Source organism: Saccharophagus sp. K07 (assembly GCF_014336955.1).
Taxonomy (GTDB): domain Bacteria; phylum Pseudomonadota; class Gammaproteobacteria; order Pseudomonadales; family Cellvibrionaceae; genus UBA5868.
In genome coordinates, this window is sequence record NZ_QRAI01000008.1 from 57,348 (window position 1) to 115,018 (window position 57,671).

Below are 57,671 nucleotides of genomic sequence, written 5' to 3' on the forward strand. Positions count from 1 at the left end.
CGGTTATCCCTTTGAGTATCTCAGCAAAACCTTCCTGCCAGAGTTCGCAAAACAAAAACCCGGGGAAAAAGCCCGTATATGGTCCGCCGCCTGTTCAACCGGCCAGGAACCCTATTCCATCAGCATGGCCGTTGAGGAGGGGTTGCGAGCCAGTATCGTTGCTCGTGGCTGCGATGCGGATATTCTTGCCACAGATGTTTCGACCTCGGTGTTGGATGCAGCTCGAGAAGGTATATACGACCGCCTCTCTTTATTGCGCGGTCTTTCCCTTCAGCGCAGCAGCGACTTTTTCGTGCAGATTTCAGCTGATTCTTGGCGAATAAAGGACTCGGTGCGCGACCGCGTGCGGTTTCGCCCGTTAAATCTGCAGGAATCGTTTTATTTGCTCGGCAAATTTGATGTGGTTTTTTGCCGTAATGTGCTGATTTATTTTTCCCAGGATCTCAAGACGGAAATCCTGCGGAAAATTCACGGTGTGCTGAACCCCGGGGGAATTTTATTTCTTGGCGCGTCAGAAACCATATCCGGATTGAACGATTTGTTCGAGATGGTCCGCTGCAATCCGGGAGTTGCCTACCGGGCAAAACTCAAGGGCAGCCCATAATCCTTTTCAAGATCCGCAAGCGAGCAATTCCGGTTGGCTTGCTTCGTACATTTCCAGTCACTTTGCCTGCGGCAAATCCGCGAAGTTTTGACGGCAACAAATTGCCGCTGTCTTTTTCTCTCTCAGCGATAAAAAATATTTCCTTTGCAAATCAATGTATTGAAAGTAGTTTGGCGTTTGGCATATGGCTTGCTTTAGTGCTGCTGTACACCAAAAACCGACGGAAATTTGTTACAGATTTCCCTCTAGGAGAAAACCGTGGCCATCAACTTCCAAAACGCGCTGGGCACCTATGAGACGGCATTGCGGCTGCGTTCGCAGCGCGCCGAAATTTTGTCGAGCAATCTCGCCAACGCCGACACTCCCAACTACAAAGCGCGTGATTTTGATTTTCACGCGGCTATGCAAAGTGCCATGCGCACAACCGAAGGAAAAGCCGGTTTATTGACAACGCAAGACCGACATATAGAAGCCGGGAATTCCTCACTGGGTGTTGATCTGCAATATCGCACACCGACCCAACCTTCCATCGACGGCAATACCGTTGATGAGCATATCGAACACGCGGCATTTATGGAAAACAGTTTGGAATTCCAAACCGCTTTCACACTGCTCAACAGCCGCTTTAAAGGCTTGCTTTCTGCAATCCGAGGAGAATAACCGTGGGCTTGAATCGCATTATTGATATCGCAGGCTCAGGCATGAATGCACAATCCGTGCGCCTGAATACAACCGCCAGCAATATTGCCAACGCGGAATCGGCATCTTCCAGCGCGGAGACAGTTTATCGCGGTCGGCACGCAGTTTTTGCGGCAAGCTACAACAATATGCTCGGCCATCCGGACACTCGTTCCGCTGGTGATCAATCATCGGTAGGCGTTTCTGTATTAGGAATCGTGGAAAGCGATGCGCCGTTACAAATGCGCTATGAACCTAATCATCCATTGGCGGATGAAAAAGGTTACGTCTATTACCCCAATGTTAATGTCGTGGAAGAGATGACCAACATGATTTCCGCTTCCCGCTCATTTCAAGTCAACGTGGAAGTCATGAATACAACCAAGCAAATGGTCCAGCGCGTTTTGACGCTGGGACAGTAATTTAAGGCACATCGGGCGGGTTGAGCCATGAGCGATATCAACAGTATCAGCAATGTCCTCCAGGACTATTCCATCGAGAAAAAAGCCAAAACGGACAAAAAGGATGGCAATGAATTAGGCCAGAAAGCTTTTCTGCAATTGATGATTACCCAATTGGAAAACCAGGATCCCCTGAGTCCGCAGGAAAACGGCGAATTTATCGCACAGCTTGCGCAGTTCAGCTCGGTGGAAAGCCTGGATCGTTTGAATAACAACTTTGACAGTTTTACCAAAAACTTTGTCGCCAATCAGGCGTTGCAAGCATCGTCGCTGGTCGGCCGCTCTGTCAGTGTTGAAACGAATACTTCGTATTTAATGCAGGGTAGTGCGGTAACCGGTTTGGTTGAAATACCGGAAAGCACCGATGATCTCAAGGTGGATATTTATTCCAATTCGGGTGAATTGCTCGACACGATTGATATCGGCTATGTACCAGCGGGTGACCTCGCTTTCCGCTGGAACGGTCAATATGCGGAAATCAACGGCAAATTGATCAATTGGAAAAGTTCACACGAAGGTGGTTTGCCGGAAGGTAGTTATAAATTCTCCTTCACTTCAACGGTAGAAGGTAAACCACACCAAATGAAAAGTTATCTGAGTGCAAATGTTAACAGTGTGACTATTGGTTCCAATGGAGCTCTCAAGCTCAATCTGGCGGGCGTGGGTGCGGTGAATCTCTCGGATGTTAAACAATTTAATGAATAATGAGCCAGTAACCAATTTATTTCATGCGATTGCCGTAACCGGTATTTCGATTAAGAAGTAGCAGGAGAGATTTATGAGTTTTGATGTAGCTCTTAGCGGGATTCGCGCAGCCTCCAATGATTTATCCATTACGGGTAATAACATTGCGAATGCGTCTACCACAGGGTTTAAAAGTTCGCGTGCGGAATTTGGGGATGTTTATGCAACCTCCATCGGCGGCGCAGGCAGTAAATCGATCGGTAGCGGTGTACAGTTGCAGGACGTTTCGCAGCGTTTTTCGCAGGGTAATATCGCGTTTACCGAAAATGAGCTGGACCTTGCGATCAGCGGCAACGGCTTTTTTATCGTTCGCCGTGACGGCGCACAATATTACACCCGCTCAGGTACTTTCGGGCTCGATCGCGAAGGTTACATCACCAGTAACACAGGTGCGCGCCTGCAAGGTTTTCCGGTAAACAGCCGCGGTCAGATCACCGGTATTCAAAGTGATATTCGCATCCAGGCCAGCAATTTGGCTCCGCGCGCGACAACCGCCGTGCAATCGACTTTGAATCTGGATGCATCCGAAACCGTGCTGCAAAGTACAGGAGTTCGCTTTACCACCGATGGTAATGCGATCGGCGTTGCGCGAGTCGGTTTGGAAGATTCTACGCAAACCACTCATACCACCAACCAATTTACCTTGACTCCTCCCATCGACATGACCGCTGGTGGGATTCAATTTAAGGTCGAATTAACCGGCAGTTCCGGCAATAACGGAACAGTGGAGGTTAATCTGGATCCTTCAACCGGCGCTCCTGCGCAAGTTCAGTCATTTAATGACTTGCGCACATTGGTGAGTGTCATTAATGCGCAGTTGTTCCATTCCAACTCGCCTATTGATGTCGTGGCTTCTGTTGTGCAAGACGGTGCAGGATATCGTCTGTCATTTTCCAGTGTGCAAGAAGGTGAAAATTCGCAAATCCGTATTTTCGATACGTCTGCTTCGGCGGCGGCGTTGGATTTGCCGGCGCCTGGTGGCGAGGCTGTTTCAACTCCTGGTATTCCTGCAGCAAACAATGGATATCCACGGCAGTCGATTGATATTGTCGACGCCAAAGGCAAGGTGGTGACTTATACCTCCGCTGCCAATGCATCTGCAGCAGCCATAGCCGCTGAATTAAATGCAGTAACAGGTGTTACCGCAACCGCGACTACCACCATGAGATTCGTCAACAGCGAATTTGACAACGTCAGCGGCACTTTGCAGGTACAACTCAATGGCGTCACTTTATCGGCGCCAACTTTGGCGGGTTTGGAAGATGCCATTAATGCTTTGACAAATTCGACATTGCCTGGAATTACCGCGGAAATCGATGCGGCAACTGGCGATTTGGTGGTGCGATCTTCCGTCGGTGATGACCTGCGTGTTTCTGTTTTAGGTGGTGATCCTGCTACAGACAGCGTTGGCGTTTTGGGCGCACCTAATACGCCTATGGCGATTTTGCTGCCGGGCAGCGCTGATAATACGGCCGTTGTGGGCGGTCAATTGGAAATTGTTTTGGCAGAAGGTTATTCCGCTGCTAACCCAACACCGCCTTCCATTGGTTTGTTTGGCGCATTTACTGAGAACACCTTTACTGAGGTGGTTATCAATGCGTTTGATCCTGCGGATAAAAGCACCTATAACCATGCTACGTCGATGAGAATTTACGACAGCCTTGGTAATCCGCATGTAATGACCCAGTATTTTGTGCGTCAGGAGTATGATCCCAACGATCCGACGACAAGTCCGAACCACTGGATCATGTATGTACAGATCGATGGTCGTGATGTAGGCGATCCGGACACCACTTTGCCGCCGCCGGAAAATACGGTTCCTACACGTGCAGCATTCGATTTGTTCTTTAATCCGGACGGTTCGCTGAATCAGAATTTGTCTGATCCGGTTTTGATTTCCAACTGGACGCCAATGGATGAAGAGGGCAATCCGAACGGCGCCCTGGGGCCGCAAAACGTATTGTCAGGCGGCACTATGAATATTCCGGATCCACCGACCAGCTCGAATTTTGTGATCGACCTTGCCGGCACTACACAGTTCAGCAGTGTATTTTCCGTCAATGACGTCGACCAAAATGGTTACACCACCGGGCGTCTGTCTGGCTTGAATATCGACGATACCGGAATTATCTTCGCGCGCTTTACCAACGGTGAATCCATGGTATTAGGGCAGGTGATTTTGGCGAATTTCACCAACGCACAGGGGTTACAGCCGATCGGCGATTCCATGTGGGTGGAAAACTATGAATCCGGTCCGCCGAATGTGGGTACACCTGGCAGCGCGACTCTCGGAACCATTCAATCCGGAGCCTTGGAAGAATCGAACGTGGATTTGTCGGAAGAACTGGTGCGGTTGATTATCGCGCAGCGAAATTTCCAAGCCAGCGCCAAAACCATCGAAACAACCAACCAGATTACCCAGACCGTAATTAATCTGCGTTAATCAATGATTTCCCTCGTAACCCCCTCCTATCCTCCCCCTTATCAAGGGGAGGGTAGGGGTAGGGTTTTGTCTCTCTAAAATTCCCGCCCATGTCTTCCCTTGTAAAAGGCGAGAGTCCGCGTAATTTGTTATATCCATAAAAATCCCTCTTGGCACCCCCTTTGCAAAATACCTAGCGAGACCGATTTGGGTCGCAATTTTTTGACGCTTTTTCTGCAGGTGTTTAATGGACAAAGCTCTCTATATCGCAATGACGGGTGCCAAGCACAATATGCTTTCGCAGACCGCGCACGCGAATAATCTGGCAAACGTCAACACAACCGGATTTAAAGCGGATTTCGCGCAGGCTCGGGCTATGGCCGTGTACTACGGTGACGGTTTACCGACGCGCGCATACGCCTTATCAGAACGACCTGCGACGGATTTTACGATCGGCAGTCTGCAGGAAACCGGTAAAGATCTGGATATTGCCATCGATGGCGAAGGGTTTATTGCCGTGCAGGACAGCGCCGGCAATGAAGCGTACACCCGCTCTGGTTCCCTCTATATCGACAGCGTAGGCGTGTTGCGAACCGGCAATGGTTTGCCGGTGCTCGGCAATGGCGGACCTATCGCGATTCCCGCAGCGGAGAAAATTGAGATCGGCTTGGACGGCAGCATCACCGTTATCCCACAAGGGCAGGGGCCTGAGGCGCCAGTAGTGGTTGATCGCATTCGTTTGGTCAATCCGAATATTGCCCAGATGACCAAAGGCGAAGATGGTTTATTTCGCGCACTGGATATCGAAGGGCCGCTGCCACCCAATGCAGAAGTTCGTCTGGTTTCGGGTTTTTTGGAAAACAGCAACGTCAACGCAATACATGAATTAACCAGTATGTTGTCGTTGGCACGGCAATATGAATTGCAGGTAAAAGTGATGAGTTCGTCGAAGGAAATGTCGGAAGCATCCGCTCGTTTACTGCAAATGAATTCTTGATCGCCGTTTATTGAAATTTCGAGGTTGTTATGCACGCAGCGCTTTATGTCAGCAAAACCGGATTGTCCGCGCAGGATACTCAGCTCACCACTATCGCCAATAATTTGGCTAACGTGGGGACTGTGGGCTTTAAACGCGATCGCGCGGTATTTGAAGATTTGTTGTATCAAATTCAGCGTCAACCCGGCGCGCAATCCACTGAGGAAACGCAACTGCCTTCCGGTTTGCAACTGGGGACCGGCGTTCGTGTAGTGGGCACACAAAAACAATTTACCGAAGGCAATTTGCAGGTAACGGACAACGCGTTAGACGTAGCTGTAGATGGCCGCGGATTTCTGCAAATTCTCCGTCCCGATGGCACTATCGCTTATACACGCAACGGCCAGTTACATATGAATGCGGACGGTCAACTCGTCACTGCCGGCGGCTTGTTGTTGCAACCGGTGATTGCCATTCCAGAAGACGCGCAATCCATCACCATTGGAACCGATGGAACTGTCAGCGTGGTAACGCCTGGTAATACGGAAGCGCAAGTGGTTGGCAATATTCAGGTGGCGGATTTTATCAACCCCGGTGGTTTGCAAGCCATTGGTGCCAACTTGTTTTTGGAAACCGCTTCCAGTGGCAATCCGATTTTGGGTACACCTGGTGAAGACGGTTTGGGGCAGCTGGTGCAAGGCGCACTGGAAAATTCCAATGTGGATATAGTGGAAGAAATGGTGAATATGATCACCACACAACGCGCTTACGAAATGAATTCGAAAGTCGTTTCCACTGCCGATCAGATGCTGCAGTTTGTAACGCAAAATCTCTAATTCGCAGGCTTGTTATGAAGATTTCCTTGTCGTTTTGGCTCTGCTGTTTGGTATTGGGATTAGCCGGTTGCGTCGCGGGTCCATCGCCGCAACCCAATGATCCTTTTTACGCGCCTGTGATGACCCCTTCGCCTGATTCAGCGCCGGCGAGCAATGGATCTCTGTATCAAGCATCGCGGCAAATGAATTTATTTGAAGACCGCAAAGCAGGGCGCCTGGGGGATATTCTCACCGTGGTGCTCACCGAAAAAACCGTATCGAAAAAATCCAGCAATGTGGAAATCACAAAAGAATCCGATGTTTCCATTCCTGGAGCCAACGCATCCGTATTGGGTAATCCGGTGCATTTTAAAGGGCTAGGTTTGAATACCAATTTATCCTCGGACCGCGAATTTTCCGGTGAGGCGGGCGCAGCGCAAAGTAATAATCTGATCGGCGATGTCGCAGTTTCAGTAGTAGACGTGTGGCCCAACGGGACCCTGGTGGTGCGCGGCGAAAAATGGCTGACCTTGAATCAAGGTGATGAAGTGATTCGCATCAGTGGCCTGGTCAGACCGGAAGATGTGCGTCCAGATAACACAGTGTTGTCGACCAAAGTCGCCAATGCGCGCATTACCTATACCGGCACAGGTACCTTGGCGGATTCTCAATCCCCGGGTTGGTTGAGCCGATTTTTTAACAGCGCCTACTGGCCGTTTTAATCCCTTTAAATCAGGGTGGTGATGAACATGGCGAAGAAATTTCCGGCCTATGTATTTCTGGCGATTTTGGCAATCTGGCAACCGGTTGCATCCGCAGCGCGTTTAAAAGATTTGGCTTCGGTGGAAGGCGTGCGCGGCAACCAATTGGTTGGTTATGGCTTGGTGGTCGGTTTGGATGGTACTGGTGATCAGACCAACCAAGCACCTTTTACTACACAGTCCTTTGCCACCATGCTGAAGCAATTCGGTATTACAGTACCTGATGGTGTGCGTTTCCAGACGAAAAACGTAGCCGCAGTGGCTATCCATGCGGAAATTCCGCCGTTTGCAAAACCCGGCCAAACCATCGATATCACAGTGTCTTCCATCGCCAACGCCAAAAGTTTGCGCGGCGGCAGTCTTTTATTGACACCTTTAAAAGGTGTTGATGGGCAAGTTTATGCGCTGGCACAGGGTAATTTGATTGTTGGCGGTTTCGGTGCGGAAGGTGCGGACGGTTCCAAAGTGACAGTCAATGTACCGAGCGTTGGTCGAATTCCCGGCGGTGCTTTTATTGAACGTGCTGTGCCAACACGCTTTGGCGATAACGGTCGAATTGTCTTTAACCTGCACACAGCTGATTTCACCACTGCAAAACGTGTAGCCAAAACCATTAATGAATTATTGGGACCGGATGTAGCGAGTGCTATGGACGCGGTTTCCATCTCTGTACAAGCACCGCAAAATCCTGCACACAGAGTCGATTTTTTATCGCTGCTGGAAAATCTGGAAGTAGAGCCCGGTGAAACGGCTGCGCGCGTGGTGATTAATTCCCGCACCGGCACCATCGTCGTCGGTCAGCATGTACGTGTTGAACCTGTGGCGATTACTCACGGTTCTCTGACAGTTACGGTTGCCGAAAGTGTGCAAGTCAGCCAGCCCAATCCTCTGGGTGAAGGGCAAACGGCAGTAGTGCCGAAAAGTCAGGTGAGTGTCACCGAAGAAACCAACCCCATGTTCAAATTCAATCCTGCGCCTACGCTCGACGACATTGTTCGTGCGGTTAACGAAGTTGGTGCAGCACCTGGTGATTTAATGGCGATTCTCGAAGCGCTTCGCCAAGCCGGTGCGCTCAAAGCGGAAATCATGGTGATCTGATATGGATATTCGCTCTTCCAGTCCAATGCCCACAAGCGACGTCTATACAGACGTGCAGGGCTTGCAGAGCTTGAAAGCGGAAAAAGACCAGGATGTCGCGCTGAAAAAAATTGCCCAGCAATTCGAGTCGCTATTTCTGCACGAAATGCTGAAAACCATGCGTAAAGCCAATGAAGTTTTTGAAGAGGGAAGCCTGTTTAACGGCGGCGATACGCAATTTTTCCGCGAGATGTATGACCAGCAGTTATCTCTGACGCTCGCGCAAAAAGGCACAGGTCTTGCGCAGACCATTTATCAGCAATTAAGTCGTCAATACGCCCAGGCGGAAGATAAAGCGCCGGTCGATACCAATACGGCTGATGAACAAATCTCAGATGCAAAAACCTTAAATGTCCCGCAGCGAAATCGTGCGCTGAAATCAGATTATGTTTCTGCGCGCGCGCAAGCTGAGGATAAAAATACTACTTCAGGGGCTACGGATTCCGCATCCGCCAGTGAATCCCGCAGCATTTTTAGCAATGCCAGCGAATTTTTGGATGCCGTATTACCCCACGCGCGCGCTGCAGCGAGTGCACTGGGTCTTAATCCGCTGGTATTGGCCGCTCAGGCAGCGTTGGAAACCGGTTGGGGTAAATACGTTATTCGCGATCGGGCGGGGCAGAGCACGCACAATTTCTTCAATATCAAGGCTGACCGCAGTTGGCAGGGTGAAAAAGCCGAAGTCAGCACCCTGGAGTATCGCGGTGGCGTGCCTGTGCGTGAGCAGGCGCAATTCCGCAAATACAGTGATATCGCGGAAAGTTTCGCCGACTATGTGCGCTTTCTGCAGAACAATCCCCGCTATCAAGATGCACTTTCTGTTGCCGCAGATGAGCGGCAATTCGCAGTTGGCCTACAGAATGCAGGGTATGCCACTGATCCCGCTTATGCCGACAAGATTTTGACGATTGTGGAGCAGCTTTCCGCACGACAGTTGGGATCGCGTTGATCTGATCAGCGGTTAGCAGACGTATTAAAAAGGTGATATTTCATGGCCAACGATATCCTCGGCGTCAGTATTTCAGGTCTGAAGATCAGTCAGGCCGCTCTGCGCACGGTCGGTCATAACATCGCAAACGCGGGTACCGATGGGTACAGCCGTCAACGCGTCGACGCCAATACAAACCCTGCTGCGCATCTGGGCGGCCATTACGTCGGCAGCGGCGCGCACGTTAATAGCATTGATCGTATCGTCAATCAGTTCGTGACGGATCAAATGCGCACGGACACTGCCATGTTCAGTGATCTGGAAACCTATTTCGACCAGATCAGCCAGCTGGACAGCCTGCTTTCCAACGATTCCACCGGACTTGCAGTCTCCCTGAATAATTTTTTCGCTGCCATGCAAAATGGCGCCGACGATCCGACTTCCATTCCCTCGCGTGAATTGATTATCAGCGAAGCGCAAAATCTCGCCACGCGATTCAATTCCATTTATGACCGCCTGCAAATAATCGACAGCGGCATTAACACAGGTATGGAAGCAGCGGTCGCTCGTATTAATGCGTTGACCAACAATATCGCGAAATTGAATTTGCAGATCGCCAATGCCATGGGTATGAGCAGTCGCGCTCAGCCCAATGATCTTTATGATCAGCGCGATCTGGCGTTAAAAGAATTGGCCAGCTTGGTATCCATTCAGGTCATCGACCAGGGCAACGGCAAACTCAACGTCCATATTGGTACCGGCCAGAGCCTGGTGTTGGGGGATAAATCGTTGCCGCTGGAATTAACCAACAGCACCGCCAACCCTCTGGAAAAAGAAGTGGTGTATTTCGACGGAACCCGTCGCATTCCCATAACCGACGTAATCAATAGCGGCAAATTAGGCGGTTTGATTCGCGCTCGCGACACTATGTCATCGGTGTACAACGAGCTAGGCAAAATTGCTGTGACAATGGCGGACAGCTTCAATAAGCTGAACAGCCAAGGCGTGGATTTGGAAGGCGATTTTGGCGGTAACTTTTTTTACGACGTCAACGACGACCAAATTGCGCGCAGCCGCGTGATTAATAATGGTGGTAACGCCAAGCCGGATGACCGCCGTTTAGCGCTTTATATTGATGACAGTACCAAAATCACCAGCAGCGACTATGAAATTTCGTTTTCGCAAGGCGGCATCTACAAAATCACCCGTCTGGGTGATGGTGTTCAGGTTGCCAATGGTGCGCTCAATGGAAAATTTCCCGCCACCATTAAATTTGACGGTCTTGAACTGAAATTCGAGAGCGGTTCTTTTCAGGCGGGCGATAAATTTACTCTGCAGCCAGTGCGCACCGGTGCCAACGATATTTCCGTTGCTGTAGCCTCTCCACGAGATCTCGCTTTTGCCAGCCCTTTAGTGACCGATGCTGCTCTGGGTAATCGTGGCACCGGTACTATCAGTGCAGGTGAATTGGTGTCGCTGAAAGATGCCAACGGCAATCCATTGCCGCTGTTTGCCGAAGCCGGAACCATGTCGCCGCCGCTGATTGTGGTATTCAATACACCTTATTCCTACGACATTCTGGATAATTCCGATCCCGGCAACCCTGTGCATTTGAATCCGCCGATTCGTGATCAACGCTACGTGCCGGGCGTTACGCAAAATCTGTTTCCGCAAAGCATTGGCGGCACACAGGTGTCGACCAATGGCGAAATGATGGGATTGCCCGATGGGCGATTTGCGGTAACGCAAGCAGCGCTGTTGCCAGGCGGCACTCCGCCGGATTTTACGGTAACGGATTTTAGCGGTGCTAATTCATTTTCGTTTGACGTTACTGTCTCAGGAAAAGCAAATGGTGCTGTCACAAGCTATACCCTTACCATCGATGGCGGCGATATAACAGACAATGAAAGCTTGCTACAGCATATCAACGGGCAATTAACCAACACAGATGTGCGCGCATATATTGCTGACGATGGCAGCTTGGCATTTCGTATGTTGACTCCGGGTTACGGCAATATCACATTAGAGAATTATTCCGGCGGTAACCAAGCCAATAATTTATTCGGTTTTGATATTGAAGGTTCAACTTTTACTACAGAAGGTAATGCAGACGGTGTAGCAGGCTACGGCATGTTGACCAATGGTTACCCTGCAGAAATGGTTACCATTACGCGGCCTTCGACAACGCCAGGCGCTGCACCTGTCAGCGTCAATCTGTTTACACCACAAAATGCGTCCGCCAAAGAATTGGCCGGGTTGTTGAGTAGTCAGCCTGGTGTAGTGGCCAATGCTTTTAACTACGTGGAACTTTCTGATTTGCAAATTACTCGCACTGAGCCTTTGCAAATCAGTCTGAATGGCGAGAAATTGCTGGAATACAGCGTGGAGCCAGTGACCGGCAATCCCATTATCGCGGCAACAGTTCCTGATCCAGTGACGCATCCGGATGAGTTTTACGATTATGTCGCGGAGCAGATAAACAATAATCCAGCATTGCAAGCCAAAGGCATTTACGCCGTCGCAGGTGCAGACAGTGTGACCGGCGCGCGCGAATTGCAAATTTACAGCTCTGAAGGTGATGACTTCAAAATATCGCTGACCGCAGCAGCAGGGGAGAGCATTGATGTCAGTGACGGTGAAAATAGTCCGCTGACCTTGACAGGTGCTGGCAACAGCGTCGGCTCGCATATTGTCGTTGGCGGTCGTTTGGATATCAGTCTCGACGAGGGTATTACGCTTGGTACTACACCGTCAGACAGTATGATTTTTGGTGATACCAAAGCAGACGATTTTGCCTTGTCCACCTATTTGGGAATTCAAGCGAGCATCAGTGGCTCACCTCAAGCAGGTGACCGATTTACCCTGGATTTTAATCGCGATGCCGCTATGGATAACCGCAATGCGCTGAAAATGATTGAGCTGCAGCAAACCAAAATGGGTAAGGAAGGGACCACCTTCAATCAATCTTATGGCTCGTTGGTGGAAAAAGTCGGTATCGAAACCAGCTCAGCCAAAATTAATCGCAATGCGGCGGAACGGGTTTTGCAACAAACGGAAGACCTCCGTAATTCCATTTCCGGAGTCAATTTGGATGAAGAAGCGGCAGATCTTATCCGCTTTGAGCAAATGTTTTCCGCCAACGCACAAGTCATTTCGGTCGCACGCGATATTTTTGACCGCTTGATCAACTCTTTCTGAGGCGATTGGTTCAGAGGTTTAATGCAATGAGAGTATCGTCGCAGCAGCTGTTCAATATCGCCCGCAATTCCATGGCGGGAGCAAACAGAGAAATTATCAAAACCCAGGAACAGATGTCCGAAGGCAAACGTGTGTTGACCGCCTCTGACGATCCTGTGGCGGCCACCAAAATTACTCAGCTGACCGATGAGCTGGCGAATATCGACCAATATCTAAAAAACATCAAAATTGCTGAGAATAACCTGACTCTGGAAGAATCTATTCTCGACAGCGCCGTGAATATCATTCACCGCATTCAGGAAATTGCCGTCGCTGCGGGTAACACCGCTTCGCTGACAGAAAATGACTATAAAGCCTATGCCGCAGAGGTGTCCGCGCGCCTGGACGAAATGGTCAACTTAATGAACACCCGCAATGCCAGTGGAGATTATATTTTTGGCGGTTATAAAAGTGGGACAGAACCTTTTTCCGGCGATTCCTTCAGCGGCTTTAAATATCAGGGCGACGATGGTCAGCAATACATCAAAATCGCCAATAACGCCAAAGTCGCCACCACTGATTCCGGCAAATCCGTATTCCTCGATATTTCGAGCGCGAACAAAACTTTCGACACTTCCGCAAGCCCCAAAAATCAGGCTAACCCGCCAGCGAAAATCAATGTTGGCCAAGTGGTGAACCAACAGGCTTATGACGAATTTTATCCGGAAGACATCATCATCACGTTTAATCCAGATGCATCAGTATCGCCACCGGGCAAAAACTTCACCGCAAGCGAGCGTTCAACCGGGCGCGTCATTGTGGCCAATCAGCCTTATGTTTCCGGCGACGAAATTACTCTGAAAGGCGTGAGCGTTAGAATCGTTGGTCAACCTATGGCGGGGGATCAGTTTTTTATCGAATCTTCCGAAAAACAAGGCATTTTGACCACCTTGGCACGTTTTAAAGAAGCGCTGGAGTCCTTTGATGGTACTCCGGACGGAAAAACCGAATTGGCCTCCGTAGTAGCATCTACCTTAAGTAACCTGACCAATGGTTTAACCAACGTTGTCAATGTGCAAACCAAAATCGGCGCGCGCATGAATGCCATTGAAGGAGCGCGCGATCTGCATTTGGATACGCAATTAGTGAACAAAAAGATTTTGTCCGGACTACGTGATTTGGACTATGCGGAAGCGGCTACCCGCTTATCGCAACAATCCCTTATTCTGCAAGCTGCGCAGCAATCTTTTATCCGCGTAAGCCAGCTCAATCTGTTTTCACGTCTCTGAGATCTGAATCGGGTTCCACTAAAACCGGCTTAGGCCGGTTTTTTTATGTCAATTACACCTTAAATAAACTGAGCACCCTCCAATTTCAGGTCTGGCACCACCCAAATACCCTCTCCCCCCGAGAGAGGGCATTTGGGTGAGGGCGAAACATCCAATAATTCATCGCGCGCCGCCTAAATCAGAGTCAACGACTTCACAACACCAAGCTCCGCACCGTCAAAAAACCATATCTTTGCCGCTTTCCTCCAGCGGCAAAGCGGCAATTTTTTGTCTTTTGCCATTGCCGCTTTGAAGATTTCTTTGTTCAAGACTCTAAAAAACGCGGAAAAACCGGCAATAAGTGTCGTTATTTATGTTTGGCACACCCGTTGCAATATTCGACACAAGTCAAAAATTCGAATCGCTAAATCGAATTAAGTGAAAAATTCCGACAGATCTTAAAGCCGTTTACGTGACTGGCGAAAGATTGATCCGGTTGTACAAAGTTATGGGAGATGAGCTATGCCTCTAGTCATTAATACCAACATTTCGTCACTGAATGCACAGCGACAGTTGGTGCGTTCTGGCAATGAATTGACAACTGCTATGGAGCGTTTGTCATCCGGCAAAAGAATTAATAATGCCGCTGATGACGCTGCGGGCTTGGCCATTTCTAACCGTATGACAGCGCAGGTCCGCGGTCTTACACAGGCTGTGCGCAACGCAAACGACGGGATTTCACTGATTCAAACAGCGGAAGGTGCGCTGGATGAAACCACCAATATTTTGCACCGTATGCGCGAACTGGCCATTCAGGCTGCGAACGGTATTTATTCCGACGCCGACCGCGCAACATTGGATGCGGAAGTTCAGCAATTGATTCAAGAATTGGACCGCATCGCCAAAACCACCACATTCAACGGCCAGCCACTGCTCGACGGCAGTATGCGCAAAGTGGAATTGCAAGTTGGCTCTCAGGCTAATCAGACTATCGGCATTGATATCCAAGCAATGGATGCGAAAACCCTGGGAATGGGATCTGTCTCTGTGGATATGCTGGGCGCTCCAATTACCAGCAACCTGGCAGGTTTGGTCCTTAACGACACTGATATCTTAATTAATGGTCAAGCTATCGGTCGATTTAATGGCGCAGAGGACAATTTCCAAGATTTACTCGACAACATTAATAAAAATGTTCGCGGTGTTGAGGCAAGTGGTTATACCTCATTGCAGGCAACCTCAACAGGCGATGGTGTTTTGGAAAATGGAAATACTTTAAGAATTACGTTAGAAGCAGCGGACGGTACTGGTATAACTGAATTTAATATCAGTAATACCAAAAGTATGAAGGAGCTGGTTGAAAAAATTAATACAGTTACAGGCGGGATTCTAAACGCAGATACAGACAGTAATGGACGCTTAAGTATTTCAAATAATACTGGTGCGACTATCAAAGTTGAGGGAATAAATCCTAATTATCCTACTGATAATTCTGATCCGAACTATGATGCGGCAAGCCTTGATAACGCCGCTAAATTGGTAGCTCGAGCTACAGGATTTAATGTATTTGATTCTACTAAGGCGGCGGGATCTCAAGGTTTAAGCGATTCTGCTACTGGTCAAATTATTTTGACTTCTAAACATGGCGATCCTATTACAGTTACGCTTGGCTCAACAGGCGACATTGAAAAATTGCAAAGCCTTGGATTCAGAGAGAGCACTGACCCCGGTGTCGTAAAAGGGGTGGGGATGTCGTTGGCCGGTGCTCAAAAAGCCTGGAATGTTGGTGATTTGACAATCAATGGTACCTTGATCGACAACACCAATACCAATAGCCTGCAAGGTAAAGTCGATGCGATTAATCGCCACAGTGCAGATACCGGAGTAGTGGCAGTTGCATATGCCAGTTTGACGATGGATTTGAGCGGAGCAAATCTGAGCGCTTGGACAGACGGAGCGGATAGTTTAATTATCAATGGCGTTGAGGTCGATTTGGGCGGCCCTCCGGGAGGTGTGCCTTCTCCCACCGCATTCGTGGACGCGATTAATGCTCAAATTGATACCACTGGTGTACGTGCACATTTGCGAGGAACCAATGTTGTGCTGGAATCCGACCAGGGTTCTATCACAGTCGTGTCTGCGGGTGCTCAAGATATATTTGGTGCTGCGCTCGACGGAGCAACTTTTAGCTATTACACATCGCAAACAAATGGAACATTGAGTAATACCACCACTCCTCCTGTAACAGGAGGCTTTACGGGAATAAATGCTCCCGCAGGTATAAAACTCACCAGCACTACTGGCCAACCCATTAGTATCGAACTGGGGCCAAATGTTGATCACGCAACTATGGGCTTATTGGAAGCCAATTCCACAGCCCAAGGCCGTTTTGGCACTGCTATCGCCAGCGTCAGCATTGATACAGCAGCCAAAGCACAAAAAGCCATTGGTGTGATTGATAAAGCGCTGGAAACCATCAACGCCGTGCGCGCGGATTTGGGTGCTGTCAATAACCGACTGGATTTCACCATCAATAACTTGATGTCCGTAACGGAAAATACAGAAGCCGCACGTTCGCGCATTATGGATGCGGATTTTGCGGCAGAAACAGCGGCCCTGAGCCGAGCGCAAGTTCTGCAACAAGCCTCGCAAGCCATGCTCGCCCAGGCAAACGCCGCGTCACAACAAGTGTTGCAGTTGCTGCAAAGCTAATAAGCTTTTATGGCCAGCTAAGAATTATTTCCGGATTGATTTAGGAAAATTACAAAGGAAGTATTGGGATGATGATAAAAAGAGGGGGCGATATTCGTCCCCCTCTTTTTTGTTTTTATCTTTCGATAAAAAGTGAGTCTTGCTGATTATTTGTCGACTCTTGTGCGGTTACTGGCCATTTTAACGGCGCAAACTCCCTGGTTAATTCCATATTCCCAATTTCCGCTTTGATTTTGTTATAGCAGGCTTGGTTTTCTGGGCTTAGTTCCAGGCGGATGCTGTTGAAAATGGCATCTTGAAGGGCTTGTACAGGAGTAGAATCAAACGCAAGCTGGCCTTTTTCATTCGTGCTGTAAAAATGCTGAACAAAGCCGACTTGAACGAAATATTTTTCACTAATCGGGAAAAAAAACAAATGTTCCGGGTTGAATAGTTTGCTCAAGTCCTCTGATCGCGTGCATACTTTACAGGTTGCGTTAAATACAGCGAAGTTTTCGTGTACTTTCCAGTCTATAGGACCATGATACCGCGGGATATGACTATTGGCTCCTCCTCGGCGTTTGTGCCCATATCGGTCATTAAGATATTGAACAATGACCATCTCAAACGCGCGGGGATGGAAAAAAGAGATATCGTTAAAGGCATGCCTTGACTGCCGACCAATGATTGCGACTCCCATTGCCAGTTCGGCTCTGCAGCCTGACATCCAAGGGCCCCAGAATGCCCAGGTTCGTGCTAGTGGGATGGCGTAACCCCAATGATCATTAGGCATAAGAGCTGAGCTAAAGTCCCTTAATTGCTGTTCTGCCAAGATATCGTGTCCGGGTAAAACCCGAGCTTGTTCGATGCTTGGCCGGGAGGGGCTATGTTGAGGCACTTTTAGGTGAACTCGATTCCCTGCCATCATGAGTTCTATCCTTTGGGCGCGTGAAAAATTTGGGCCTTTAGGCACGCAATACTTATCATTCCTGCTCCAGGAGAATTCTAAAGGCAGGTATTTAACGAAATTAAGCATAAAGACCGGTCTCAGCGTTTGAATTTGGTACGTAAATCTTCTACCAAACTTTGGCCTAGGGCATATACCACACTTCCACCGCTAATTGCTGCAACGATCCCTCCTATCATAGGAATAGAAACTCCCATTGCGGCAGCGGCACCACTCCCAAGGCCTATTGGGCCCGCGGCTTTCGCTAAACCATTGATCCAGGCATGCGTATGATAAGCCTTGTTGTAGCGGTCATTTGAGTTGTTGAGCCTTCGCCCAGCCACGCTCAATTGACTCAGCGCGCCTTGGGGATCCCAACCAGTGTTCGCGAATGATTTACCTAGACTCAACTCTAATTTATGAGCAAGTTTTAGCGCGGCTGCAGGGGAGGTGCGCGGTTTGTAAAGATATGCTGTATGGCTTTTAAGAGTAACACCTTTGTTTGCAAGGATTTGCATGGCCTGTGTGAGTACGGCAGATCCTCCTTGATCAGCTGCCCAGATAACATTTTTGAGGGTTCGAGCTTGCTCCATTGTTGTGGCGAGATGTAACGCAGAGCCTCGGCTAGAATCTAATGATAAAGGGTTATAACGAATCATGCCTCCCAGCTGTTTTTGGCCAGCGGTAAAGTGAAGGTCGCAACCTTCTTGTAATACAGTAATCTCAGGTACTTGAGGGAACTCCATTGCTCGCGGAACAATGGTTCTGGCTGCATTGCTAGCTGATTTATATCCAGAATCAGCGATGACAACTAAACGGCCATTTTTAGCTTCTATATTTCCGTCTTCTACATATTCGGTTTTCCATGTCTCAATAGCTCCTTCGGGTATTACTCGATATAAGCCGGTTCGTTTACCGGACTCTTCATCTGCGGTCGCCTCAAAATAATTCGCATTCAACACCAAATCCGTTACGCAATAACTCCCCAAAACGGTGGGGTAGAGGGTGGCTTTCAATCCTGGCAGAAAAACGATATAGCCCGTATTTCCGGCAGCGTCTTTGGGGCCGTAGGGGCGGATATAGACGTTATTTTTGCCTACGACTCCGCTTGTTAATGCATTTAGCTCTCGTACTGCGATGCTCGCCCAATGGTTGCCGCGCAAGGCAGCTTGCTCCAGGCGTTGATATGCGGGGTGAAGGGCGGGGTTGATGGAGACTTTTCGGCCTGCGGCTTTGCCAGCAATGATGGGGTAGTCCTGTTCCAAGCAGAGATTAGTCTGCAGGGGTCGAATGGTAATGCAATCAGAGACTTATGTCATGGCGTGGCGCTTCGCCTTGGCGAAGATGGTAGGAAAACCCTGGGCTTTGGCTGGTTCAAGCAGCTCTTTATGCCGTTTGGTAATACCTTTTGCGGGAGTTCAGCAAAAAAATCGTAAAAAAGTACTAAAGAAAACAGCCTGAGGGTCGAAAAGCATTGCAGAAGCGCTCTTTGAGCTTCGCATTGCAGGCTGGGTGAATAGGCTTGCAAGCAATCTGACAGTCAATATGAGTTAGGAGGCTTTCATGCCACTGTATATTAATACCAATACCTCTTCGATTAATGCCCAGCGCCAATTGTTGAGTTCTGGTCAAGCGCTGGACAAAGCGATGACCCGTTTGTCATCTGGTATGCGTATCAACTCCGCAGCAGATGACGCCGCTGGTCTGGCTATTTCAAACCGTCAAACTGCACAAATCCGCGGCTTGAACCAAGCTGTGCGTAACGCCAACGACGGTATCTCCCTGATTCAAACCGCTGAAGGTGCTATCTCCGAAAGTACCAACATCCTGCAGCGTATGCGTGAGCTGGCGGTTCAGTCTGCGAACGGTATTTACGACGACAAAGACCGCGCTACATTGGATGCGGAAGTTCAGCAGCTGGTACAAGAGCTGGATCGTATTGCCAAAACCACCACCTTTAACGGCCGCAACATTCTTGACGGTTCACTGGGTAAAGTGGATCTGCAAGTAGGTTCTGATGCTAACCAAACTATTAGCATGTCCATTCAAGCGGTGGATGCGAAGACTTTGGGCATGGGGTCCGTCAATGTTGACATGATGGGCGCAGACACAACGCTTGCGACTTTAACTGGTGCTTCCAGCCTTGTAGAAAATGATGTGCTGATCAATGGTCAGTCCATTATCAGAGGTAATGAGAAGTGGGATTCTGGTGCTAACACTACTCAAGAATTGTTGGACCACATCAACAAAAATGTGAATGGTGTTACTGCATCTACCTATACCGAAGTGAATTTCGCAGTAGGTGGGGACGGTGTCCTTCAAGGGGCTGGTAATACAATCGATATCAAGGTTACCAATCTTGATGGTACCGAAACGTCATTTTCTTTTACAAACACTGAGAATCTGCAAGAGTTGGCGGACAAAATCAACTCAGGCACTGGCGGTTTGTTGAATGCCAGTGTTGATGAAGCCGGTCGATTCACTATCGCGGGCTCAAATGTTGGTGCAATTGAAGTGACAGATAACACTGGTGGAACAACTGCCCTGGGTAATAAGACTGCCCAAACCAAGATTGTTCTTACCTCCGACAATGATGACCCGATTACCATTACCCGTGGGGCTACTGGGACATTAGACGATCTCACCGCTCTCGGCTTCAGAGAGAATGATAAAGCCGGCACAATCGAAGGTGCAGGCATAGCCGCCCCGACAAATGCATGGAAAGTTGGTGATGTCACTATTAACGGAGTCCAGATCAGTCATAAGGACACCGATAGCCTGCAAGGAAAAATTGATGCAATTAATGCTGTGTCTACACAGACAGGGGTAACTGCAACGGCATTTACATCATTGACTTTGGACTTTGCCGCGGTCGATTTAGAAGACATCACGTCTGCTTTTGAAATGAATGGCGTTGAAGTGGATGCATCAGCAGCAACTGATGTTGCTGGTATAGTCGATGCGTTCAATTCTGTTTCTGACCAAACAGGCGTACGCGCCACTCTGCTTGGCACACGTGTTGTGCTGGAAGGTAATGTTTCTTCGATAACATTTGCTGATGGTGAAGGAGCTGTTGCAACCGGTCTGGGCGGTGCTGCATTGTCTGGTTCTGATGGAACAACTGCTGCGGCAGTAGCGGATGGCGCTTCAGTTGCAGGTGGTCTCAAGCTGACTAGCAACAATGGTAACCCTATTAGCGTCAAGCTTGGTGACAACGCAACTGCAGCCGATATCGGCTTGTTAGAGAGCAATGCAGTTGCCTCCGGCTCATTCGGCACCGCGATCGCCAACATCAGCATCTCGACTCAACAAGGCGCACAAAAAGCCATTGGTGTAATCGACAATGCTCTGGAAACCGTGAACGACATTCGCTCACAGTTGGGTGCGGTTAACAACCGTCTGGACTTCACAGTCTCCAACCTGTCCAACGTTGTGGAAAATACTCAGGCAGCGCGAGCTCGTATCACTGATGCGGACTTCGCGGCAGAAACTGCAGCTCTTAGCCGAGCACAAGTTCTGCAACAAGCGTCTCAGGCGATGCTGGCCCAGGCCAACGCCAGACCGCAACAAGTACTCTCACTGTTGCAATAAGTTGAAAAAGGTTAACCCGGTGGCAACACCGGGTGATTTTTTTAAAAGCGTTGGCGGGTTCGCAAACTCTTCGAAAGAAGGGCGAGTGATTCCGTCAATCGCTATTGTGGAGGTTAGCCCATGAATGAAGTCAGATTATCGCCAGTTGCAAGCGCAGCGGTCATTCTGCCTGCTTCTTCGAAAGGGGCCGATAACAATGCGGAACATGCGGTGAAGGCGGCCGGCAAAACCTTGCCGCCTTCTACTGCCGATCAACAACCTGTAGTTGCCGATTCCAACGCAGCCTCAGAAGCTTCCGAAAAGCTCCAGGAAGCGGTGGTGTCCATCAACGAATATGTGCAGTCGATCGACCGCGATCTGCTGTTTACCGTGGATGAAGACACCAACCGTACGGTGGTTAAGGTGATCGACAGCGCTTCAGGTGATTTGATTCGCCAAATCCCCGAAGAAGTGTTTTTGCATCTGGCACGGAAGCTGAATGACGATGGTGAATTCAAATTAATTGACGCTATCGGCTGACGGTATCCGGAACAAATACAGATCCACCTAGGTGGCAACCTCCGGCAAGATGCGTGGCTGAGCTGCGCGTCTTGTTGCCGTTTTTAACAAAAAGGCTTTTTTTTCCGGTGAGTCGCCCCAGGTTTTCTATACTCAATAGCAGAGTATCGCGCCGCTCAAGTTTTATCGCTCGCAGTCGATAACCGAACAGAGCGATTGGAGGTTGTTATGATCGAGAACAATATTATTAAGTCCCTCGGTGCTGGATCGGGCATCGATTCGACGGCTCTCGTCAAACAGCTTGTGGAAATCGAGCGTGCAGCCCCGCAAGGTCGTATAGACGCAAAACGAGAAAAAGCAGAAGCGCAAATTTCCGATTTTGGTCTTATGGCATCTGCGATGGATAAACTGAAAGCCTCGCTCACTGCATTGACGAATAAAGAAGGTTTATTCAGTAAATCTGCGTCATATACCGCCAGCGATGCGCTGGTGCCTACCAAACTCGCAACCAATGCGCAAACCGGTGTTTACACGTTTGAAGTCCGCGCCTTGGCCGCATCCCAATCTCTGACCTTTGCTCCGCTTGCTTCCACTAAGGACGCAGTAGGAGAGGGCGTATTGCATTTTAATTTCGGTCAATGGAATCGTGACGTTAACGGTAACCCTACGGATTTTGTTCCATCAGAAGATAGTTTCTCCATTACCATCGACAGCACCAATAACACACTGGATGGTTTGAAAGATACCATCAATAAAGCAGGCAAGGGTGTGCAGGCCAGTGTGATTTTTGACGGTACTGGTTATCGCTTGGTGGTAACAGCGCCATCCGGCGCTACTCGCGAATTGCAAATTCAAGTAGAAGAAGCCGGTGATACACCGACCAATGACGATCTGTCCGGTCTTTCCCGCTTTGCGTTTAATGAAAGCAGCCCCAATTTGGCCAATGTGGAAAAGCAGAGGGGCGCTGATGCAGAGTTGGTGATTAACGGTTTGGAATTAAAGCGCAACACCAACACCATTACCGATGTGGTGGAAGGTTTGACCTTAGACTTATTAAAAGCCGCTCCTGGTGAAAAAGTTACGGTTACCATATCCGACGACAAAAATTTTGCGGAAGAAAAAATTCGCGATTTTGTCGACGCTTACAATGCCTTTTTGGAAGAAACCAAGCCGGTTTTCTCTTTCAATAAAGAAGAAGAGAAATGGGGTTCTCTTGCTAATGATTCGTTGGCTAAATCTGTTCTTAGCCGTTTCCGTGCGATTATCAGTTCTGCCATTCCCGGTTTGACGGATTCTAACTTTACTGCATTGACCAACTTGGGTATTCGTACCCAGTTGGACGGTTCGTTGAGCATTAATGAAGACGATCTACGTAAAGCCATAGATAACAATTTTGCCGACGTGCAAAAGCTTCTGGCTCCTAGTACACACTCGTCTTCCGGTGAAGTGACCGTCAACAGCTTTGGTAAACAAACTCAAGCGGGCAGCTACGATGTGGTTATTACCACGCAACCGCGCAAAGGCTTTTTTAAAGGTGCAGAGTTGGATGCAGCGGTTACCTTCCCCAATTTTGATACCACCGGAAAAAGTTATAACTTCGTACTTGACGTTAACGGCGTAAAAACCAATTCCATCGAGCTTCCTGCAGATGCGACTTACGCTACTACCGCTGATTTTCTGTCGGCCATGCAAAGCGCCATCAATGCGGACAGCAATTTGCGTGAAAATGGCATTACAGTTGTGGTAACGCATGATCCGGACACCAATAGTATTTCGATTACTTCCTCTCGCTACGGCACAAACTCCTGGGTGCACGTAGTGTCATCCAGCGATGATGCCGCAGCGGATTTAGGCTTGGGCGAAGGAAATGGCACAAAAGGCGTGGACGTTGCCGGAACCGTCAATGGCGTGCCGGGCTTTGGTCTCGGTAATGTATTGCTGCCAAAGTTGGGTGAAAAAGCTGAAGGTTTATCCTTAATCATCGGAGAAAATGCAACGACCGCAAAAGTCGATTTTTCCCGTGGTTTTGCTGGTCAAATGGAAGAGCTGATCGGTCAATTTTTACAGACCAACGGCTTGTTCGATGACAGGGAAAAAATTCTGGAGCGTCAACTGACTGACCTTGACGATCAAGAATCGCGTCTTGAAAGACGCATGAGCGCTTATCATGAGCGCTTGATGCAACAATTTATTGCAATGGAATCAATACTGAATGGATTGAATTCTCAGGGTGGCTTCTTAGAGAACTTGGTTGATACATTACCGTTCACCGCGAAAAAATAATATTTTCGTGAGAGACTAAGGTTTTCGTGAGAGAATATAGTCTCTAGTTGTCATTTTGGGTTTTGCAGTACCATGTTTCAACGTGATGTTGTTAGTCTCGTCCTTTTTTCATTCCTTTCTGTTATATCTGCTTGTTTCGCGATTTCCGCATCAGCGGATACTAAAAAAGTAACGGTCGTTTCTCGCGGAGATGAAACTGCGGCATACGCCATTGACATGATTCGGCTCGGTCTGGAAAAAGCTGGTCGTAATTATGAAATCGTTGTTCAAGATGCCGCACTTAGCGCACCAAAAATGCGCGAGGAATTAATCGCGGGGAATATCGATGTTGTTTGGATGGCGACCAATATGGATATGGAAAAAAATGCCCTTCCTGTGAGAGTGCCCTTGTTTAAAGGTCTGTTGGGGCACAGAATTCTTATTGTTCACAAAGACAATGCACATTTATTCGACCAGGTTCGAACGATGGAGGAAGTGCGCCGCTTTACCTATGGCCAAGGTGTTGGCTGGGCCGATACAGCTATTATGGAAGCCAACGGCATGAAGGTAATTGCCACAACCAAATATGAAAATTTATTTTATATGACGGATGGCAAGCGCTTTGATGCGTTCCCGCGCGGTGTGCATGAACCTTGGGGAGAACTGCAGAACAATAAAGAGCTGGAGCTTACGGTAGATCCAAACTTGATGTTTGTTTATACCTCGCCTTATTACCTGATCGTAACGCCAACTCGTCCCGACCTCGCTGCAGATATCGAGCGCGGTCTTTTAATGGCAATTGACGACGGCAGTTTTGACGAGAAGTTTTTCAGCAATCCAATGGTAAAAATGGTCCTTCAACGCGCCAATCTCAAGGACCGACGCGTATTAAAACTCCACAACCCCGAGCTACCACCGCTCACGCCATTGGAAAACGCAAAGCTTTGGATTGATACATCCAAACTGTAAGTTACGGGCCTACCACTTAAAATCGTCTTCCACTTTTTCCGCCTGGCCGGGAGTTTCGCGATAGAAGGTACCTGCTTCTAAAACGTTACTGCCGGCTGGGTGTATTGTGATGTGGCCTATGTAATCCCAAAGTGATTCGAGATATTTTTGCTCGACTTCTTCGGGCAGCGCTTCTCCGGCAAACCAGTCGTTATCCAACTCGACCCCTATATACAACGCCGTGCGATAATCTATCGGGGTTGCGATGTTGTAAATGGGGATATCGCATGGGGCGAGGGATCGCGCAATTGTCCAGGTTCTCCCATTAATGATTCTTTCGGTAATCGAATCTTCAGGAAAATCTTTAATTGAACCACCATCAACTGCACCTTTCATGCATCTATACATGGCAGATTTAAGTTGTTGGGGTTCATTAACGTTGTTTATACCGTCTAAGTTTTGAAATCTCTTTACATTTACATAAACTTTGAAATAACCCTGGTTGATGGAGAAAAAATCATCGAAAGGTATAGAGCATACCCAGTGTAGTCTTCCGAGAAACCACTGCACAGAGAGACTGGTTTCATTCCATCTCTCTGTTTCAAAAAAGCTATGGAACCTGGGGCAGGTGTTTAAGTCATTAATGTCGATTCGGAAGTTAGCACAATCTGAATATGGGTCATCACGAGATTCAGTGATGTTTCCAGGGAATGTCAGTAGTGCCGCCGTCAAGTCAAAGCAGTTGAGCGGCATGGCGGCGAACTCTGGCCAATAGAAACGAGGAGTGTTGATCAGGGTTGAGCGGATTTCTTCTTCTGAAGGTGGAAGTCGGTTCATTCTTAGATTCCATTTACCATTCGAACTTATCTTCCTCCACTTTTTCCGCCTGGCCAGGAGTTTCGCGATAGAAGGTGCCTGCCTCTAAATGGTTGCTTCCGGCTGGGTGGATTGTGACGTGGCTTAGATAGTCCCACAGGGAGGCGAGGTGTTTTTGCTCAACTTCGTTGGGAATTGTTTCATCGGAAAACCAGCTGTTGTCCAGCTTGATGGCTAGATCAATGGCGGTTCTATGATCAATAGCGGAAGCGACCTCGTAAGTTGGGTTGTCGCAAGGGTCAAAGGACCTAGCTATTACCCAAACTCTTCCATTGATCGATTTTTCAAAGATTGAATCTGGTGTGATGGGTTTTATAAAGCCCTTTTCTATTTTCCCAATAAGGGATTTGTAGAGAGCGGTTTTTAATTGGAACGGTTGGGTTATATCGCTTACCTCTTCCATATTCTGAAATCGAGTAACGTTAATATAAGTAGTAAAAAATCCCTGTGTTACAGAGAATTGCCGTACCGCACCAGGTGAGCACGTCCAATGAAACCTTCCTAAATACCACCACACGAATAGACTGCTTTCGTTCCATCTTTCTTTTTCAAAAAAACTATCGATGCGAGGGCAGGTATTTAGGTCATTAATATCGACCTGAAAATCCGCACAGTCAGAAAATGGATCGCTACGAGACTTTGATATATCTCCTGGAAAAGTAAGGAGTGCTGTCTTTAGGTCGAAGCAGTTCAGTGGCATGGCCGCGAATTCTGGCCATATAAAGCCGGGTGCATTGATAAATGCATCGCGGATTTCTTCTTGTGAAGGAGGACGTTGGTCCATTATGCCCCCCATTTTCTGCTGAGAGCGCCGCACAATTGTTGTGCGTAATCGCAGACGTATCCTGTTGAGCCTTGATTCTTGATGACTTTGTTAGCGTCTCTGACGCTTTCAATTACCATCTTTTCTAAACCGGCAGACCTGTGAAAACCTCTGTATGTTTCCGTTGGATCGAAAAATTGGTTGATTTGTCCCACTAATGTCATTTTATCTTCAATGACATTTCTGTCGTGATAAAAGTGGATTCCCTGTGCAAACAAATCGTCTTTTATCAAGCCAAGGGGAATTTGAGGGGCTACAAAATAAAACTCGTGATTTTGACTGAGAGGAACTTTGCAGATATGTTTATATTCGCTTAGGGCTTTTTGAAAGACTTTAGCTCCTTGTCCGACGATATACCATTTGTATCGTTCAGGATCGCCGTATCAGGTAGGCTTTTTCGCTGTATTTGCCAAAAGTTGAGCAAAAGTTGTAGGGCTGCCAGCAGATGTAGATCGTTTCTGGTCCGAAGTAAGCCAAACTCCCACGCCATCTATTACATAGGTAGGTGTATAAAATAGAGAAAATCCATCTCCGATTTTCCTTCTTTCACCTGAAAGAGCAGTCGCAGCAAATGTGATTGCAGTTTCTAGAGCGCTTGAAACGCCAGATTCTGATGGGGCTGCTGCGCCAAGTACGCCAATAGCAAACGGCATTGTGGTGCTTTTGTCGAGTTCAACAGACCATTTACTATCTCGGTCAAGACTTGGCAGAACTTTATAGAGGCCAGGCGTATTTTTATCTTCCCGATATCCATGCGCCAAATCTGTAATGTAGACTCCCGACCCTCGCCCCCCCATGCTGCAGCACAGTGTAGGTTGCCACAATATTCTGAAACGTCGATCTATGTTGTAGAGCATTGCTTTGATTGGAATCCGAACTAATCCCCGCCGCTGAATTTTTCAGTCCTATCAGTCCTTGAATAACTTGTTTTCCAATATGGCTACTGGGGTCGATCAGCTCGACAAAGCGGGTAAGTAAAGCCGGATCTATATAGACCGGGCGGCCGTCTGTGCCATTGGCGGAGGGGTGAAAGCGAAGGAAAGAAGAATAATTGATTTGATGCGCAGGTTTGGTGTGCGTCATAAGCGTAGGTCCTTTACAAAAAAACAAGTCAACAAAATTGCCGCGAGTCTAACATGCGAATCGCGTGAGTTAAACCTGGCGGATTGTCTGCCAAAATGTGTGCTCGGAGTTTTGAATTTTCTTATTCCGTGGAATAATTCGCATCCTCGCGAACAGCTGTCAGGGATTTGCCACGATTTTCGGGGAGCTCGAACAGGCTGAGTCACAAGAGAGTAGGACAATTAGGGGATCCAGTGTCAAGGAAGGCGAGTAAAGTGCAACCTCATGTTCAAGATTCCAGCAGGAGCTCCCTCGCTGCATCTATGAGCCGTATCACACCAATCAGTCCTTCCGGGTACTTCAATTCCCTGCTTCATGGGATAATCCGCCGCCTTATAACTCCATCTAAGCAATCACCACGACCATCAGGAGAATACGTCATGGGTACTGTCCAGCGGCCTAACCGCCTAATTTTGCTGGTAATTTTGGGTCTTTCCGCAGTTTTGGCTGCCTGTAGTAGCGGTGGAGGCAAAGGCGGTTCCTCTCAGAACAACCGCGATACCATCCCCGACAGCTTCACCCTGACAACGCCCAGCGGCGTCGACCCCACTAAAGTGGGCTTTGGCACCGCAGTTGTTTCTGCACCCGTCAAAATCACCGGCATCAACGCGCCTGCCCCTGTAAGCATCCAGGGAGGCGAGTTCAAAATCGAGAATGGTGGTTTCACTAGCAGTGCAAGCACCATCAGCAATGGCCAATCGATTCAGGTTCGTGTCCAGACTCCCATCAAGGCAGAACAAACCGCTACAGCGATTCTGACCATTGGTGGCGTAGAGGCATCCTTTACCGTCACTACCGGCCCGGATACCACTCCACCCGAAGTCTCCATCCTCTTCCCGCCACCGGCTTCTATGACCGAAGGTCAAACCCTGTTTGTTCGCGGAACAGTGAAAGATGTGCATGGTGCCTTGGAGGATGGTGCGATTACCGTTAATGGAGTGGAAGCAGAGTTGGAGTTGAATGAAACAAAAGATGAAGGAACATGGAGCGTTACTGTTGATTTGCAGCCGGGAGAAAACATTGTAGAAGTAACTGCTATCGACGTTGCTAAAAATGCGAATGAGGAAGATAAGCCATCGGTTAGAAGTCGGCGGGTTGAGAGTATTGTGGGGGAGAGTTTTCCAGATAATGAAAATCCGTTTTCATCTGTATTTAAAGTAGATATAGGTTTTTTTGATAATGAGTTATTAGCTTTTGTAACTGATGACTCTCGGCAAAGACCTGGCGTTTTTGCAGTAAATTTGGCAACCGGGAAGAGGACTTTAGTGGCCAATAATCAGGGAGTGGAGGATGAACTCAAGTTCTATGAGCCGCAATCAATTCATTTTGGAGAGAACGGAAAATTGTATGTCTCAGATTATTCGTCAGCTATCTTTGAAATTGATCTTGCCAATTTCGATCGTAAAAAATTGGCTGAAAAGGGTAATGGTTCGTACGCCAGTGGTCCATTGGGGATGTTTTTACTAGAAAAGACTTTGTTTGTGGCTGATGAGCGACGTGTATATGCTGTAAACGTTGATACGGCAGAGCAGCTTTTAGTTTCTAGTGCAAATGAGAAAATTCCGGATGCTCAAAATCCGTTTGATGATATATGGGGATTGACGTATGAGGACGGCTCAATTTTTGTCGCAGACTATAATGGCGTAATTTTTTCTGTAGATCGTACCACCGGTATGAGAACGCTCTTGTCCCAACTAGAACTGACAAGCACCGCTGTAGTCGACCTAGCAAAGGGACCTCAGGATGGGGAGTTGATTTACTTGAACAGAAGCTCGTCTCAATTAGGTATATATAAATTCGATATTTTTTCGGGTAAATCAGAATTGCTCTCCAGTTCACAAAGCCCAGATAGTATTAACTCTCCTAGGGAGGTGTGGGGGATAAGTGTTCATCCGTCAGGAGGCTATCTTTTGTTGATTGATAGGGCGCGCAAGGCTGTTTACGCAGTCGATATGCAACAGGGGTATAGAGTTGTTATTTCAAAATCCTTGTAAGACTAATTGAAACTTCATAAGCCTTCTTACTTGCCACGACCATCAGGAGAAGACGTCATGGGTACTGTCCAGCGGCCTAACCGCCTAATTTTGCTGGTAATTTTGGGTCTTTCCGCAGTTTTAGCTGCCTGTAGTAGCGGTGGAGGCAAAGGCGGTTCCTCCTCGGGCAATCGCGATACCACCCCCGATAGCTTCACCCTGACAACGCCCAGCGGCGTCGATCCCACCAAAGTGGACTTTGGCACCGCAGTTGTTTCCGCACCCGTCAAAATCACCGGCATCAACGCTCCAGCGCCTGTAAGCATCCAGGGAGGCGAGTTCAAAATCGAGAGCGGTGCCTTCTCTAGTAGTGCAGGCACCATCAGCAATGGCCAATCGATTCAGGTTCGTGTCCAGACTCCCATCAAGGCAGAACAAACCGCCACAGCGATTCTGACCATTGGTGGCGTAGAGGCATCCTTTACCGTCACTACCGGCCCAGACACCACTCCACCCGAAGTCTCCATCCTCTTCCCGCCACCGGCATCTATGACCGAAGGCCAAACCTTGTTTGTTCGCGGAACAGTAAAGGATCTGCATGGGGCCTTGGAGGCAGGTGCGATTACCGTTAATGGGGTGGAAGCAGATTTAGTATTGAATGACTCCGGTGATGAAGGGGAATGGCAGGTCGAGGTCGAATTGGAGGACGGATTAAATGCCGTTGCCGTTACTGCTGTTGATGCAAAAGGGAATAGCGGAGTTGGTGCTGAAATAGAGGCGACTAAAGCGCCAATCACTGAAGCATTTCCATCGGATGATGTGCCATTAAAGGATCCGATAGGGGTGGTTTTATCTAACGAGAATGATCATCCCATAATTTTTATTACCGACCCAACAGCAAAGTCGGTCATTTCCATTGATCTTATGGATGGCTCTAGGAAAGTACTTTCCGATAATGCAATTCAAACGGATGATCCATTTGATTTCCCTTGGAGATTGGCTAAAGGGGAAGGGTCAACTTTGTATGTTTCAGATAGAGACAAAGGAAGCATTTTTGTCGTTGATACCCAGACTGGGATTCGTACAGCGCTTTCTCTTCAGGATCCGCTAAACAAGATAAAAGAGCCCAAAGGAATTGCATATTCGCCCGTCGATGGACAGCTGTATGTTCCGCAAGATCACTCAGTTTTTTCTATCGATACTGAAACGGGAGATGTAAGCATTGTCGTCGATTATTCGAGTACCCCCTTAGCTGAGCGACCTTTTTTAAGTATTGTTGATTTGACTGTTGATACAAAGAAAAATCGTATATTGGCTTTGGATAATGCTACGTATGTGTCTATAAACCTGACCTCGAATGATGACGAAACATTTAGTTTGAATGAGCGTATTTATGCCGTGTCAATTGCGATTGACCAAGAGGCAAATCGGATATACATCGTTGAGGCGATAAAATCTCGGGTGGCATATCTTGATGGAGATTTAAACCAGTCTTCGAGCTTCTCTACATTTGGAGGTGATTCCAGTGAAAATCGCCTGGTAGAGCCCTGGGGTATCTCCGTGGCGCCAGGATTTGGGTTTGCTGTAGTAGCGGATCGGAAATTAAAAGGCTTAGTTGCGATTGATATCGAATCTGGCCGCCGGGTGATCATTTCAAAATCTGCAACCCAATAAAGTGGAAAAAACTGGCTGGGGCATATATGGGCCAGGTCTACGTCAAGTGATAAAAGGATTTGAGCGAGGTTAGCGCATTGGTTTAAGGGTGACTAACTTCGCTCGCGCAGAACCTTTTTCATCTATGGATATTTAAATAACGGTTTAAGAGTTGTTGGTAGCTTCAAAGCCGTAGCCAATCATCTTGTGAGTTAATTGTTGTTTATGAAAAAGCGAACTTCTTCTACTTCACAATCCCATGCGGTATTTAAAAGAAGCAAACTCGCGATTGCTATAGCCACTCAATTGTTTGCCAGTCATGCGTGGGCGGCTCCTTCTGGAGGCGAAGTGGTGAGAGGGAGTGGGAATATTGAGCAGAACGGATCTGCCACAACAATTACCCAAAACTCAGACCGGTTAGCAATTGATTGGCGAAACTTCGATATCGGAAAAAACGAACGAGTCGAGTTTGGGCAAAGTGCGGTCGCACTAAACCGGATTTTGGGAAAATAAAGGCACAGAGATTCTCGGTCGAATTGATGCCAATGGTTACATAATTCTCGTTAATCCTCGTGGTGTCGTTTTCGGTGAAAGTGCGACGATCAGCGTAGGTGGTTTGATTGGTTAAAGATCAATCCCGATGATTTTATGAATCGGGATTTGGTCTGAAGGTGCGGAGGGCGCCGTCATCAACGTTGGCATGTTTAAGCAAAATCAGTTATCTGGGTATTCGACTTGACCAACTCAAGGAAGAAAAAAAGGTGCATTTCACGGCTCGTATTATCAAGGTTTCAGGCTTTCGTCCAATGGATTATCCCTCCTTAAGGGTGCTCAATTGCCCACTTCATGGGATAATCCGCCGCCTTATAACTCCATCTAAGCAATCACCACGACCATCAGGAGAAGACGTCATGGGTACTGTCCAGCGGCCTAACCGCCTAATTTTGCTGGTAATTTTGGGTCTTTCCGCAGTTTTAGCTGCCTGTAGTAGCGGTGGAGGTAAAGGCGGTTCCTCTCAGAACAACCGCGATACCATCCCCGACAGCTTCACCCTGACAACGCCCAGCGGCGTCGACCCCACTAAAGTGGGCTTTGGCACCGCAGTTGTTTCTGCACCCGTCAAAATCACCGGCATCAACGCTCCAGCGCCTGTAAGCATCCAGGGAGGCGAGTTCAAAATCGATAACGGTGCCTTCTCTAGTAGTGCAGGCACCATCAGCAATGGCCAATCGATTCAGGTTCGTGTCCAGACTCCAATCAAGGCAGAACAAACCGCCACAGCGATTCTGACCATTGGTGGCGTAGAGGCATCCTTTACCGTCACTACCGGCCCAGACACCACTCCACCCGAAGTCTCCATCCTCTTCCCGCCACCGGCATCTATGACCGAAGGCCAAACCTTGTTTGTTCGCGGAACAGTAAAGGATCTGCATGGGGCCTTGGAGGCAGGTGCGATTACCGTTAATGGGGTGGAAGCAGATTTAGTATTGAATGACTCCGGTGATGAAGGGGAATGGCAGGTCGAGGTCGAATTGGAGGACGGATTAAATGCCGTTGCCGTTACTGCTGTTGATGCAAAAGGGAATAGCGGAGTTGGTGCTGAAATAGAGGCGACTAAAGCGCCAATCACTGAAGCATTTCCATCGGATGATGTGCCATTAAAGGATCCGGTAGGGGTGGTTTTATCTAACGAGAATGATCATCCCATAATTTTTATTACCGACCCAACAGCAAAGTCGGTCATTTCCATTGATCTTATGGATGGCTCTAGGAAAGTACTTTCCGATAATGCAATTCAAACGGATGATCCATTTGAACGTCCGTGGAGATTAGCAAAAGGGGAAGGGTCAACTTTGTATGTTTCAGATAGATACAAAGGAAGCATTTTTGTCGTTGATACCCAGACTGGGATTCGTACAGCGCTTTCTCTTCAGGATCCGCTAAACAAGATAAAAGAGCCCAAAGGAATTGCATATTCGCCCGTCGATGGACAGCTGTATGTTCCGCAAGATCACTCAGTTTTTTCTATCGATACTGAAACGGGAGATGTAAGCATTGTCGTCGATTATTCGAGTACCCCCTTAGCTGAGCGACCTTTTTTAAGTATTGTTGATTTGACTGTTGATACAAAGAAAAATCGTATATTGGCTTTGGATGATGCTACGTATGTGTCTATAAACCTGACCTCGAATGATGACGAAACATTTAGTTTGAATGAGCGTATTTATGCCGAGTCAATTGCGATTGACCAAGAGGCAAATCGGATATACATCGTTGAGGCGATAAAATCTCGGGTGGCATATCTTGATGGAGATTTAAACCAGTCTTCGAGCTTCTCTACATTTGGAGGTGATTCCAGTGAAAATCGCCTGGTAGAGCCCTGGGGTATCTCCGTGGCGCCAGGATTTGGGTTTGCTGTAGTAGCGGATCGGAAATTAAAAGGCTTAGTTGCGATTGATATCGAATCTGGCCGCCGGGTGATTATTTCAAAATCTGCAACCCAATAAAGTGGAAAAAACTGGCTGGGGCATATATGGGCCAGGTCTACGTCAAGTGATAAAAGGATTTGAGCGAGGTTAGCGCATTGGTTTACAGGTGACTAACTTCGCTCGCGCAGAACCTTTTTCATCTATGGATATTTAAATAACGGTTTAAGAGTTGTTGGTAGCTTCAAAGCCGTAGCCAATCATCTTGTGAGTTAATTGTTGTTTATGAAAAAGCGAACTTCTTCTACTTCACAATCCCATGCGGTATTTAAAAGAAGCAAACTCGCGATTGCTATAGCCACTCAATTGTTTGCCAGTCATGCGTGGGCGGCTCCTTCTGGAGGCGAAGTGGTGAGAGGGAGTGGGAATATTGAGCAGAACGGATCTGCTACAACAATTACTCAAAATTCGGATCGCTTGGCAATTGATTGGCGAAACTTCGATATCGGAAAAAACGAACGAGTCGAATTTATCCAGCCAGGGCAAAGTGCTGTAGCTCTTAACCGAATTTTGGGAAATAAAGGCACAGAGATTCTCGGTCGCATCGATGCCAATGGGCATGTAATTCTGGTTAACCCTCGCGGTGTCGTTTTCGGTGAAAGTGCGACGATCAGCGTAGGTGGTTTGATTGGTTAAAGATCAATCCCGATGATTTTATGAATCGGGATTTGGTCTGAAGGTGCGGAGGGCGCCGTCATCAACGTTGGCATGTTTAAGCAAAATCAGTTATCTGGGTATTCGACTTGACCAACTCAAGGAAGAAAAAAGGTGCATTTCACGGCTCGTATTATCAAGGTTTCAGGCTTTCGTCCAATGGATTATCCCTCCTTAAGGGTGCTCAATTGCCCACTTCATGGGATAATCCGCCGCCTTATAACTCCATCTAAGCAATCACCACGACCATCAGGAGAATACGTCATGGGTACTGTCCAGCGGCCTAACCGCCTAATTTTGCTGGTAATTTTGGGTCTTTCCGCAGTTTTAGCTGCCTGTAGTAGCGGTGGAGGCAAAGGCGGTTCCTCTCAGAACAACCGCGATACCATCCCCGACAGCTTCACCCTGACAACGCCCAGCGGCGTCGACCCCACTAAAGTGGGCTTTGGCACCGCAGTTGTTTCTGCACCCGTCAAAATCACCGGCATCAACGCGCCTGCCCCTGTAAGCATTCAGGGAGGCGAGTTCAAAATCGATAACGGTGCCTTCTCTAGTAGTGCAGGCACCATCAGCAATGGCCAATCGATTCAGGTTCGTGTCCAGACTCCCATCAAGGCAGAACAAACCGCTACAGCGATTCTGACCATTGGTGGCGTAGAGGCATCCTTTACCGTCACTACCGGCCCAGACACCACTCCACCCGAAGTCTCCATCCTCTTCCCGCCACCGGCTTCTATGACCGAAGGTCAAACCCTGTTTGTTCGCGGAACAGTGAAAGATGTGCATGGTGCCTTGGAGGATGGTGCGATTACCGTTAATGGAGTGGAAGCAGAGTTGGAGTTGAATGAAACAAAAGATGAAGGAACATGGAGCGTTACTGTTGATTTGCAGCCGGGAGAAAACATTGTAGAAGTAACTGCTATCGACGTTGCTAAAAATGCGAATGAGGAAGATAAGCCATCGGTTAGAAGTCGGCGGGTTGAGAGTATTGTGGGGGAGAGCTTTCCAGATAATGAGAACCCGTTTGGAAAATCTATAAAAGCTGATATCAGTTGGGAAAACGCAAATCCAGTGGCATATGTGGCAGACAGCACCGCTTTAAAAGTTTTTAAGGTGGACTTGAATACTGGTAATAGGACGATTCTTGCGGATAACGAGGGTTTTTCCGAGGAGCTTAAATTTCAAGAACCTTGGGGTATTCATTTAGGAAGCAACAATAAATTGTATGTTTCAGATATAACTCGTAGAGCTGTTTTTGAGATTGATTTGAAAGATGGAACCCGCTCAATTATTAGTTCTATAAGTGGTACATGGCTGACCGGTTTGTTATTGCGTTTAGAGAACAACAAAGAGGTGCTTTATATCGGTGAGTTGCAGGGGAAAATCTTTCGGATCGATCTGGAAGATAAAGAGCAAACTCTATTAATAGATTCAAGATTAGGGTTAAATCCAGGAGGAGAACAATACCCATCAGTTTTTGATTTGGAATACTCGGCTAACGAAGATGGGATATTTGTTTCTTGTCGTAATGGAATATATCTGATTCGGCAAGATGAGCAAGTTGCCTATTTTGACGCGCCTTCTCAAGCAATCACTTCTGTTGTGTCTTCTGTTTCTGATGGTCTTTATTATGTAAATAGTTATGAGTATCTAGTTTATTATTTGGATGGCCCGAATGGTCAAGCTATTCCAGTGTCAAACATTGAAGCCGAAAATAGGCCGCTTGAGATTTGGGGAATTGCGGGGGATAAAAATCTAGGATATTTGCTCATTATAGATATGCAAAATGGCTTGATTGCAATGGATCACAAAAGTTTTAGTAGGGTTATTATTTCGAAGTCGGTTAATTGAGAGCTGAAAGGAAAGTTTACACATTAGCAAAGTTGACTGTCTTGGATTGGTTAGCTCTAATCCAAGATGGTCAGTCCAAGAAAGAGCGTGATGCATTTCATATCTTGCATCACCGAAGTCCCAATGGATCATCTAGACGTTCGAGGTGCTCAATTACCCTCTTCATGGGATAATCCGCCGCCTTATAACTCCATCTAAGCAATCACCACGACCATCAGGAGAAGACGTCATGGGTACTGTCCAGCGGCCTAACCGCCTAATTTTGCTGGTAATTTTGGGTCTTTCCGCAGTTTTAGCTGCCTGTAGTAGCGGTGGAGGCAAAGGCGGTTCCTCCTCGGGCAATCGCGATACCACCCCCGATAGCTTCACCCTGACAACGCCCAGCGGCGTCGATCCCACTAAAGTGGGCTTTGGCACCGCAGTTGTTTCTGCACCCGTCAAAATCACCGGCATCAACGCTCCAGCGCCTGTAAGCATCCAGGGGGGCGAGTTCAAAATCGAGAGCGGTGGCTTCACTAGCACCGCGAGCACCATCAGCAATGGCCAATCGATTCAGGTTCGTGTCCAGACTCCAATCAAGGCAGAACAAACCGCCACAGCGATTCTGACCATTGGTGGTATAGAGGCATCCTTTACCGTCACTACCGGCCCAGACACCACTCCACCCGAAGTCTCCATCCTCTTCCCGCCACTGGCATCTATGACCGAAGGCCAAACCCTGTTTGTTCGCGGAACCGTGAAGGATGTGCACGGAAAATTGGAAGATGGTGCAGTTACGGTTAATGGAGTGGAAGCAGAGTTGGAGTTGAATGAAGCAAAAGATGAAGGAACATGGAGCGTTACTGTTGATTTGCAGCCGGGAGAAAACGTTGTAGAAGTAACTGCTATCGACGTTGCTAAAAATGCGATTGAGGAAGATAAGCCGTCGGTTAGAAGTCGGCGGGTCGAGAGCATTGTTGGGGAGAGTTTTCCGGATGATGAGACTCCGTTTGAAGGACCATTGAATGCGAGTGTGGGATTTCTTAATGATCGTCATGTTGTTTTTGTCACCGACGATCGGCTTGCCGCTGTATTTGCGGTGGATCTGCACTCAGGCAAGCGAACAATAGTCTCAGACAACGTTCTACAGGAAGATTTGCCCTTTCGGTATCCGTGGTCGGTCGTATACGCGGCTAAAGACAATGCTTTGTATGTTTCGGATAGCTCAGCATCTGCGGTATTTAAAGTAAATTTGGCTTCCGGTGTGCGAAGTGTTATTGCCACTTCAGGAGAAGATAGTTTGCTAAAAAAACCCAGAGGAATTTTCTTGGACGAAAGTTCTGATTCACCTTTACTTTATGTGGCAGACGAAAAGTCTATATATTCATTAAATGTGCACGAATATACGCAGCAATTGTTATCCAGCGCTGAGGATAGCATCCCAGATCGGCTAACCCCCATCGCTGTAGCTTTCGGATTGGTGGTGTTTCCGGAGTACAACCGGATAATAGCAATTGATACTGGGTCTTATAAAAGAGTGATCAATGTTGAAGTTGCGAGTGGAGCTCGCTCGGTATTAAGTGAGTCAAGATATTCGGCGCTTAATGCTATAGCGAAGCATCCTAGTAGGAAGGAAGTGTTGATTGTCGATGATCTTAAAAGTGAAATTATCGCGGTCGATATAGACTCTGGATTCAGTAGGGTGCTTTCCAGTGCATTGACTCCGGACACTGTTAATGCAGTTGCAACTCCTTGGGGAATAGCGACTTCCGCTAGTTTAGATTATGCGCTGATGATCGATCCTATATTGAAGGCGATTACCGCTGTTGATTTAAGCAGTGGCAAAAGAGTCATTTTGTCCAAATCTGTCAAGTAATTTGGGTGGTGTGTTCCATCAATTTATACCCCACAGAGCAGATGCCTCAATATCGAAGTCGCAGTTATGTGGGATTCTCGGATTTGTCCGAAAACTTCGTTTGTAAGCCCTTCAAAGGTTACTGATATGTCCCGCAGTTTATTTACTACAGAAACTTGCTTTCCAAAATCTAAATTGGCGTTGGCTATAGCGGCACATATTTTTTTGTCTGGTAACGCGTTGGGGGCTCCAGATGGGGGTAATATCGTTGGCGGCTCGGGTGTCATTGAGCAGGGAGTTGATGTCACAAAAGTTGTTCAAGAGAGTAGTCGACTGGCAGTCGACTGGCAAAGCTTTGATATTGGAAAAAACGAGCGAGTCGAATTTATCCAGCCAGGGCAAAGTGCTGTAGCTCTTAACCGAATTTTGGGAAATAAAGGCACAGAGATTCTCGGTCGCATCGATGCCAATGGGCATGTAATTCTGGTTAACCCTCGCGGTGTCGTTTTCGGTGAAAGTGCGACTATTAATGTAGGTGGTTTGGTTGCCTCTGGATTACAGATCAACCCCGATGATTTTATGAATGGGGATTTGGTTTTTAAGCGTATTGAGGGCTCGGATGGAACCGTTATCAATTCCGGCATGATCAATGCTGCCTCAGGTGGCAACGTGGTATTGCTCGGCACTCAGGTGGAAAACCGAGGGCTGATATCCGCCAATTTGGGCAGTGCGATTTTGGCATCTGGTAAAGAAGCCGTTTTGACCTTTGATGAATCCGGTCTGCTCGGTGTGCAGGTAAACGAAGCCATTTTGCAGCAGGAGTTGGGAGAGGGCTTTGCTGTCTCCAATTCGGGGGAAATTCGCGCGGAAAACGGCCGGGTTTTATTAAGCGCAGCGACTACCCGAGATGTATTCAGCCAAGCGGTTAATTGGGGCGAGCAAAAACAAGCGCGTAGCGTCACCTACAACGAGGACGGTAGTTTTACGCTGGGAGCAGGTGGGGATGTTATCAATAGGGGAACCATCACTGCTTCAGGTGAAACTGAAGCGGGAGATATTGTTGTTCTCGGAGAAAACATTACGAATAGGGGGGCAATCCGCGCAGATACTGTTAGTGGACGTGCTGGCAATATAGAACTGCACTCCAATACCACCACAAAGCTTGAAGGCGAGGGAGTTGTTACTGCTAATGCCATAATTGGCGGTGATATTAAAGTCCTGGGGAAAAATGTTGGGTTGTTTGACCACGCAAAAATTGAATCCATTGGTAATAACGGAGGCGGTCAAGTTTTATTTGGTGGTGCTAGGGAAGGGCTAAATTCGCAGGTCCGTAATGCGGAATTTGCTTATATTGGTGAAAATACTTCTATCGATGTAAGTGCTACGGAGAATGGAAATGGTGGTAAAGCCATTATTTTTGCGGAAGATTCAGCCAGAATATATGGAAGTCTTGCCGCAAGAGGTGGTCAACATGGAGGAGATGGCGGTTTTGTTGAAACATCCGGAAAAATAGGCTTTGAAATTATCAATGCGCCAGATATAGGTTCCGGCGGCATATGGTTGATAGATCCATATGATATAGTAATAAATGAACTCAGTGAGCAAAATATAATACGAGAGGGCAATGAGTTCGTCTCCAGTGGGCTATCTGCGAGACTATGGGTTGGCAACCTAAAGTCCGCTCTAGCTGATGGAACAGTTATTACGATAAAAACTGGCGAATCTCTGGCTGAAGGTCAACAGGGTAATATTACGGTATCAAGCCTGATTGATGTCGCGCCAAATAAAGAAGCGACACTTAACCTAATTGCGCACAATGACATAATTATCAATGCAGGTGTTCAAGCAAGCGGCGTTCACTCACTCCATCTTAATCTCCATGCCAACAAATCCCGAAACCCGGATAGCGAAGGAAGTATTAAATTTGGTACCAGCAGCAACGAATCCGTAACCATTCGCACTAACGGCGGCGATTTTAAAATTGGTTATATCAACGAAGACGGTACTATAGATACCACGCAATCTGGTGCATACAACGTAGATTTTTCTCGCTCCATTATCGACGTAACCGGCCCCTCTTACGACAGTTTAGGAACCTTCGATACCTATTTCGGTAGTCATAACCCTCCTGTTGCAACTGCTGATCGTCCTTATCTAAGCGATAGTGGTCGCATTGTCGTTAATGCCAGTAACGATGTGAATTTGGGGGGCACTACTGGCGGCGGTGTCAGCCATAATGGCGATGTCACTATGATTGTGCGTGGTCGCGAAAGGGATGTGGGTGACGATTATGCAAAAATTTACATCAAAGCCGGAAATAATATTTCGTTGGATGCAGGCCGGATATGGAGCTATGACAATAACCCAACGGAAGTTTTAGAGAGTGGCCAAAACGCCCATGATGGTTTCACTACGCTTAAATTGGATGCAAAAAATATCGATTTAAAAGGCAATATCCTTTCCGCATGGAGTGAAGAAACGGGCGACAATCGTCAAGATCAAAACGACCGCCTGATGATCGATTTAACAGCGGCTGAAAATATTTCGATTACTGGCAGCATTCATACGTCCGGTGGTGACTTTACTGCAACCGCTAATAATGTCTCCTTTGCGAACCTGAATACAGGTTCCCGCTATGGAGCGGGTAATGTCAAAGTGACGGCCACCGGTGAAGTTGATTTAGGCGATATGCCAATGTTTGCCGAGATGGTGAGTGGCGTTGACGCGAATCCGTTGCGTACACCGGGACTTGAGGTAAAAGCAGACGTCTTAAACTTGGGCAGTGATATTTACACACGAGGTGGCGATATTCTGCTTGAAGCATCTCGGCTGAATCTCAATGCTCGCCGGTTGGAAACGCGCAACAGTGGCAATATTGAGCTAGCGACGGCAAGTGATTTGGATTTGTCCGATATTGTTTCGGCGGGAGATATTACGCTCAAAAGTATTGGCTCCAATGACGCTTTCGTTATTACATCAACTGGGGATTTCCAATTAGATGGAGTTCTAACGCTCGATTTAAACCAGGGCTCTGCCAATCTTTCCAATGTTGTCAATAATGCTACTGATGACTCCGCTAATGTAATAATCACGAGCGCCGCAAATGTTTCCTATCAAACAAGCGGAACCATTCGCTTAGGAGACAGTGTCGTCACCGGAGATCTGACGCTCGCTGGATCGGATATTACGCAGCAGGCAGAGACTCATCTTGAGGTAGCAGGGAGCTCGGTATTCTCTGTAAATAACGGCAGTATTATTCTGAATCACCTGGATAATATTTTTACCGGCGCCATTTGGATTGAAGGTGACGGTGCAGCGGAAATTGCTTCATCAAAAAGCCTAGTGTTAGGGCGTGCTAATGAAACTATGGAGTTTGACGGCACTTTGGTTTTGCGCTCTGGAGAGGATATTGCGCAAGCTAGTGCCTGGAGTGTGGAAGGAGAGGCCACATTAGACGCCGCAGGTAATATTACCCTTACTGAAGATAATGCTCTTACATCACTTGCTATTACTCGTGCCGTAGAAGCAGATATTCACAATAGCCAAAATCTTAATCTTGGCGATATTCAAAATGTCGACACTCTGAAGCTCAATATCTCAGGTTCGGTAACGCAGTCAGAGGGTGCTGAGGTCATTGTTGACAATCTCGAATTGTCGTTGGGCGGGAGCGATAAAATTACTCTCACAAATGACGGCAACCAAATTCAAACTATCTCCGGCGGTGTCGGTGCTGGGCATATCTCCACTAATGGTCCTTTGTCCATCGGCAACTTAATTGTCAATGGAAATGATGATTTTGCCATATCTGTTGTTGGCGAAAATGCAAATGTTTCCCAAGCTTCTGGTTCGATCCTGCAAATCCTGTCGAATGCTGCAATAAGCGCTTCGGAAGTTACCCTGAGTGAAACAATTCATATTTCCAATGGTGCGTCACTCGAATTCAACGATGTAAAACATTTTGTCCTATCTGCCACTTTGCAGGGCGACGCAGGCGCCGGTGAAGAAACCTTAACTGTTAACGGCAGTGGCGAAGATGACCTATTTGAAGTACTGACCAGTGCAAATTGGGACGAGTTGGTTGCAATTACTCTCAAAGGTGGTGAAGGCAACGATACTCTGGTCGGGCCAAATATTAATGCGCAATGGATTTTTGACGATTCGTATCAACTCCAGACGGAGTCGATAGCTTTGACTTTTTCCTCGATGGAAAAAATTCAAGGCGGTACGCAGGACGATCGCTTTATATTTGCCAAAGGCTCCATTCCCAATCTGACGCTCCTTGGTGGTGATGGCGACGACGTAGCGGATTATTCCGCCACTCAAGACAATATTCGAGTGTCCTTGGGTGATATTGCTGGTTTGCAAGAAATTGAACTGATTCGCGGTAACAATGATGGAACCAGTGCGTATAACAGCGCTTTGGTCGGCGGTGAAGGAGAGCATACCTGGACAATCAAACAAACGAATACCGGTGAAGTGCAAACCGAAGATGGCAACATCATAGTATTTGAACATTTCAACCAATTGGTTGGTGGTGAAGGGACAGACCGATTTATTTTAGATGCCGATCTGGTAGGGGCTAATGCTCAAATCGATGGTGGTAATGGCGACGACATTTTTGATGTAAACGTTGACTTCACCGCCGACATATTGGGGGGTAATGGAGCTGATCGATTTAATCTAAATGCCGCAACCTCCGGCTTCGTTTTGGGTGGGGACGGTGACGATATATTTGCGTTAACTGAAAATTCGCGTGTTGCAGTACTGAATGGTGGCGATGGAAACGACGAACTATTAGGGTTTAATGCCGATCTTTCCTGGTATATAGATGCGGGTGTGGTAGCGGGCGCCACAGTAGTGAAGGTTTCAGATGAAGACACGGACTATGTCAAAAGCGCCACTAATATTACCACTCTTAAAGGTAACGACGGTGACGACACATTTTGGTTCAGTCTCAATAACAGTGGCGTAGGCGTCGATGGCGGCAAGGGAACAAATACCGCCGACTTCTCCAAAGTTTTAGCAGATCTAGTGGTAAATCTCGGCAACTTGCAGCAGTCCGGTATTAACAATGTCGGCGCGATTGTAGGTAATGCAAGCACTACATACAGCAGCGCGCTTGAAGATACAGGCTCAGGCGGCGCACATTGGCAAATATCCGCAGAAAATTCCGGAACTTATACCTTAAATGATGATGTTGTTACCTTCAGTGGCTTTAACCAATTAATTGGTGGTAGCGGTAACGATACTTTTGAATTGGCTGCAAACCTCACGGGCAAAAATGCTCGTGTCGCAGGCGGCGATGGCAATAATCAATATATTTTCAAATCTGCATTTTCCGCCAATATAGCCGGAGGTGCTGACAATGATGACTTTGTATTACACGAAGATGCATTGTTAACGGGTACTCTTGATGGCGGTGAGGGCAGCAATAGTCTGGCTCTTTACGATGCTGATTTTGTTTGGACTATCGACGAAACCGCAGGCGGCCAAATAAAAGTAACGGCTGCAGAGAAATCGGCAGAAGATTCGATATTGGTTGTAATGGAGGCCATTAATCTAACAGCCTTAAAGGGCGGTGCCGGCGACGATACTTTCCAATACAGCCTCAACAATAGCGGTATTGCTGCTGACGGCGGCGATGGATTTAATACTGCGGATTTCTCACGCGTGCAAGGAGAGTTGCAAGTCAGTGTCAGCAGCACTGATGTATTCGGAGTGACCAATATTAGCCGCATTGTCGGCAATGGTGAGAACGCCACTTTACTGGGTTCTGACAATAACAACTCCTGGATTTGGAATTCCACCGGAGGCGTAATCACCTGGGGTTCTGAAAAAATCGAATTCAGCGGTTTTGATCACTGGATTGGCGGCGGCGGCAAAGATAATTTTGTGTTGCACACCTTGAATAACGCACCGACCAGTATCCAGGGGGGCAATGGTGAGGATTCGTTAGATCTCGGTGCTATTGAATCCAATGTCGAAATAGCTTTAGGCGGGGCTCTGAATATTTCCGGACTTGATCTTAGTTTCTCCGGGATTGAAACGGTGCGAGCCAATGAAAATTATTCCAATCATTTGATTAGTGGTGCCAACCAATCGCTTTGGAATATAGACGGCGTCAACCAAGGGTCATTGACGGTTGAAGATAATTTCACAATTCATTTTGAAAATTTCCAGAACCTGACGGGTTTGCATGGCAACACATTCAACGTCACAGACAACGGCCAATTAGTTGGTGGTAGCGTAACCGGTGGCGATCAGGAAAGCCGTTTGGTGGTAACAGGCGCTGCAGACAATACATGGAAAATCAGCGGCCCTAGCTTAGGGGTGCTCACGCGCGGTGATTCGACGGTATTGAGTTTTACTCAGGTATCCGTGCTGCATGGAGGCTCAGGTCGAGATCAATTTGAACTTACAGATGAGGCTGCGTCTGTTAGCTCTATCGATGGTCGTGGAGGGATAAATACACTAAAAGCCAATTGGAATAGTGCCGCGCCTTTGGTTTGGAATATCGATAATGGGAAGGGCGAGTTAGTTGGTCATATCGCACAATTCCTAAATATCAGCGAGCTGGTGGGGCAGGCAGGAAAAGATCAATTTGATATTCGCGGCAATACCACTCTTAATGTGATTGATAGCGGCGCAGGTGATGACATCATCAATCTTTTTGATAACAGCCGTGTCGACTCCATTTTCGCAGGTGCAGGTGCAGACACAATAGCTATTTCTGGCAGCGCAACTGTGCCATCAATCGATGGTGGCGAAGGAGATGACCGTCTTGATCTGGCCAATTATGGCACTGCATTAACTTGGAATATCGCCAACAACCAAATCGGAAATTTCCAATACATCAATGTGGAACGCGTTATCGCTCCGGCTGGTGGAGGTTTGATAAATACCATTCAAGGCCCTGATGAAGCAACAAAGTGGATTATCACCGGGGAAAACGCTGGTCGTTTTGAAACCGATAAGGGCACTTTTTTCTTCCAATATATTTCGCAATTGCTGGGCGGCAGCGCCGATGACACATTTGAGCTTGCTGGCGGCTCTATTACTGGAAGCATCGACGGTGGTGGTGGAAATAATGCATTGCATGGAAGTAGTTCCGATGCACAATGGTCTTTAAACGGAGCAAATTCGGGAAGTTTGAGCAATCCGGAAGGTGGTGTTGTTTTATTTCAAAATATTCAAAACCTGATTGGTGGCAATGGAACCGATGAATTCACTATTGGTGAAAATGGATTATTGACAGGAGAGCTACGCGGTGGTGGTGGTGGACGCGACACGCTGATAAGCAATCGTGCACAGCAAGCCTGGAAACTGAACGATGAAGAACTCCCCAGCCTTTTAAGTCTTGCCGGAACCGACATTGTTAAATTTTTTGAGGTGGAATCCTTGGTTGGGTCGGGTTCTGACCAATTGTTTGGCGGGACTCTAGATCACAATTGGGTAATCAACGGCGTAAACAGCGGGAATTACTCAATCGTAGGACAAGCAGGAAGCATAGAATTTAGTGGGATAGAGAGTTTGACTGGTGGTGCGGGTGCGGACCATTTTACTGTTACACCCAATGGTTCTATTGGCAAATTTATTGATGGTGGTGATGGTGATAATTCGCTGGTTGTAGAGCGAAATGGAGATGTGGTGGTTAATTTGGATCCGACTAAGTCGATCCAGAATGCCGTTACTGCATTGCGTGTACAGGAAATTACCGCCAATGGTAGTGGTCAGCGCCGGTTGTATGGATCCAGCCAGCATGATGACGGCTATATCTGGATTATTGATGGTGAGAATACGGGTACAGTAACTCCTGAAAAAACGAACGAGCAGATTCGTTTTGTTAATTTTGATTATTTATTTGGTGGTGATCGCAGTGATAGCTTCCGGATCAATACGAATGCGTCTGTATTGAGAATTGACGGAGGCGGTGATACTGATTTTGTTGATCACTCAGCTCATGAAGGTGATCTGGATATCACTATTGGTGAAAGCCTCATTCCAGGCAGCGCCTTCTCAATCAGCAATATAGAAGGTTTGATTGGAAATGGCGGCGTTGGAAGTTCATACAAAGCAACCTTGCGTGCGCAAGGGGGAGAAAATACTTGGACTATCAAAGGAGTGAACGATGGTTCTTATTCCCAGAGAAATGGCACTTCCATGGAGTTCCGTGACTTCAATCATTTGGTTGGTGGCAGCGGAAACGATGAATTTGTTTTAAGAGAAGCAGGGTTAATCACAGGTAGCATTCGCGACTTGGGAGGCAACAATACGCTGAACTTGAGTGCAATAAACTCAGGCCGGTCCTTGAAAGCTGTTGTGTTTGCGGGCACAGACGCACCCGCGTCAAGGTCAGAAACCCTTTATGTGCAAGGACTCCAGACTATAAATGGAGCAGGCTCTGCTACAACACTTGTTGGGCCTAACGTTCGAACCGAGTGGACTCTTAATCCTCAGGGGCAGAGCACTTTAAGTTACGGTCAAAATAATAATACGCGGGTGACATTCAGCAATTTTGCACATGTAACCGGCGGTAGCGCTGTTGATATTTTTTCCATCAATGCTGCAAATCCTTTAGCGGGATGGTTGTCTGGTGGTGGCGGGGCGGATCAAATCAATTTTGCCGGTACCCAAAGTGTTTCTGTTTGGTTAGCGGACAACACGAATACTGTGCCAGCCAATGGTCTATGGCATAAGCTGCTTACAGACATTGAAACTATCGAAGCACAGCAGCTAGCGCAAAATATTTTGCGACGTCAGAGCAATGCCAATCAGACTTGGAGCATCACGGGATCCGATACGGGTTTGATATCAGGAGTTACTTTCCGCGGCTTTGGCCAATTGCATGGCAGCGAGAAAGATGATGACTTCGTCTTCTCCGCAGACGGTCGTCTAAGCGGTGGCATAGATGGCTTTGGTGGTGTTAACACGGTTGATCTGACCAATATAACTGAGTCAGTCACTGTCGCTTTGGGTATGCCAGAGAATGACAATCGTACTAACGTCGATCTGCGTATTTCGCGCATTCGAAGCGTCAATGCAAATACCAATGAAAGTTTAGAAAATCGGCTGTGGGCTGCTGATCAGAAAAATGAATGGAAAATTCGTGATAAGAATTCCGGAGATCTCAACCTTAATTTGACGTTCTCGGGTTTTGCCAATCTGATTGGCGGCGCGGATGACGACAAGTTTAGCTTTGCATCGACAGGGAAAATTACCGGTCAAATTGACGGCGGAGACCACATTGCAGGCGATGTGGTGGACTACTCAAGCATTGAGGATCCATTAGTAATCGATCTTGGCGGTACATCCGATTTAATTAATATTGAAAACATGGTTGGCAATCGAGCCACTACTTTGTATGGACCCGATGAGCTGGCCAGATGGGAAATTGAGGGCGTAAACCAAGGCGAGCTGTCTTATAGCATGCCCACTGATCAAAAATTGCGGTTTATAAGCGTGAATCGCATAGTAGGCGGTAATACTTCTGATGAGTTTATCTTTAGCGCAGGCAGCGTCATTACCGGAGGTGTAGATGGTGGTGAAGGCAACGATGCTTTCTCTATAACGCTAGGAAGAACTGCAGATACCTTATCTACATTATTGAGCGGGGGAGCAGGATCCGATTCCTTAAAATTTCTCGGGAGCGACTCCGGGTGGCGCGCCACTTATGGGCCTGGCTCGAAAGGTGATGCGGAATTTTCATTTATTGCCCCGGAGACGGACAAGCCGGCTCTAAGGGTTGCATACGATGGAATGGACCAGGTTCAAGTCCAATCTTCATTGGACCAAGTGGTGCTGAATGGTCGGGAAGATGCGGATCAATTCAGATTAGGTAAAGAAACTTGGCAGTGGGGTTCCTTAGTAGCCGTTAGCTATCAGGAAGGGCTTGTAAGATCTCTAGTGGTCAACGGCGATAATGCTGACACAATTACCATCTCTGGCAACATTACACTTCCAGAATCGCTACATTTGCATGGCGGTAGCGTAGTAGCTGAAAACGGAAATGCTCGTGTTGCAACGGATAAGTTGAGATTGGACTCTGTGCAGCTGGTTGGATCTACCGATTCTCCTCTGCGTATCTCTGCTAATGAGCTGGCTATAACGAATAACCAGGGTTCCTTGTATTTAATAGAGGAAAATGGTTTGACGTTGACGGATCTTACTGGTACGGGGAAAGTAAATTTGACGCTCACGAGCGGTAATTTACTGCAGTCGAAAGAAATTAATAGTGATGCAGATTTGGAAATTTTCGCCCGATCTGGCGCAGCGCGGTTGAACCATGAAAATAATCGTCTGGGAGGCGCGGTTGGTGTTGAAGCAGCCACAGATGCGCGGTTGCGAACCAGTGGGAATTTGCGTTTGAGTCGTGTGACGGCAAGTAATCTGGATTTGCATGCAGGCGGAAACATTTCCTCTGCGGGAGTAATTAATGTTGCCAACTTGACTCGCTTGAACAGTGGAGGAAATATTACCCTCACACAGGAAAATAACTTGAATCAAGTCATCATTGAAGCGGCCAATAATGTGCGGCTGACAAACAATACTGCACTTTCGGTGATGGGCGCTAATGCGAGAGATTTGCAACTAACAGCTAGCCAAATTGCTTTCCAAGGGAAAGTCGATGCGAGTTCTCTGATCGCCAATAGCGTAAATGAGCTATCGATCTCTGATGTGATAACCACCAATGGCAATGTCTCAATGACAAGTTCAGCTGGCTCCTTCGAGATGTTGGAAGGAGGACAAATCAATAGCTCAAATGGCAATATTTCAATTACCTCCAAAGAAAATCAAACTCTGCAGGTGTTGAAGGCAGCAACGGGCAATATTGCCTTAACCTCAGAAAATGGTCAGATATCGCTTCTGAATAATGTCGAAACCGTCGCTTTGGATGTTAAAAGTTCATCAGATTTATATGTGGCTGGATTGATAAGCACATTCACCGATGCAACTTTTACCAGCGGTGATAAATTTGAAATGAGCGAACAAGGGAAGATCGAAAGCTCAAATGGAAATATTTCTATCTTCAGCCAAGGTTCTCAGACTCTTGGCGCTTTGTCTGCAAAGGGAGGAGAGATTGATCTGGAATCGGCAACTAGTGAGATAACCATAAACGGTCCAGTATTAGCTAATACGCTGTCAGCGAATGGCGCAACTAAAATTGCGATTCAAGGTGCAATCAAGGCTACGGGAGACACAAAATTCATCAGTGGTAATGAATTTGAAATGGGCGGGCAAGGGTTTATTGAAAGCAAAGGTGGAAATATTGTTATTGCCACGGAGGGAGTGCAAAGGTTGAATGCTTTGTCAGCGATGAGTGGCGACGTTTCGCTGACGTCGGCCGCAGGTTCGATCTCATTCTATGGAAAGACAGAAGGTGATACTTTGTCAGTGAATGGCGTAACAAAAGTATCAGTGTTTGGCCGGATTGAAACAAAAGGGGATGCTGTTGTCACCAGTAATGGTGGCTTTGAAATGGGAGCGCCGGGCACCATAAGCAGTGAAACTGGAAATATTTCGATCACGGCAAATAACGTTGTTATGGATGACTCCGCGCAGATCGAAAGCAAAAAAGGGAATATTGCTATTGCCACCGAAGGGCTTCAGCGCCTTGGAATATTGTCCGCAGTGGAAGGCGATATTTCCTTGGAGTCTACTGCCAATCTAATTCAATTAAACGGTAATGTTGCCGCAAATACTTTGTCTGCAAATGGTGCGGCAGCGTTATCGATAAATGGTTTGGTAAATGTTCTTGGTGATGTATCGCTCACAAGTCAAGGTGGGCTGCTGATGGGCGAATTGAGTGAAATCAATAGCGCTGCAGGCAATATCGAGATCACAACAGAAGGAAGTCAATTTTTAGGTAAGTTGACGGCTGAGCAAGGTGACGTTTTCTTAAGAAGCGGCGGTTCCATAGCTGACAGCAACGGCAATGCGGATAACATAATCGCAAATACCCTTTTTGCTCGTTCAGTTACGGGAATTGGTACTAGCGTGGATTGGCTGGATTTGGCCGTTGGTCAAATCGACGCAGTGAATGAAAGAAATGGTGTGTATCTTTCCAATAAGGGTACATTGGTAGTCGAAAGGATACACAACAGTGGTGATATTTATCTCGCCAACACTCAAGATGTGAAGTTTTTGAAAGAGAGTGTCAATGCGTTCCACGGCGCAGAAGAAGCGCAATATCCGCCAAGCAATAAACTAGATAAGCCCGAGTATGGCGGTCATTTTTATATCGGCATCGAAACCGGCAATATTCTTACCGATGGGTCTTTGCTGCTGACGGAGCCGCATATTGCAGCCAGAACTGTGGAAATATTCAATCCACATGGAGCTTTCGTACCGCCATCGCCGGTGATTTATGCGCCCGACGAAGTTCGAATCACCAGTGGAAGATCGCGCAACCGCCCATATTGGGGAATGGCGACACCAGCTAGAATAATCGATGACACTAAATACTATGGTGATGTAGTGGGGGCGGGCGAACGTCTGATCGAAGTGGAAGGTTTAGCCGAGTTTGATGCGGCAATTTTCACACAGGTGAAAAATTATTTTTACCAGGATGTATCTATTCGCTTACCGTCCGACCAGATATACGAAGAGGAAGAATAATGCAATACCCACGCCCTAGTCATCCAGACTGGGGCGTTTCTTTCCCCCATATAATTGCCCCGCCCATTGATTGAGCTGAGCCTCATATTGGCTTCAACCATAAGCATTTTCTAAAGATCAATCCAAAGCACAGAATATAAAAATGTTTTTTGAAAATGTGACGAATTCACATTTTTCAAAAAAGCTTGAGTTGGATTCATTATATTGACGATGCATATCGTGCCAATCTGGCTTTTTCGGGTACTTCAATTCCCTCACTTCGTGGGATAATTCGCCCCCTCACAACCATACCTAAAAAAATACGACCATCAGGAGAAACACGTCATGGGTACTGTCCAGCGGCCTAACCGCCTCTTTTTGCTGGTAATTTTTTATCTTTCTGCTGCGTTAGCCGCATGTAGTAGTGGAGGTGGTAGCTCTTCGCACAGCAACCGCGATATTACTCCTGACAGTTTTACGCTCACTGCACCAAATGGCGTCGATCCAACAAAAGTGGATTTCGGTGACGAGATCGTTTCTGCTCCTGTCACCATCACAGGAATTGACGGCCCGGCCCCGGTAAGCATCACTGGTGGTGAGTTCAAGATCGATAATGGAGCTTTTACCAGCACACCTACCACCATTCGTAATGGCCAATCGATTCAGGTAAAAGTTCAATCGCCCATTAAAGCCGAACAAACCGCCACAGCGATTCTGACCATTGGTGGTATAGAGGCATCCTTTACCGTCACTACCGGCCCAGACACCACTCCACCCGAAGTCTCCATCCTCTTCCCGCCACTGGCATCTATGACCGAAGGCCAAACCCTGTTTGTTCGCGGAACCGTGAAGGATGTGCACGGAAAATTGGAAGATGGTGCAGTTACGGTTAATGGAGTGGAAGCAGAGTTGGAGTTGAATGAAGCAAAAGATGAAGGAACATGGAGCGTTACTGTTGATTTGCAGCCGGGAGAAAACGTTGTAGAAGTAACTGCTATCGACGTTGCTAAAAATGCGATTGAGGAAGATAAGCCGTCGGTTAGAAGTCGGCGGGTCGAGAGCATTGTTGGGGAGAGTTTTCCGGATGATGTCGTACCTTTTTCTGAGCCAATTTCGATAGGACTTCACACTGTTGGCGGAAAAACGTCGGCGCTGGTAACTGACCCGTCAGAACAGGCCGTTATTGCAGTGGATTTGTTGACTGGAGAAAGAACTTCATTTTCAGACAATGACAAACAGGTTGATAACCCGTTGGAATATCCATGGAGTATTCATGTCGCTGGGGGCGATCAAATATATGTTTTTGATTGGGATTTCCAAAACCCCAGAATATACACACTGGATGGCGCAGGAAAGAGAGAGATTTTTCTTCGGAAGAATGATCCAGAAAATTCCATTGTCCAACCATTTGGGCTGTATTTGAGAGCATCAAGTAACGGCGCAAGCCTGTATTTGGCCGATAGAAGCAAAATCATTCGTTATGATGTGAAAACCAAAGACAGAGAGATTATTAGCGATTCTGTGAATGGCGTTCCTGATTTGAACAATCCAATCAAAGACGCTGTAGATATGACCTTTAGTGAAAGTAAAGGGCAGTTTATTGTGATTGATGCGTTAGGCGATAATTCGATTTATTACGTTAACCCGCAGACAGGTTCGCGTAACAAAATAGAAATTAATGAAACGTTGGCCATTACCGGTGGTTCTGTACTAGCCGGAAAATTTTTTGTGGCTGTTGAAACGACACAAAAAAGGATTTCGATAATTGACTTGGACTCCGGTAGCGTAACACCGGTTGCTACTTCGGAGATGGATTCTGTAAATCTACTTCGTGAGCCGAGAGGTGTCGTCGTATCTCCTAATGGCGGTTATCTTCTGGTGGTCGACCGATCTTTGCGGGCAATTGTTGCAATAGATCTAGATCATCATCATCAGGTTGTACTTTCCAAGTTTGAGTGAACAAGGAGTTTCTTTTCCTAGTCAAAATCTTTGATGAAGGGAATATTTAAAGATAAAGGTGGTATGTAGGCTTGCCATCATGGCTGAATGCCTTGGGATATTTTCTAGCGTTGATAGAGACACATCTCAAGTGGTTAGGCAAAGTGCTCGCATTCCGCCCGTTAGGGCGGAATTTCCGCTTGCGTAATCTTTTAATGCCGATCCTTTCTGGTTGAATTTATGCCTAAAAAATCCATGATCAAAAATGTTCGTTTTACCAAATCTAAGATTGCGCTGGCTATTGCCGCGCAGATGGTTTTCTCTGGCAATGTTGCTGGAGCTCCTGCAAGTGGTGAAATTGTTGGTGGCATAGGTGGAATTGAGCAGAAGGGCACGGAAACGACCATTATCCAAAGCTCAGATCGCTTGGCTATCGATTGGAAAAGTTTTGATGTAGGAAAAAACGAACGGGTTGAATTTGTGCAGCCAGGGCAAAGTGCTGTGGCACTTAACCGAATTTTGGGAAATAAAGGCACAGAGATTCTCGGTCGAATTGATGCCAATGGTCACATAATCCTCGTTAATCCTCGCGGTGTCGTTTTCGGTGAAAGTGCGACTATTAATGTAGGTGGCTTGATTGCTTCAGGATTACAGATCAATCCCGATGATTTTATGAATGGGGATTTGGTTTTTAAGCGTATTGAGGACTCGGATGGAACCGTTATCAATTCCGGCATGATCAATGCTGCTTCAGGTGGCAACGTGGTATTGCTCGGCACTCAGGTGGAAAACCGAGGGCTGATATCCGCCAATTTGGGCAGTGCGATTTTGGCATCTGGTAAAGAAGCCGTTTTGACCTTTGATGAATCCGGTCTGCTCGGTGTGCAGGTAAACGAAGCCATTTTGCAGCAGGAGTTGGGAGAGGGCTTTGCTGTCTCCAATTCGGGGGAAATTCGCGCGGAAAACGGCCGGGTTTTATTAAGCGCAGCGACTACCCGAGATGTATTCAGCCAAGCGGTTAATTGGGGAGAGCAAAAACAAGCGCGCAGCGTCACCTACAACGAGGACGGTAGTTTTACGCTGGGAGCAGGTGGGGATGTTACCAACAGTGGAGCTATCATTGCTTCAGGGGAGAATGGAGCAGGAGATATAGTTGTCCTTGGGGAAAATATTACGAATAGGGGAGCAATCCGCGCAGATACTGTTCGTGGACGTGCTGGCAATATAGAGCTGCACTCCAATATCACTACAAAGGTTGAGGGCGATGGTGTTGTTACTGCCAATGCAGAAAAAGGTGGTGATATTAAAGTTCTGGGAAAAAATGTTGGATTGTTTGACCAGGCAAAAATTGAATCCATTGGTAATAACGGTGGTGGCCAAGTTCTATTCGGTGGTGATAGAGAAGGCCTGAATTCGGAAATTCGTAATGCTGATTTTGCTTATATTGGCGAAAACACATCTATCGATGTAAGTGCGACGAACAATGGAGATGGTGGTAAAGCCGTTATTTTCGCTGAGGATACAGCCAGAGTACACGGAAGTCTTGCGGTAAAAGGTGGTAAATATGGAGGGAACGGTGGCTTTATCGAAACATCGGGAAAAATAGGTTTCGAGATCGCAGAATCACCTGATATTAGTGCGGCAGCGGGCAAGGGCGGACACTGGCTTATTGACCCCTATAATATAGTTATTACCTCCACTGGTACTGCGGATATCTCAGGAGGAAATTTTGAATCGGGGAAGAATGATGCCAGAATTGCCGTCAGAGACGTTAATACTGCTCTAGCTCAGAATGGACAAGTAACCATCCAAACTGGGAGGGGAGCTAAGGAACAGGACGGGAATATCACAGTCGACGCTGAAATCAATTTCGATGATGATCGCGAAGCCACTCTAAATCTCATTGCCTACAACAACATCGAAATTAATTACAGCATCACCACTGGTGATAAAACTGCTAATCGTAAACTTAATATTCACCTCAATGCTAACACTTCGGGCAATCAGGGAAGTATCACCTTTGGCAATAAGGTTCGTATAGAAACTGGCGGTGGGGATTTTATTGTCGGCAATATCCAGGGTGAATCTAGTTCGCCTGGAGCATTTAATGTCGATTTTTCCAATGCAACTATCGACGTTATTCGTGCATCGTACACGGGAAATGAGCTGGATCAGCTTTATCGCAATCGTGGCACGACCGTTACCAGTGAGCAATCACAACATCTTGCTCCTAGCGGTCGTATAGCAATAGCTGCCTCCAATGATGTCATCTTGGGGCAGATGAATGTCAAGGGGCGAGAAGATGATGGTTCGCCATTCAAGATTGATATTCGTGCCGGAAATGATATTACGCTTCCGCAAGACCTCATGTTTGATAACAACCCCACAGAAATATTTCAAAGTGGTCAAAGATCAAATGATGGCTACACAACGCTTCACCTGATGGCCGGCAATGATATTCGTCTGAATGGTGGGATCCGTCAGGAATATTCCGACACAAATGCCGCTTGGAGTGATCATCACGACCGCCTCAATATTGTGTTGGTCGCTGATTCAGATGGAAGGGGTGGTGGAGATGTGATTATTGGCAACACTATCGAGACATCTGGCGGGGATTTCACGATTTTAAATGCGATAGATGTTGAGATGGATAACAACACTCTTGATACGCAATCTATTTATCGTACCTATGATAACTCTTTGATGAGGGAGATTATTGCGAATTATGGAGCTGGAAATGTCTCAATCACCGCCACTGGTAATGTCACGCTAGGCGATATGCCGATGTTTCAACAAGGCGCCAGTGAAACCAGCGGCCAATTGCGCAACCCTAGTCTGAAAGTAAGTGCTGGTGAGACCTTAGATATCGGTAATTCCAGTTTGTATACCCTCGATGGGGGTATCACTCTCGGTGCAAAACAGTGGAATTTCAATAACCACTCTCTCAACACTACTCTAGGGGGCGATATTACGCTGACGAGTGCAGGTAATTTGCTGTTGCCTAACATCGTTTCAACCGGCAATCTCACCCTCGCCAGCCGAGATGCGGGGCAGACAATTTCGATAACAGGAAACGGTCTTCAATTAAATGGACTGTTAACGCTCGATTTAAAGGATGGTTCTGCCAATCTTTCTAATGTTGTAAGTAATTCTTCGGAAAATTCCGCAAATTTGACTATTGCGAGCGGGCACAATATCCAATTGCAAACACCCCAGGCTATTCGGTTGGGGGATAGTGTATTAACGGGCGACCTTAATTTGACTTCCGATGTTGATATTAGGCAAGTCGGAAACTCTAGCGTTAATGTCGGCGGTAGTTCGCGCTTTTATACCGGCGCTGATGTTATTCTCAATGGACTGGAAAATCTTTTTGGTGGGTCTGTATGGGTGGGCGGCGTCGCAGGAGATGCGCGCAACATCAATTTGGTATCAACAAGGGATTTGAAACTCGGTGGCGTGTCTCCCGGAGATACAAATGATATTTCCCTTGCCGGTACTCTGGAGGCACATGCGGGACATGATATTACTCAGAGCGGCGTATTGTCAGTAGCACAGGCCACCACTTTGTCTGCTGGGGGCGATATTACTCTTACGCAAAATAATAAATTTTCCAGTATCAGTATCTCACATGCTCAATCTGCAAAAATTCGCAATCAACAAGCGCTTAGGCTGGGCGAGATTGTAAACGTCGTTCGGCTTGAACTCGATGTAACTGGAGATCTTTCGCAAACTGCTGTGCTGAATCTCGAAGAACTCGATCTCGCTGTTACCGGGAAGACACAACTCACACAGTCAAGTAATTCAATTGGATCTCTTTCTGGTTCGGTTGCTCAGAGCAATATAGCTGTAGCCGGCGATTTGAAGCTTGGTGACTTTGTTGTTGGTAATGATGGTGTCTTTTCACTGCATTTGATTGGCAGTGAAGCGACCTTGGAAGTGGGCGGCAATATTCAACTGACTGGTGTTGCTACGCTGACTTTTAACGATGTGGCGAATTTTGTTCTGCGCGGCAACGTAGATGGTGTAGATGCTGTTGTAAATTCTCTTATTGTCAATGGCGCTGAAGGCAACGGAACTTATGAGATTACTGCTGGCGCCTCGTGGAAAAACATTTCTTTCAGCATCAATGGTGGTGAGGGCAATGATACGTTGAAGGGGCCCAATTCGGCTGCGACATGGCGAATTGATAGTGAGTCATCTAGTTTGAGCGATGGTTCCAATGCTTTGACTTTCTCGTCCATAGAGAATCTTAAAGGTGGAAGTGGTGAAGATGCTTTCGAATTTTTAGTTCTGCCTGAGGGGGTTGCAATCGATGGCGGCGATGGCACAGATGTCGCGGATTATTCCAGAATCAGTGACGCTTCTGTCAGCCTCAATAGCAATGTTAAAGGAATTGAAGAAATTAAAGGTGACGGCTCCGGTATTCTTGTCGGCGGAGATGTAGATACGACCTGGATCGTGGTCGCTCCAAAAATGGGATCGGTTGAATGGGAATACGAAATCGAGAATGCCGAGACGATAAAAGACAGTGTGAAATTTACTGGCTTTAGTCAACTTCGCGGAGGTAGTGGCACAGATTATTTTATTCTTAAGGAGGACTTTGCCAGCGTCGAAGATGTAGAAAGTGCAAGTGGCGTTTATGGTGGTTCCGGAAATGACACATTTGATTTCCAAAGCGAATTTACTGCGGTCGTCAGTGGTGGCGCAGGTGATGACACCTTCATATTAAGCGACAATGCACGTGTTTTAAATATAGATGGTGGCAGTGGCAGGGATAAATTGTCTGGTATCGACGGCGCGCATCTCGTTTGGGAAATTGACCTGAAAGAAACAGTGAGTGTTTCCGATGGGCAGAATGTTTATGTGGAGAAGGCAACCAATATTTCCAGCCTGGAAGGAAAAGACGGAAATGATACTTTTCTTTTTTGGGCTGTGAAAACGAATATAGGCGTAAATGGTG

General features: G+C 47.3%; 35 protein-coding genes (2 of these 35 cut by a window edge). 29 read left to right on the forward strand and 6 right to left on the reverse strand.

The genetic code is table 11. The features are described from left to right. The 13 genes from DWB84_RS18015 to DWB84_RS19295 form a co-directional block, all read left to right on the forward strand. Nucleotides 1–604, forward strand: partial view of a protein-glutamate O-methyltransferase CheR gene (locus DWB84_RS18015; protein ID WP_187411210.1) — the 3' portion only. Its footprint begins 266 nt before the window's first position; 604 of the gene's 870 nt are visible here — the last part of the coding sequence; its start codon lies beyond the left edge, outside the window; the stop codon is at nt 602–604. A gap of 258 nt (nt 605–862) precedes the next feature. Further along, nucleotides 863–1,264 (forward strand): flagellar basal body rod protein FlgB, encoded by a 402-nt coding sequence (flgB, locus tag DWB84_RS18020; RefSeq protein ID WP_187411211.1) that lies wholly within the window; start codon nt 863–865, stop codon nt 1,262–1,264. Between the two features lie 41 nt (nt 1,265–1,305). Continuing rightward, nucleotides 1,306–1,704, forward strand: coding sequence for a flagellar basal body rod protein FlgC (gene flgC / locus DWB84_RS18025; RefSeq protein ID WP_222868271.1), 399 nt, complete (start codon nt 1,306–1,308; stop codon nt 1,702–1,704). A gap of 27 nt (nt 1,705–1,731) precedes the next feature. Continuing rightward, the gene (locus tag DWB84_RS18030; RefSeq protein ID WP_187411213.1) at nt 1,732–2,448 is read left to right on the forward strand and encodes a flagellar hook assembly protein FlgD; all 717 of its coding nucleotides are present in this window, start codon (nt 1,732–1,734) and stop codon (nt 2,446–2,448) included. Between the two features lie 73 nt (nt 2,449–2,521). After that, a complete protein-coding gene (locus tag DWB84_RS18035) occupies nt 2,522–4,930 on the forward strand; it encodes a flagellar hook-basal body complex protein (protein ID WP_187411214.1) in 2,409 nt (802 codons plus the stop codon). 226 nt (nt 4,931–5,156) lie between these two features. Then, nucleotides 5,157–5,906 (forward strand): flagellar basal-body rod protein FlgF, encoded by a 750-nt coding sequence (gene flgF / locus DWB84_RS18040; RefSeq protein ID WP_187411215.1) that lies wholly within the window; start codon nt 5,157–5,159, stop codon nt 5,904–5,906. Between the two features lie 29 nt (nt 5,907–5,935). Continuing rightward, nucleotides 5,936–6,721 carry a flagellar basal-body rod protein FlgG gene (flgG, locus tag DWB84_RS18045; RefSeq protein ID WP_187411216.1) on the forward strand — a complete coding sequence of 262 codons (786 nt, stop codon included), beginning with the start codon at nt 5,936–5,938 and terminating at the stop codon, nt 6,719–6,721. A gap of 14 nt (nt 6,722–6,735) precedes the next feature. Continuing rightward, nucleotides 6,736–7,422 (forward strand): flagellar basal body L-ring protein FlgH, encoded by a 687-nt coding sequence (gene flgH, locus DWB84_RS18050; RefSeq protein ID WP_187411217.1) that lies wholly within the window; start codon nt 6,736–6,738, stop codon nt 7,420–7,422. A 27-nt stretch (nt 7,423–7,449) separates the two neighbouring features. After that, nucleotides 7,450–8,559: a flagellar basal body P-ring protein FlgI gene (locus tag DWB84_RS18055; protein WP_222868266.1), complete on the forward strand. Its 1,110-nt coding sequence runs from the start codon at nt 7,450–7,452 to the stop codon at nt 8,557–8,559. Nucleotide 8,560: 1 nt separating this feature from the next. Next, nucleotides 8,561–9,547, forward strand: coding sequence for a flagellar assembly peptidoglycan hydrolase FlgJ (gene flgJ, locus DWB84_RS18060; protein WP_187411219.1), 987 nt, complete (start codon nt 8,561–8,563; stop codon nt 9,545–9,547). Nucleotides 9,548–9,589: 42 nt separating this feature from the next. After that, nucleotides 9,590–12,724 (forward strand): flagellar hook-associated protein FlgK, encoded by a 3,135-nt coding sequence (flgK, locus tag DWB84_RS18065; RefSeq protein WP_187411220.1) that lies wholly within the window; start codon nt 9,590–9,592, stop codon nt 12,722–12,724. Between the two features lie 26 nt (nt 12,725–12,750). Continuing rightward, nucleotides 12,751–13,992, forward strand: coding sequence for a flagellar hook-associated protein FlgL (flgL, locus tag DWB84_RS18070; protein ID WP_187411221.1), 1,242 nt, complete (start codon nt 12,751–12,753; stop codon nt 13,990–13,992). 501 nt (nt 13,993–14,493) lie between these two features. Then, nucleotides 14,494–16,683, forward strand: coding sequence for a flagellin (locus tag DWB84_RS19295; RefSeq protein WP_187411222.1), 2,190 nt, complete (start codon nt 14,494–14,496; stop codon nt 16,681–16,683). Nucleotides 16,684–16,798: 115 nt separating this feature from the next. Here DWB84_RS19295 and DWB84_RS18080 read toward each other — a convergent pair whose 3' ends face one another. Together DWB84_RS18080 and DWB84_RS18085 are read right to left on the reverse strand one after the other, a co-directional pair. Beyond that, nucleotides 16,799–17,494: a hypothetical protein gene (locus tag DWB84_RS18080; RefSeq protein ID WP_187411223.1), complete on the reverse strand. Its 696-nt coding sequence runs from the start codon at nt 17,492–17,494 to the stop codon at nt 16,799–16,801. A 215-nt stretch (nt 17,495–17,709) separates the two neighbouring features. Further along, nucleotides 17,710–18,771: a hypothetical protein gene (locus DWB84_RS18085; RefSeq protein ID WP_187411224.1), complete on the reverse strand. Its 1,062-nt coding sequence runs from the start codon at nt 18,769–18,771 to the stop codon at nt 17,710–17,712. On the opposite strand from DWB84_RS18085, the gene DWB84_RS18090 reads away from it, so the two are divergent. From DWB84_RS18090 to DWB84_RS18110, 5 genes are all read left to right on the forward strand, one after another. Next, on the forward strand, nt 18,757–19,044 hold the full coding sequence (locus DWB84_RS18090; protein ID WP_187411225.1) for a hypothetical protein: 288 nt from the start codon (nt 18,757–18,759) through the stop codon (nt 19,042–19,044). The genes DWB84_RS18085 and DWB84_RS18090 overlap by 15 nt on opposite strands. A 127-nt stretch (nt 19,045–19,171) precedes the next feature. Then, complete coding sequence (locus DWB84_RS19300) at nt 19,172–21,199, forward strand: flagellin (RefSeq protein ID WP_187411226.1); 2,028 nt, start codon at nt 19,172–19,174, stop codon at nt 21,197–21,199. 120 nt (nt 21,200–21,319) lie between these two features. Beyond that, complete coding sequence (locus DWB84_RS18100) at nt 21,320–21,718, forward strand: flagellar protein FlaG (protein ID WP_187411227.1); 399 nt, start codon at nt 21,320–21,322, stop codon at nt 21,716–21,718. 207 nt (nt 21,719–21,925) lie between these two features. Further along, nucleotides 21,926–23,980, forward strand: a complete 2,055-nt coding sequence (gene fliD / locus DWB84_RS18105; RefSeq protein WP_187411228.1) for a flagellar filament capping protein FliD — start codon at nt 21,926–21,928, stop codon at nt 23,978–23,980. Between the two features lie 72 nt (nt 23,981–24,052). Further along, nucleotides 24,053–24,928 carry a diguanylate cyclase gene (locus DWB84_RS18110; RefSeq protein WP_187411229.1) on the forward strand — a complete coding sequence of 292 codons (876 nt, stop codon included), beginning with the start codon at nt 24,053–24,055 and terminating at the stop codon, nt 24,926–24,928. 9 nt (nt 24,929–24,937) lie between these two features. Here the strand turns inward: DWB84_RS18110 and DWB84_RS18115 are convergent, their stop codons facing one another. The 4 genes from DWB84_RS18115 to DWB84_RS18130 all read right to left on the reverse strand — a co-directional run bounded on the left by DWB84_RS18115 (nt 24,938) and on the right by DWB84_RS18130 (nt 27,689). Then, entirely contained in the window at nt 24,938–25,744 is an 807-nt protein-coding gene (locus tag DWB84_RS18115) for a hypothetical protein (RefSeq protein WP_187411230.1), read from the reverse strand. 13 nt (nt 25,745–25,757) lie between these two features. Beyond that, nucleotides 25,758–26,567, reverse strand: a complete 810-nt coding sequence (locus DWB84_RS18120) for a hypothetical protein (protein ID WP_187411231.1) — start codon at nt 26,565–26,567, stop codon at nt 25,758–25,760. A gap of 422 nt (nt 26,568–26,989) precedes the next feature. After that, entirely contained in the window at nt 26,990–27,367 is a 378-nt protein-coding gene (locus tag DWB84_RS18125) for a hypothetical protein (protein WP_187411232.1), read from the reverse strand. Next, nucleotides 27,342–27,689, reverse strand: coding sequence for a hypothetical protein (locus tag DWB84_RS18130; protein WP_187411233.1), 348 nt, complete (start codon nt 27,687–27,689; stop codon nt 27,342–27,344). Before DWB84_RS18130 ends, DWB84_RS18125 begins: the two co-directional genes overlap by 26 nt. Before the next feature lie 419 nt (nt 27,690–28,108). On the opposite strand from DWB84_RS18130, the gene DWB84_RS18135 reads away from it, so the two are divergent. The 11 genes from DWB84_RS18135 to DWB84_RS18180 form a co-directional block, all read left to right on the forward strand. Next, nucleotides 28,109–29,722: a PQQ-like beta-propeller repeat protein gene (locus DWB84_RS18135; protein ID WP_187411234.1), complete on the forward strand. Its 1,614-nt coding sequence runs from the start codon at nt 28,109–28,111 to the stop codon at nt 29,720–29,722. Nucleotides 29,723–29,779: 57 nt separating this feature from the next. Next, the gene (locus DWB84_RS18140; RefSeq protein WP_187411235.1) at nt 29,780–31,375 is read left to right on the forward strand and encodes a hypothetical protein; all 1,596 of its coding nucleotides are present in this window, start codon (nt 29,780–29,782) and stop codon (nt 31,373–31,375) included. Between the two features lie 204 nt (nt 31,376–31,579). Next, nucleotides 31,580–31,867, forward strand: a complete 288-nt coding sequence (locus tag DWB84_RS19235) for a hypothetical protein (RefSeq protein WP_255429068.1) — start codon at nt 31,580–31,582, stop codon at nt 31,865–31,867. Nucleotides 31,868–31,910: 43 nt separating this feature from the next. Next, the gene (locus DWB84_RS19240) at nt 31,911–31,982 is read left to right on the forward strand and encodes a hypothetical protein (RefSeq protein ID WP_370589747.1); all 72 of its coding nucleotides are present in this window, start codon (nt 31,911–31,913) and stop codon (nt 31,980–31,982) included. 283 nt (nt 31,983–32,265) lie between these two features. Next, nucleotides 32,266–33,861, forward strand: a complete 1,596-nt coding sequence (locus DWB84_RS18150; protein ID WP_187411236.1) for a hypothetical protein — start codon at nt 32,266–32,268, stop codon at nt 33,859–33,861. Between the two features lie 204 nt (nt 33,862–34,065). Then, entirely contained in the window at nt 34,066–34,476 is a 411-nt protein-coding gene (locus DWB84_RS18155) for a filamentous hemagglutinin N-terminal domain-containing protein (RefSeq protein ID WP_255429076.1), read from the forward strand. A gap of 282 nt (nt 34,477–34,758) precedes the next feature. Further along, nucleotides 34,759–36,345 carry a hypothetical protein gene (locus DWB84_RS18160; protein ID WP_187411237.1) on the forward strand — a complete coding sequence of 529 codons (1,587 nt, stop codon included), beginning with the start codon at nt 34,759–34,761 and terminating at the stop codon, nt 36,343–36,345. 229 nt (nt 36,346–36,574) lie between these two features. Further along, the gene (locus DWB84_RS18165; protein WP_187411238.1) at nt 36,575–38,200 is read left to right on the forward strand and encodes a hypothetical protein; all 1,626 of its coding nucleotides are present in this window, start codon (nt 36,575–36,577) and stop codon (nt 38,198–38,200) included. 126 nt (nt 38,201–38,326) lie between these two features. Further along, nucleotides 38,327–50,794: a filamentous hemagglutinin N-terminal domain-containing protein gene (locus DWB84_RS18170; protein ID WP_187411239.1), complete on the forward strand. Its 12,468-nt coding sequence runs from the start codon at nt 38,327–38,329 to the stop codon at nt 50,792–50,794. 324 nt (nt 50,795–51,118) lie between these two features. Beyond that, complete coding sequence (locus DWB84_RS18175) at nt 51,119–52,732, forward strand: hypothetical protein (RefSeq protein WP_187411240.1); 1,614 nt, start codon at nt 51,119–51,121, stop codon at nt 52,730–52,732. A 219-nt stretch (nt 52,733–52,951) separates the two neighbouring features. Continuing rightward, nucleotides 52,952–57,671, forward strand: the 5' portion of a protein-coding gene (locus DWB84_RS18180) for a filamentous hemagglutinin N-terminal domain-containing protein (protein ID WP_187411241.1). 5,141 nt of this gene lie beyond the right edge of the window; 4,720 of the gene's 9,861 nt are visible here — the first part of the coding sequence; its start codon is at nt 52,952–52,954; the stop codon falls past the right edge of the window.

Coding starts and splice junctions, on each gene's coding strand:
- flgC (WP_222868271.1), top strand. CDS start 1,306: ATGAATGCACAATCCGTGCGCCTGAATACAACCGCCAGCAATATTGCC.
- DWB84_RS18030 (WP_187411213.1), top strand. CDS start 1,732: ATGAGCGATATCAACAGTATCAGCAATGTCCTCCAGGACTATTCCATC.
- DWB84_RS18035 (WP_187411214.1), top strand. CDS start 2,522: ATGAGTTTTGATGTAGCTCTTAGCGGGATTCGCGCAGCCTCCAATGAT.
- flgF (WP_187411215.1), top strand. CDS start 5,157: ATGGACAAAGCTCTCTATATCGCAATGACGGGTGCCAAGCACAATATG.
- flgG (WP_187411216.1), top strand. CDS start 5,936: ATGCACGCAGCGCTTTATGTCAGCAAAACCGGATTGTCCGCGCAGGAT.
- flgH (WP_187411217.1), top strand. CDS start 6,736: ATGAAGATTTCCTTGTCGTTTTGGCTCTGCTGTTTGGTATTGGGATTA.
- DWB84_RS18055 (WP_222868266.1), top strand. CDS start 7,450: ATGGCGAAGAAATTTCCGGCCTATGTATTTCTGGCGATTTTGGCAATC.
- flgJ (WP_187411219.1), top strand. CDS start 8,561: ATGGATATTCGCTCTTCCAGTCCAATGCCCACAAGCGACGTCTATACA.
- flgK (WP_187411220.1), top strand. CDS start 9,590: ATGGCCAACGATATCCTCGGCGTCAGTATTTCAGGTCTGAAGATCAGT.
- flgL (WP_187411221.1), top strand. CDS start 12,751: ATGAGAGTATCGTCGCAGCAGCTGTTCAATATCGCCCGCAATTCCATG.
- DWB84_RS19295 (WP_187411222.1), top strand. CDS start 14,494: ATGCCTCTAGTCATTAATACCAACATTTCGTCACTGAATGCACAGCGA.
- DWB84_RS18090 (WP_187411225.1), top strand. CDS start 18,757: ATGGTTGCCGCGCAAGGCAGCTTGCTCCAGGCGTTGATATGCGGGGTG.
- DWB84_RS19300 (WP_187411226.1), top strand. CDS start 19,172: ATGCCACTGTATATTAATACCAATACCTCTTCGATTAATGCCCAGCGC.
- DWB84_RS18100 (WP_187411227.1), top strand. CDS start 21,320: ATGAATGAAGTCAGATTATCGCCAGTTGCAAGCGCAGCGGTCATTCTG.
- fliD (WP_187411228.1), top strand. CDS start 21,926: ATGATCGAGAACAATATTATTAAGTCCCTCGGTGCTGGATCGGGCATC.
- DWB84_RS18110 (WP_187411229.1), top strand. CDS start 24,053: ATGTTTCAACGTGATGTTGTTAGTCTCGTCCTTTTTTCATTCCTTTCT.
- DWB84_RS18115 (WP_187411230.1), bottom strand. CDS start 25,744: ATGAACCGACTTCCACCTTCAGAAGAAGAAATCCGCTCAACCCTGATC.
- DWB84_RS18120 (WP_187411231.1), bottom strand. CDS start 26,567: ATGGACCAACGTCCTCCTTCACAAGAAGAAATCCGCGATGCATTTATC.
- DWB84_RS18130 (WP_187411233.1), bottom strand. CDS start 27,689: ATGACGCACACCAAACCTGCGCATCAAATCAATTATTCTTCTTTCCTT.
- DWB84_RS18135 (WP_187411234.1), top strand. CDS start 28,109: ATGGGTACTGTCCAGCGGCCTAACCGCCTAATTTTGCTGGTAATTTTG.
- DWB84_RS18140 (WP_187411235.1), top strand. CDS start 29,780: ATGGGTACTGTCCAGCGGCCTAACCGCCTAATTTTGCTGGTAATTTTG.
- DWB84_RS19235 (WP_255429068.1), top strand. CDS start 31,580: ATGAAAAAGCGAACTTCTTCTACTTCACAATCCCATGCGGTATTTAAA.
- DWB84_RS18150 (WP_187411236.1), top strand. CDS start 32,266: ATGGGTACTGTCCAGCGGCCTAACCGCCTAATTTTGCTGGTAATTTTG.
- DWB84_RS18155 (WP_255429076.1), top strand. CDS start 34,066: ATGAAAAAGCGAACTTCTTCTACTTCACAATCCCATGCGGTATTTAAA.
- DWB84_RS18160 (WP_187411237.1), top strand. CDS start 34,759: ATGGGTACTGTCCAGCGGCCTAACCGCCTAATTTTGCTGGTAATTTTG.
- DWB84_RS18165 (WP_187411238.1), top strand. CDS start 36,575: ATGGGTACTGTCCAGCGGCCTAACCGCCTAATTTTGCTGGTAATTTTG.
- DWB84_RS18170 (WP_187411239.1), top strand. CDS start 38,327: ATGTCCCGCAGTTTATTTACTACAGAAACTTGCTTTCCAAAATCTAAA.
- DWB84_RS18175 (WP_187411240.1), top strand. CDS start 51,119: ATGGGTACTGTCCAGCGGCCTAACCGCCTCTTTTTGCTGGTAATTTTT.